This window comes from Caballeronia udeis, assembly GCF_044909315.1.
Lineage (GTDB): Bacteria > Pseudomonadota > Gammaproteobacteria > Burkholderiales > Burkholderiaceae > Caballeronia > Caballeronia udeis_A.
The window spans coordinates 1-57,671 of the sequence record NZ_JBIYEB010000019.1 but is presented as its reverse complement, the minus strand read 5'-3'; the positions used below and the strand labels follow the sequence as shown (position 1 = coordinate 57,671).

Sequence of the window (57,671 nt, the reverse complement as noted above, 5' to 3'; positions counted from 1 at the left end):
TGTTCGCACGCCTTCCGCGTATGTCGAAAACGCAGTCGCCTACTCTATCAACGCACGAGGCTACGTACTCCCGCGAGCGACCGGGGCTCCGGCAGACGCTTGGCCGGCGATTCCTGCTCGTGTACGCCATTGCGTTGTCATGCGGTTTTTCCGGCGTGCCGTTCATCACCTACTTCTCGGCTTATGCGCACGACGACCTGCATCTGGGCCTCGACGTCACCGCACACGCATGGGCGCTCATAGGGCTGGTCGGTGTGGTGAGCGGACTGGTATTGGGCGTGATCGCCGATATGAATGGTAGTCCTGATAAAAACGGACGCACGCAAAGAGACGGCATGCGTACGGCTTTGGTCAGCGCCAGCACACTGCTTCTGTGCGCCTCCGTGATCGCAGCAATGCGTCCCGGCGCTTACGCACTGATGGTGGCAGCGATCGCGATAGGTTTTTCGTTCTTCCCGATCTTCGGCCTTCTGCACGCATATGTCGGCAAGACAAGCGCGCCGGCTCTCGCGGCAATGGTGTGCGGAATCTGCGAGGCGGCGTTCGGCGTGGGCGGCGGGTTGGGAAACGTGGTGGGCGGATTGTGCAAAACGGTATTCGGTTCGTTTCAGCCGGTGTACGGGTTGGCATCGGTGGCCTCCGTACTGCTTGTCGGTCTGACTTTCCTTATACCGAACACGCGGCGTGCTACGCCGGTTTGCAGAAGCGGTCTCGCCAATTTGCGCTAGCCGCATATCAGACGAGACCGCTCCCCCACAGAACTTAAAAGCTCAACCCCGCTCCTCGAACGCGCGGCGCAATGACAAGGCAATACCTTGCGCGGCGCGCTTCACTTCATCGAGCGCAGGAAAGGTCGGCGCGACGCGCAGATGCCGGTCGCGCGGATCAAGACCATGAGGGAACGCAGCGCCCGCCGGCGTCATTGCAATGCCCGCTTCGGCGGCCAGCGCGACCGTGCGTTTGGCAAGGCCGTCGGGCGTATAGAGGCTGATGAAATAACCCCCTTGCGGTACGGTCCACGACACCCCCGGCAGATCGGCAAGGATCTCGCTGAAGGTCGTTGTCATGGCGTCGAACTTGGGTCGCAACAGCGCACGGTGCCGCTCCATCAAGTCTTCCAATGTCTGCCTGTCGCGCAGCACCCGGACGTGGCGGAGTTGATTGAGCTTGTCCGGCCCGATGGTCCTGATAAACGAGCAACGCTGCCACCAGTCGACGTTACGCCGCGACGATGCAACGAACGCCAACGCGGCCCCCGCTATCGTGATCTTGGACAGCGACGCGAACATCAGCGCCCGGTCCGGATGACCCGCTTGCGCGCAAGCATCGATCATGTTCAGCGTGGTGTGCTTCTGCTCAGTCAGGTGATGGAACCGGTAGGCATCATCCCAGAAGAGACGAAAGTCGGAGGCGGCGGTTTCCATGGACGCGAGACGGCGGATGGTATCGGGCGAGTAGATCTCTCCTGTTGGATTGCTGTACAGCGGCACGCACCACATGCCCTTGATGGCCGGATCGGCAGCAACCTGCGCTTCGACAAAATCCATATCGGGACCACTGCCAGTCAGCGGCACCGGGATCATGCGCACACCAAGCGCCGCGCAGATCGAGAAATGGCGGTCGTATCCCGGCACGGGGCAAAGGAATGCGACGTCGCCCGCGTTGCGCCACGGCGTGCCGTCAGCCATGCCATGCAGGATGGCAAAAGCGATGGCGTCATGCATCAGCTCAAGGCTGGAATTGCCCGCCGCCACCACCTGTTCCGCGGCAACCCCAAGCAGATCGGCACCGAGCTCACGTGCCTCGGGCAGACCCAGGGCATGACCATAATTACGGCAATCAATGCCATCGCGCGACGTGAATTCGCCCGCCTTCAGCGCGTTGGCCAGTGCGTTCGAGCACAGGTCGAGTTGTTCTGAGGACGGCTTCCCGCGAGTCATATCGATTGCGAGTCCGAGCTTCCTGAAGTCATCGTAAGTCATCGACATCGTTTCTTTTCCGGCCATTCGCGTTGAGAGACGCCCAGTATGCAAGGCCGTCAGGATTCAGAAAAGCGAGTTATATTGAAGACTTCGTTCAGCTTTTCTGATACCGATGAAAACCTTCGATCTCGATGCGCTCTCCATGTTTGTCGCCGTCGCCGACACAGGCAGCTTCCTGCGCGGCGCCGCTCTCGTGCACCGCTCGCAATCCGCCGTGAGCATGCAGATCAAGTCGCTAGAGGTGTCTTTAGGGAAGCCCTTGTTTTCGCGCAAGCCGCGCAACATCACGCTGACCCAGGACGGCCATGTGCTGCTCGCCTACGCGCGGCGTTTGCTTGCCCTGCGCGACGAAGCCTGGGCCTCGATTGTTCGTCCGGACGTCAGGGGGCGGGTGGCGATCGGGGTACCGGACGACTACGCGTCGTCTCTCCTGCCCTCCGTGCTGAGAAAATTTTCTGCGACTTACCCGAAGGTCGAGATCCAGGTCATCGGCATGCCGAGCAACGCACTGGCGCCGCTTATCAAGGAAGGCAAGATCGATCTCGCCTGCATGACGCGAATGAAGGGATTGAGCGGCGACTTTATCCGCCTGGAACCCATGGTCTGGGCCGGTTACGCTGTCGGCAACGAAGTCTGGAAGGAACGTCCACTGCCCATTGCGGTCTTCGCGCCGGGCAGCGTCGCGCGGTCCAAGGCGATCCACGCACTCGAACGGGCGAAGATCAGCTATCGCACGTCTTACGAGAGCCCCAGCCTGCTGGGTCTTTTCAGCATGGTGGAAGCAGGGCTCGCAATCGCGCCGCTGTCACGGTGCAGCATCCCGGAACGGTTCGTCCAGCTTGGCAGCGCCGACGGCTTGCCGGCGTTGCCGGACCTGGAGATCGTGCTCGCGCGCAGCGCGGGATCGAACCGGCCGCCCTGTGATTTTCTGGCGGAACAGATCCTCACGGAGCTGCGACTCTGAGCCCGTGCGGACTAATGTGGTCAGACGGTCGAGCTATTGTGCACTGGCCGCTTCCGGCTTCATTCGACCCTTGCACGCAAACTCTTCAAAACCTTCAACAGGCAATGGCCGGCAAAAATAGAAACCCTGGTAGGCATGACAACCTGCGTCAGCCAGGAAGTCGCGTTGCTCTTCTGTCTCCACGCCTTCGGCAATCACGCCCAAACCAAGGCTCTGCGCCAGTGCCACGATCGTCCTCGCAATGGCCGCATCGTTTGGATCGATCAGCACGTCGCGCACGAATGACTGATCGATCTTCAACTGATCCAAAGGCAGCCGCTTCAGGTACGAAAGCGATGAATAGCCGATACCGAAATCGTCCAGCGAAAAGACCACGCCGCGCGCCTTCAGCGCGTACATTTTTGCAATGATGTCCTGCACGTTGTCCACCAGCACGCTCTCGGTCAGTTCCAGCTTGAGCCGGTTCGGGTTAGCGCCCGTTCGACGGATCACGTTCAACACCTTGGCCACGAAATCGGGCTCGCGGAACTGCTGCACGCTGACATTGACCGCGATCGTCAGGTGGGACATGTCCGGACGCATGGCCCACAACGCCAGTTGAACACACGCGGTTTCCAGCACCCAGTTGCCCAGCGCCAGGATCATCCCGGTCTCTTCCGCGAGGTGAATGAAGTCGGCGGGCGGCACGATGCCGCGCTCTGGATGCTGCCAACGCACGAGCGCTTCGGCCCCGATAACCCGGTTGCCGTCGAGCACCTGCGCCTGGTAATGCACCAGGAACTGATTACCCTCTATCGCCTTTCGCAAACCTGCTTCAAGCGCTGCCCGTTCCACTACCACGGTCTGCATGGCCGGGTCGAAGAAAGACAGTGCGTTGCGCCCCAGGTCTTTCGACTTGTACATGGCAAGGTCGGCCTGCTTCAGCAGTTCGTCCATGGATGTCTGATAGCCCCTGAACACCGTGGCGCCAATGCTGGCCGTGCTGCGGTAATCGACGTCCTCAAGCTGATACGACTCGCCGAGAACACTGAGGATCATTTCGCCCATCGCTTCGGTCTGGGCCGCCGCTTCCAGCCAGGTTTCATGGAGGCTTCCGAGCACCACCACGAATTCGTCGCCGCCTACCCGCGCCACGGTATCGCCGTCGCGTACGCTGGCGGCCAGACGCTGCGCCACTTGTTGCAGCAGCAGGTCGCCCTTGTCGTGACCCAGGGTGTCGTTGAGCGTCTTGAAGTGATCCAGGTCGATGAACAGCAATGCACCGCACGCCCCGCTTCGCGCGCTGACGGTAATGGCCTGCGTCAGGCGGTCAAGCAGCAAGGTGCGGTTGGGCAAACGCGTGAGGGCATCGAAGAAAGCCAGCTCCTTGATGCGTTCCTCCGCAATCTTGCGTGCGGTGATGTCGTGGTGCGTGCCCACATAGTGACTGACAACGCCGCCTTCGCCCGTCACCGCCGAGATCGTCAGCCATTTCGGATACACCTCGCCATTCTTGCGACGCCCCCAGATCTCGCCCTGCCAGCCGCCCACGCGATGGATCGTTTCCCACATGTCTCTGAAAAAAGCTTCGTCATGATGGTGCGAGCGGAGCATCCGCGGTGTCTGGCCCACGGCTTCCTCAGCGGTGTAGCCGGTGCACTCGGTGAACGCGGAGTTGACGCGCAGGATGGTGTTGTTGGCGTCGGTGACCATCATGGCTTCGAGCGAGTCGAAGGCGACCGCCGCAATACGCAATTCAGCCTCGACCTGCTTGCGGTCGGTGATGTCGCGCCCGCTGGTCCGGAAGCCCGCGAATACGCCCTTGGAGTCGGTGATGGGAATCCAGGAAACGGACAGCCAGACCAGCGAGCCGTCCTTGCGGACGCAGCGGAATTCGAGGTCATCGCCACGAGACCCCTTGAGCCCCCTCAGGAACTCAGGGGCGACGCGGGCCATGTCGTCCGGATAGATCAGCGTGCCGGCGAAGTCCTTCATGGCCATGCATTCGTCGACGGTGTAGCCGGTGTATTCCTCGACCGATGGATTGATCCAGCGTGGCTTGCCATCCGGTCCCCACCAGACCTCCCAGTTCACCGTGCAGTCGGCAATGGCGCGAAACTTCTCCTCGCTCTCGCGCAGCTCGCGGGTCATGTTGGAAGCCAGCCGCATCGCGCGGCCGCGGCCGGTCACCATCAACCAGGCGAGCAGCGCCAGCAGCAGGCTCAGGCCCGTGCCGGCGACGGCGATCAGCGCTTCGGCATTGCGGCCGAAGCGACCCTTGAAATCGTCCAGGGTGGTCATCGAGAGCGTCCAGTCGTGCCCTGCGACGACTAGGTACTCATTGGCTGAAATGAGGGGAGGCCGGTGCTGCTCCCCTGCATCAGGAGAACGGTAAAGCAAGGTCGCGGCGGACGGTTCCACGCCGTCGTAGATAGCCAACGCGAGGCCGGGCAGCGGGTCGCCGTAAAGACTGGCGATGACGTCGTGCATGCGAAACGACGCGTACACCCAGCCTGCAAGATGCGCCCGGCGTTCGGCAACGCTGTCGTGCGGCTGGCCCCGGTCGTAGATCGGCAGGTACATGACGAAAGCGGGTTTCGCGTCCGCCTCATGGTCCACGCCCAGCCGGACTTTCCCGGAGACCGCCACCATGCCGGAATCGCGCGCCTTCTCCATGGCCTGCCGCCGCACAGGGTCGGCCCAGGGATCCACGCCGAGCGGGGCGCGGTTGCTGGCAACAGACGGTTCGCGCTGGATGATCGGCGCGTAGTTCTCACGCAAGCCCCGCGGCTGGATGGTATAGCCGGTAAAACCCAACTGATGCATTGCGGCAATATGCGCGTCCCTGCGCGCCGCCGGTACCCACTCGATGACCCCGATAGTCTGGATGCCGGAAAAGTTGGCGTCGAGATTGAGCGCGCCGACGTAGTCGCGGAAGTTGTCGCGATCCATGTGGCCGGTGGCGGCGAAGAGACCTTGCACACCGCGCAGCATCTGCTCGTAAGTCGACATGCGCTGTTCGACGCGGCTGACCACGTCGCCCAGTGAAGAATTGAACTGGGAGAGCAATTCGTTGTGGGAAGCTTGCCGCTCATGATCCCAGACGATCCATGTGACGCCGAGGGCGGCGGACAAGATCAGCAAGGGCAGCAATACCAGGCGAGCCCAGGTCACGGGGGTGCCTGGAAATCGACCATGGATTCCGCCAGGTCGGGTTTGAAGTACTTCTCGAAAATACGCAGCACGGTTCCATCCGCGCGCATCTCGTTCACCAGCGCGCGCCACTTGTCCTGCTCGGCCGGCGAGAGCGCCTTCTTCGACATGATCAGGCCATGGGGGATGGCTGGATCATTGAACTCGATGATGGTCGTGACATCGCGGATCTTCTTTTCATCCAGCGCGGGGTAATCGAACGGCTCCATGATCATGCCCTGGATACGCTGGTGAATCAGCGCCTCATACAGCGGCTCCAGACCGCCCGCCTGGCTGACGCGATTTTCAGCCGCCAGAGTATCTACCAGGCGGTTGGCGGAGTCGCTGTAGCGGAAGCTGCGGATCACGCCCAGTTGAAACTTGTCGCTGCGCTCGAAATCGGCCAACTGACGCATGCCCGCGTCCTTGCGCACCAGCAAATAGTATTTGTTGCTGAAGTACCAGGCGAAGGAAGCGAAGCGGTTGCGCTCGGCGTTGGCAATGCCGGACAAGCTGAAGTCGAGCGCGCCGGATTCGATCAACTGCCAGATGCGCGCACGCGACATAAGGCTGACGCTGATCCGGCAGCCGCTGCGGCGAATCAGTTCGTCGGCGAAATCCTTGTCGATGCCTGTGTCGGTATCGGCGGAATAAAGCAGGCCGTGGTCATGCAGCGCAAGCGTAAAGGGACGTGAGCAATCAGGACCTGCCGCAACCGCACGGCCGGCACATAACATCACCAGTAGCAAGCCGCCCAGAGTGTGTCGGATCACAGCGTCGCCATGGTGGTGGAAGTAATTAGAAACAGCCCTCTTTTATTAACACCGGTCACGAGGGCTTGTTTAGTGATTTTGACACCTCAACAACGGGTTATGCAGGCAGACTTTTTGCAAGACGCCTTTTTGCCAGCCTGTTCTGCCTGTCGCTCGGAAAACGACAGGAAATTGCTTAATCGGGCAGTCCCGGCACATGACCGGTTTAGTAAAAAAATGGCAACGCCCGCGAATTAATGTTACCGGACGCTTATTAAAACTGCAACCGAGCGGAATCGTTTGCGAGTCATACCGTGGTGAACTTTTCTTACTCGACCGGCAGCGCAAGGCCTAGGCATCAGGCTTAGGCAGGCGAGGCAATATCCAACCCCAGGCGATAGCAGTTCCTGGTGACCCCTACTTCGCGCAAGTGACAGCTTTGTGTGCTTCGTGCGCGATGGTAATTTTAATTCCGCGCTCTATCAATCCTCCGATTAAACAGGTTGACTGGGGCAATATCAAAGCATATAGGTAAAGCCACTCAGGTAAAGGCACTTCTACCGGAATGGAATTAAACGTCCACCGATATGTTCTATCTATTGGATGACAGGGAACACAAAGCGATGCACAAAGTGCTATTGCAATACCAAAGCTTATTGCAATAGCACAAGACCCGCGATGCGCATGATTGCGCGGGAGCAGACGCGTGTTGTACCGGCTTTAGTTGCCGATCTTCAGCAACTCGACTTCGAACGTCAGCGTGCTGTTTGGAGGAATCGGGCCTACGCCGCGGTCACCGTATGCGGTTGCCGGCGGGCACACGAGCTTGGCCTTGCCGCCGACCTTCATCTTCTGAAGGCCTTGCGTCCAGCACGGGACCACCTGGCCGAGCGGGAACGATGCCGGCTGTCCGCGCTTGTACGAGGAGTCGAATTCAGTGCCGTTCGCGAGGGTGCCGCGATAGTTGACGGTCACGGTGTCGGCGGCAGTAGGCTGCGCCCCCGTGCCTTCCTTGATCTGCGTCACGGTGACACCGGAAGGAAGCGTTTCAGTCGCGCCCGTAGCGGCGTAAGCCGATGACGAAGCAATCAAGGCAAAAGTGAGCAGCAGCGATACTTTTTTCATAAAGCGTCCAGAGCGTCCCCAAAGCGGGGGGTTGTGAATAAAGTGCAATGTCAGTGAAGCCAAGCCAAATACCTTAGCACGGACAGGCGACGGTATGGCGGAACGTCGCTTCAAGACAGTTCATTACGGGCGCTCAGGGCTCATGGTGGCAAGCGTCTCTCGCACAGCACACGCTGCCAGGAACATGTTTGTCAGCGCTTTTTCAAACCGCAATCAGGGTTGACCCATAGATACCCGATTCATCAGATCCGGCTCCATGCCGCTTTGTCGTTCGTAGTTTGGATATTGCCGATTTTCGATAACGCTCAATTTTTTCGTCCTCCTATTATCGTTTGGACCCGTCGCGCATACAGCGCGCCTAGCCGCAGCACAGGAACGGCCGCCAACTTCCGGAGAGTCGAATGGAACGAGAATCGAACAACCGGCCTGACGAGCTGATCCAGGCTGGCGGCCAGATGCTGACCGCCAATATTGTGACCATGCCGGTATCCGGCGCGATTGTGATGTACATCATCAGCGTGCTGGCGCTGTTCAAATTGCGTCGCGCCGCTCCACGAATAGTGCTGTAACGGGTGCGATGCCGCTCAGGCGTTTTCGACCGCAAAGGCACAAGGCATCGAGCATTACCCCAGCCGATCATCACCATAACGAATATCGATTGTTGTTGATCTGGACTTTTCTCGTTCCTAAGATGGATTAACCGCACAAAGCGGTGAAGCGGAGACACGGAATATGGATGCGCATACAAAGCCCGAACGGGCAATCAAGACAGTAGAAGATGCGATTCGCCTGGTGGAGGCAAGCGGACTGACGCATATCAAAGTGGGTCTGTCCGATATCGATGGCATTCTGCGCGGAAAATATCTGCGCAAGGATAAATTCCTCGGGGCACTGCGTTCAGGATTCGCCTTCTGCAATGTCGTACTGGGCTGGGACGCGGACGACCAGATGTACGACAACACCAAATACACCGGCTGGCACACCGCCTATCCGGACGCCATGGTGCGGATCGTGCCGGAGACCTGCCGGCGCCTGCCGCTGGAACAGGGCAATGGCGAAGACATGCTGTTCTTCCTTGCAGAATTTGTTGGGGATGCCGAAGCAATTTGCCCTCGTGGTTTACTGCAACGCGTATTAAAGCGCGCAACCGATATGGGATTCGAGGCTTCCGCCGCACTTGAATATGAATTCTTCATGTTCGAGGAGACGCCGCATTCTGTGCGTGAAAAAAACTACCGCGACCTGAAGAACTGGACGCCGGGCAATTTTGGCTATTCAGTGCTGCGCAGCACGGTCGAAGGCGATTTCTACCGCCAATTGCTCGATATGTGCGAGCAGATGGACATGCCTATAGAGGGCCTGCATACAGAAACCGGTCCCGGCGTGCTGGAGGCTGCGCTCGCGGTGGATGGCGCGTCCGACATGGCCGACAAGGCCATATTGTTCAAGACCTTTACCAAGGCGCTGGCTCAGAAGAATAATCTGATGGCGACCTTCATGGCGAAATGGTCGCATGACCACCCCGGACAGAGCGGTCATATCCACTTGTCCTTGCGCGAGGCGAGCACCGGCAAGTCGGCGTTTTACGACGAAAGCCGTCCTTACAACATGAGCGCCAGGCAAGCCAGTTTCATGGCAGGCGTGCAACGCTACCTGCCCGAATTCATGTCGATGTTCGCGCAGACCGTCAATAGCTATTCGCGCCTGGTGCCGGGCTATTGGGCGCCGCTCGATGCAACCTGGGGCGTTGAGAATCGGACCACGGCCTTGCGCCTGATCCCGGGATCGGAAAAATCCCAGCGCGTTGAAGTCCGCATTGGTTCGGCCGACGCGAATCCGTACATTGCATTGGCAGCCGCGTTGGGCGCGGGCTTGCATGGCATTGAGCAGGGCCTCGATCCAGGGGAGATCGTCCAGGGCAACGCCTATACGCAGGAGTTTCCAGCTCATCTGAAATTGCCTTGCACCCTGTGGGAATCCGCACAGCGGCTGCGCCAGTCCCAAGCGGCGAAGACCTTGTTTGGCGAACCGTTTGTCGAGCATTTCGCCGCGACCCGCGAATGGGAAGAGCGGCAGTTCCGTCGGCATGTGACCGATTGGGAATTGGCCCGCTATTTCGAAATCATCTGAGTCCACACATCCAAGCCACCATGATGAAAGAAGAACTGATCACCATTAGTCCGATTGACGGCAGGGAATTCGTGCGCCGGCCTTATGCTGGCGAGTCGCAGATCGAACAGACGCTGCTGCGCGCGCAAACCGCGCAGAAGGCGTGGGCCGCACGGCCATTGTCGGAGCGGTTGGCGCTGGTTGGCCGTGCCGTCGAACACTTCGTTCAGAACAAGGCGACCATCGCCGACGCGATTACTCGCCAGATGGGACGCCCGCTGCGCTACACCGCCGGAGAAGTGGACGGCTTTGCCTCGCGGGCTCGCCATATGATGGCGATTGCGGAAGATGCACTGAAGCCCGTTCAGGTGGAACCGCAAGCCGGCTTTACGCGCTTTATTTCGCGTGAACCGGTTGGCGTGGTGCTCACCATCGCGCCGTGGAATTACCCCTTGCTGACGGCGGTCAACAGTATCGTCCCCGCTTTGCTGGCGGGTAATGCGGTAATTCTCAAGCACTCCGATCAAACACCGTTGTGCGCCGAACTCATCCATCAGGCCTTTGTCCAGGCCGAGCTGCCCGAGGGCGTGTTCCAGTATCTGCATGTGGATCATGAACGTGTGCGTCGATTGATACATGCGAACGAGATCGGTTTTGTCTGTTTCACCGGTTCGGTGGGTGGGGGCCGCATTGTCGAGGAAGCTGCGGCCGGGCGTTTTATCGGGGTTGGGCTGGAATTGGGCGGTAATGATCCGGCCTACGTGCGAAGCGATGCCAATCTCGATTACGCGGTAGAGACGCTGGTCGACGGCGCCTTCTTCAATTCGGGCCAGTCATGCTGCGGTATCCAGAGAATCTATGTGGCCCAGCCTCTGTACAAGGACTTTATCGAGCGTGCGGTAGCGCTGACGAATCAGTATGTATTGGGCAATCCGCTTGATGCTCAGACCACGCTTGGGCCGGTGGTCCGTACCGCGGCAGCCGACGGCGTGCGTGCGGTGATCGCCGAGGCACTGGCCAAGGGCGCTAAAAATCTGATCGATGAAAGCCGGTTCGAACTGTCGCGCGCCGGTACGCCTTATGTGGCGCCGGGCGTGTTCGTGGATGTCGATCACGGCATGACGCTGATGAACGATGAATGTTTCGGACCGGTGGTCGGCATCATGCCTGTGTCCGGAGATGAACAGGCAATCGAACTGATGAACGACAGCCCCTACGGCTTGACGGCCAGTGTATTTACGAGCGACGAAGAAGCGGCGCTATCGATCGGCGGGCGTGTCGAAACCGGTACCTTCTTCATGAACCGCTGCGACTATCTCGACCCCGCCCTCGCCTGGACCGGAGTGAAGAATACAGGCCGAGGTGCGACCTTGTCGGCAATTGGTTATGAGCACCTGACGCGACCCAAATCTTTTCATCTGAAAACCCGTCTCTGAACGGATCTTCAAAGGAATTTCGTATGTCACTTCCCTCCGCAAACTGGAATTACCCGACCGCAGTCAAGGTCGGCGCAGGTCGGATCAGCGAACTGCCGCAATGGTGTAAAAGCTTGGGGCTGCGCCGTCCGCTGCTCATCACCGACCCGGGTCTGGCGGCATTGCCGCTGATCGGCAGCGTGCTGGATCACTGCCGGTCCGCCGACCTTACGTGCGGCCTGTTTCACGACATCAAGGGCAACCCGACCGGCAAGAATGTCGACGACGGTGTGGCGATCTTCAAGGCCGGTGGCCACGACGGCGTGATCGCCTTCGGCGGCGGCTCGGCGCTCGACGCAGCCAAGGCCGTCGCGCTGATGGTTGGGCAGGATCGTCCGCTGTGGGACTTCGAAGATATTGGCGACAACTATCTGCGCGTCAATGTGGCCGGCATGGCGCCCGTGGTGGCGGTGCCGACCACGGCCGGGACCGGCTCGGAAGTCGGGCGCGCGTCGGTGATCACCGACGACCACGCCCATGTGAAACGCATCATCTTCCACGCGAAGATGTTGCCCGCGGTCGTGATCCTCGACCCTGAATTGACCGTGGGCCTGCCGGCAAAGCTGACAGCGGCGACCGGCATGGACGCGCTCTCGCATAACCTCGAAGCCTATTGTTCGCCGTTTTATCATCCGATGGCGACAGGCATTGCAGTCGAAGGTATTCGCCTGATCAAGCAGTTCCTGCCGCGTGCGGTGAGGGATGGCCAGGACCTCGATGCACGCCTGCAAATGCTGGTGGCGTCCAGCATGGGTGCGACCGCGTTTCAGCGCGGCCTGGGCGCAATGCATGCGCTGGCTCACCCCCTGGGCGCGCTGTATGACGCCCACCACGGCATGCTCAACGCCATCCTGATGCCGTATGTGCTCAAGGCCAATGAATCGGCTATCTCGGACCGGATCGAACTGTTGGCGCGCTACCTTGAACTGGCCCAGCCGTCGTTCACCTCCTTCCTCGACTGGGTCCTGATGATGCGCGACACACTGGGCATTCCGCATACGCTGGGTGAGATCGGCATCGATGCCCACGACGCGGCGAAGGTCGGCGACATGGCCGTGGCCGATGGATCGGCCGGGACCAACCCGATTCAGTTCAGCGCCCCCGAGTACAGCCGCCTTTTCGTGACGGCGGTAGAGGGCTTGTTGTAACACCCGTTGGAGTTGATGAGGGGATGGCGTGGCAAGGATCGGGATCGCCGGCTTTTTGCATGAGACGAATACCTTCGCCGCCAGCCGGGCGAGTTTTGCTACCTTCGTCGAGGCGGACGCGTGGCCGGGCTTGCTGGTTGGCGAGGAGATCTTCGGCGCGGTCTCGGGCGTCAATCTGGCAATAGACGGTTTTATACAGGCTGCCCGGCCGTCGCATCAACTGGTCCCGTTATTGTGGGCCTCGGCCAACCCGAGCGGTCCGGTGACGCAGGATGCATTCGAAGCGATTGCCTTCATGCTCGACCGCATGATCCGTGATGCGGGTCCGCTGGACGCGCTGTTTCTCGACCTCCACGGCGCGATGGTCAGTGAGCATCTGGAGGACGGTGAGGGGGAGTTGCTCAGGCGCCTGCGGCAACGAGCCGGCACCATGATGCCGATAGTCGCGGCGCTGGATTTCCACGCCAACATCACGCCGGCCATGATCGAACATGCTAGCGGGCTGCTGGCGTACCGCAGCTATCCGCATGTCGACATGGCGCAGACGGGACAGCGTGCATGTGTGTTGATGAACCGTTTGCTTGCCGGCGCAGGGTTGCACAAGGGCTATCGCCAGTTGCCTTTTCTGATTCCCATGCCTTGGCAAAGCACCTTGACCGAGCCGATGCATGGTTTGGTGGCGCTCGGTGAATCGCTGGCGTCGGAACAAGTTTTTTCGGTCGACTTCGTGCCGGGTTTTCCGCTTGCCGATATCCACGATAGCGGGCCAAGCGTGATTGCCTATGGCTCCGACCGGACTGCAGTCGAAGCAGCGGTCGAATCTTTGGCTCAGGCAGTTCTCGACAGGCAGGCCGATTTCGGCGGACGTCTTTATGCACCGGCCGAAGCGGTTGCGCATGCGCTTGAGCGGAGCCGACGACCCGGGAGCGGCACGATCATCCTCGCCGATACCCAGGACAATCCGGGCGGCGGCGGCGGTGGCGATACAACCGATATCCTGCACGAACTGCTGCGGCAAGAAGCGCAGCGGGTTTGCGCCGGCGTGTTGTGCGATGCCCGATTTGTCGAGGCGGCGATACACGCGGGTGTCGGCGCCGTCATCAATGTCCCGCTAGGCGGGGTTGGCGGCTTGGGTGCACGGCCGCTTCAAGGACCGTTCGAGGTGCTTGCGCTGGGGAACGGCCGGTTCACCGGCACAGGGCCGTTCTACCTTGGCTGCCAGATGGATCTTGGCGCTATGGCACGGGTGCGATGCGGTGGCCCGCTAGGCATCGAGATCGTGGTGTCGAGCCGCAAACAGCAGGCTGCCGATCAGGCGATGTTCCGCCATGTCGGCGCCAGTCCCGCCGATTACCGCATCCTGGTTCTAAAGAGCTCGGTACATTTCCGCGCCGACTTTGCGGCATTGGCAGACGAGATTCTGGTGGTGGCCGCGCCCGGTATCAATGTCGCGGATCTGCGCCAGTTGCGTTACGAGAAACTGAGGCCCGGCGTCACGCTGCTTTGAATCTAGCCCAACACGATGGAGGGCAACAGCCACGGCGCATTCGCCTCAATAATCGGCAGGAAACGATTTTTCAGCAGCTCCACGCTGTCCTGGGCGAGTCGCTGCGGCAGCAAACCAAGATCGTCCTGACGGGCGACCATGGTGAGTTCGCGGAAGAACTCCTCGGCGGGAATCGGCAACAGGCGAAACGCCTCGGAAAATTTCTTGTCCGGTGTGAGTCCCGACTGCAGCAGGCACAACGGCGTAGTAATGGTCCAGCCGGCATTGGCCATCACCAGGGACATGATTGCGAACGTATTGTCGAGCTGCAGGCGTAGCGGTGGTTGAATCCCCCATTTCTCCAGCTGGGTTTCAATACTGCGGCCAATGACGGTTGTATTGCTATAGCGAATGAAGTCGCCTCTGACCAGGAGGTTTCGTAAAGAGGGAACGGGTCCTTTGAAATCCCCGGGCAAAACCAGCACAAAGGGTTCGCGCAAGATGCGCTGGCGGTAGAGCAAGGGGTTCTTTAACACGACGTCATCGGAGATGATGATGTCCACCCGCCTGGACAGCAATGCTTCGGCATGCTGATGTGATTGACCGGTCACCATGGACCAGTTGGCGGTGCGCTGCCGTATTGCTGTCAACAAGTCGGCGCCAATGCTGGTGGCCATGGAATCGACCAATGCAATGCGAATATGTTTGAGCGGTTCGCCGTGAGGTTTGCAGAACTCCTGGCTCAAATGCCTGGCGTCATCCAGCAACGTACAGGCCCGGTTGTAAAACTGGCGCCCCACGGGAGTCAGCATGGGGGGCCGCTGCGAACGATCCAGTAATTGCAGTTTAAGTGCTTGTTCCAGGTTCGACAGCGTTTGGGAAACTGAGGATTGCGTGATGTTGAGTCGTTGACCGGCCGCTGTCATGCCGCCGGATTCGACGACGAGCACGAAGACTTCAAGCGCCTTCAGATCGAAATAAATGCCATTTTGCATAAGACCGGCTGATTAGCCGCGGCGGAAATTGGCTGGGGAGCGGATTGATTTTGTCACATCTCGGCGTAGTGTAACCGCTGTCAGCAGTGGTGTAAAAAGCGACGATCAACCGGATAAATGCGCATATGACTGTGTTGTCTGCTGCCTCAGCGCCTAATCCGGCTTATGGACCGTCTATTTCACGTGCCATGGCGCCGTACCTCCCAAACGGCTTGTGCGTGAACACCCGGGTCGCGAGCGATGCCGACGAGCAGGCGAGAAACCTCTCGGGCTGGCGGCAAACTTACGATCAACTGACACCCGGTGTTTTCTCCGGCAGCGTGAGCGAGTTATGCCTGGAGCATATGACGGTATTTTGTGAAACGACCAGTCATGCGCTGCGTCAAACCTGCGAGGTTGGTTCGGATTCCTGCTGGTTTGGCATTCCATTGAAAAACGACGGCCCGGGCTTGATCGACGGCCACTTGATAGCGGATGACGCGCTGGCAGTCATGCGGGGCCGGGACGAATTCGAGCTGGTGACGGCCAGCGGATATCGGATCCTGGGTGTAGTGATTGAAGATGCCGAGTTGCGCACCTACGCCCGCGAGGTCGAACGGATCGATTTCTCGGACGAGGTGCTGAGCCGGCAGATCCTGAATGTCGGCGCATCGCGCAAGGTCAGTTTGTGCGACGGGTTGTCGATGCTTTTGCTTACCGCACAGGCAGGTCCCCAACCGCTTTCAGCCGTTGCAAGCAGCAACGTACAGTCGTGTGTCCCGGCCATGTTGTTCGATCTGGGCGTCTCGTTGCGAGCCGATGATCTGCCTGAAAACGGGTCGAAACCGGATCGCTATTGGATCGTCATGCAGGTGCGCGACTATATCCTCGCCCACCGTGATCGCCCGGTTGCGGTGCCCGAGTTGTGCCGCCAGTTTCATGTGAGCCGGCGCACCCTGCAATACTGTTTCGAAGAGACCTTGGGCATGACACCCATGTCGTATCTGCGGGCAATCCGGCTCAATGGCGCGCGGCGCGATTTGAGTTCCGCACAACAGGCCAAGCTGCCGAGAACCGTGCAAAGCGTTGCCGCCGATTGGGGGTTTTGGCATTTGAGCCAGTTCGCGACGGATTACCGCAAGCTATTCGGCAAGCGGCCTTCGGAGTCCTTGCGAGGCGTTGAAATGACTGGCATACCCGGCATGCAGGCGCGGCCGCACGCTCAGACCACAGCTATTCCCTTACTGTTTGCGGTGAGCGTCTCTCGCACCGCACGTGCTGCCAGAGCAGATTCAGGCACTGACGCGTGCCCTGGATCAAGGCAGTCCTGCGCGCTAGCGGATTGCGTTCGATCGACAGGTGCGCCGGCCGCCGCGGAAGATCAGGCTACGCGACAACCGGCTCATGGAATTCCGTCGTCAGGCCCGCTTCAACGCGAGTTCACATGGAGTCTGGAACATCTCGCTTGCAATCAACGCGGCGCGCCCGACTGCATGTGCCGGCACAAATACGTAGAACCGCCAGAGATCCGCATACCGGTCCTGCAGTGCGCCTATCTCCGCGAAGGTGCCGCTGCCGCCATCGTTCAGATACTCAAGGCCCCGGCTGGTTTCGACAGGCACCGCAGCTTCCTTCATTGCGGTGAGCGCAGGGCAATACAGCACGACATCCGCGAAGGGCAGGCCCAGCTTTTCCGCCAGTTCAGCCTCGGCTTGCGCGCGGTGTATGCGTGATGCGTGGTAGCGCGCCACCCAGGATTTTCGCTGTTCGGGCGGCACGCTGATACCGGAGACAACGTAGCCGCGTTTGAGCAGGTCGCGGTTCAGCGTGCGGTGAGCGAGGGCTGCAGCGTCCGCCACGCCGCAATGCGCCAGACGGTCCAGCAGCGTCCAGTCGTTGAGTTCAAGCAGGTCACGCTCGGCGAGCACCCCGTGATCAAGCGCAATCTCCACCGCTTTGGAAATCATCGCGCCCGCCACGACCTTGGTGTGGTGATAGTAGACGCGCTCAGTGAGGTAGTAGCGCAGCCGCAGCACGCCGATGATTTCCGACCGGGCGTCGGGTCGGTCCATACCATGTTTGGCCAGCCTGATCACCAGACGGTCACCGTGCTCGGCGAAGCAGCGGAAGATCCGGTCGTCGTAGTCCTGGGAAAGACCGGCAAAGAAGCTGTCGCGGCGCAGGTAGTCGAGCAGGTCGGCATCAATGCTGCCCGACACTATGTCCTGCGCCCATCGTGGCACGCTTTCAGCAGATGGCAGGCCGAGCAGGCTCCCCACGACATCCCGAATGCCCAGGCGGGCCAGCGCATTGCCCAGATCTCCCGCGAACATGTCCGCCAGGCGTGAGCCTTTGTCGTGCCGCGCAAACAAGCGGCGCTCGTCTTCCAGCGTGTGACCGAACGGCACGTGGGTGACATCGTGAAGCAATGCAGCCACGCCAATAGCGTCTTCCAGCTCAACAGGAATCTGTTGGCCCGAGCGACGCAGGCTCGCCACGATCCGGTGCGCCACCGCGCAGACGCCGACAGAGTGATCGAAGCGTGTATGCAGCGCTCCGGGGTAGACGAGGTATGCCGTGCCGAGCTGCTTGATACCGCGCAGCCGCTGCATCACAGGCAGGTCGAGGACCGCTGTCTCGAGACTGCTCAGTTCAATATCGCCGTGGATGGGGTCGCGTAGCAGCATGGGCGCCGGGACTAGCTCGATGAACTCGTATTGACGTCAGGCAATGCTGATGCCGCCGCATCCTGGCCGTCCGAACCCGGCGCGCAGCACGAATGCAGCAGGACCTTGCCATGTCGGTTGGGTAGTGCCGGCGGCTTATGTTCAGGAGACGGTGTCAATGGGGTTTCTCCTCTTCGATCAAGGCCGCTTCCGGCATGCGCGCCAGTTCGATAAAGGCCTTCAGGTAGTCAATTTCAGTGTCGGTCTCACGCGCGCCCAGGAAAATCTGCTTGGCGATGCCCTTTCGCCCGAGCCGCACCGGGACAAGATTCATTTTATCGGCGTACTCTTCCACCAGCCACCGGGGCAGCGCCGCGACGCCCCTGCCGCTTGCGACCATCTGCAACATGATGTCGGTGGTCTCGATCGCCTTGTGGCGCCGGGGCGTAACACCCGCCGGCATCAAAAACTGGTTATAGATGTCGAGCCTGCCGGTCTCTACCGGATAGGTGATCAACACCTCCCGGGTCAACTGGTCCGGCTTCACATAGTCAGCGCTGGCAAGCGGATGTTCCCGGTTCACCACCAGTACCTGCTCATACTCGAACACGGGTTCAAAGCGCAAGCCCGGCTTATAGAGCGGGTCCGGCGTCACCAGCAGGTCGATCTCGTAGGCGAACAAGGCGCCAATTCCGCCAAACTGGAACTTCTGCTTGACGTCGACATCCACGTCCGGCCAGCAAGCGAGATAGGGCGAGACCACCTTGAGCAACCACTGGTAGCAGGGATGGCATTCCATACCAATGCGTAGCGCGCCGCGCTCACCCTGCGCGTACTGTTTGAGACGCTCCTCAGCGAGATCCAGTTGCGGCAGCACGCGGTTGGCCACGGCAAGCAGGTATTGACCGGCCTGGGTCAGGCGCAGGCTGCGGCCCTCGCGCAACCAGATATCCGTCCCCAGTTGCTGCTCCAGCTTTTTCATGGAATGGCTGAGTGCGGACTGCGTCAGGTACAGCACCCCCGCTGCTGCGGTGAGCGAGCCGTGCCTGTCTACCGCCTGAACGATCGCCAGGTGAATTCTTTCAAGCATGACGATACATGAGCCAAATTAATGAGTAATTGAATTAAGACCATTTTACTTCATAGCATGCCTTCCCTACCATCCGGGAATCTGAAACCCGACCAAATCGAAGGTAAAGCGATGGCAACGACACACAATCTGGGCTTCCCCCGCATCGGTGCAAAGCGCGAACTGAAATTCGCCCTGGAGTCCTACTGGAAAGGCGAATCCTCGCTTGGCGAACTGAAAGCGCTGGGTGCCCGGTTGCGCCAGCGTCATTGGGCAGATCAAGCCGGCCTGGGTCTGGCGGCCGTGGGCGATTTCTCCTTCTACGACCAGGTGCTGGACATGAGCTTCACCCTGGGCAACCTGCCGGAACGCGTGCAAGGCTTTCACGGCGATACCCTCGACAACACCTTCCGCGTAGCCCGTGGCCGTTCGGCCAAGGGTGCCGAAGACCACGGCGCGTGCTGCGGCGGGGTCGCCGCCGGCGAGATGACCAAGTGGTTCGATACCAATTACCACTACATCGTCCCCGAATTCAGCGCCGGCACCGAATTCAAGCTCGACCCGTCGCGCCTGCTGGAACAACTGGCTGAGGCCAAAGCGCAAGGCGTCAAGGCCAAGCCGGTGATCGTTGGCCCTGTGACCTATCTGGCGCTCGGCAAGGCGAAGGACGACTCGGACAAGCTGGCCCTGCTGCCACGCCTGCTGCCGGTCTACGCGGAACTGCAGGCCACGCTGGCCGCGCAAGGCGTTGAATGGGTCCAGATCGATGAGCCGATCCTCGTCACCGAGTTGTCTGCCGAATGGCAGCAAGCGTATGTCACGGCATACAACGCGCTTGCCAAAGGCAAGGTGAAGCTGCTGCTGGCGACGTACTTCGGCCAGTTGCTGGACAACCTGTCGCTCGCCTGCAAACTGCCGGTTCAGGGCCTGCATCTGGATGCGATCAATGCCCGCGCTGAAGTCGATGCAGTGATTGCTCAACTCCCCAAAGACGCCGTACTGTCGCTGGGCGTGATCAACGGCCGCAATATCTGGAAGACGGACCTCAACAGCGTGCTGGACTGGCTCGAGCCGGTCGCGAAGCAACTGGGTGACCGCCTGTGGATCGCACCGTCGTGCTCGCTGCTGCATGTGCCGGTGGACCTGGAAAGCGAACAGAAGCTGGATGCGGAAGTCCGTTCGTGGCTCGCCTTCGCACTGCAAAAGCTGGGTGAACTGAAGGTGCTGGCGAGCGCACTGAACAGCGGCCGTGATGCCGTCAAGGCAGAGCTGGCTGCTAACGGCGCCGCCATTGCCGCCCGCCGTGCGTCGCCGCGTGTGAACAACCCGGCTGTGAAGGCCGCCCTCGCGAGGATCAGTCCGGCACTGGGTCAGCGCAAGAACGCGTACCCGGCGCGCGCCGGCAAGCAGGCTGCCTTGTTGAAGCTGCCTGCTTACCCGACCACGACCATCGGATCGTTCCCGCAGACCGGCACGATCCGACATGCGCGCAGCCAGTTCAAGAGCGGCGAGCTGGACGAAGCGGGTTACAAGGTCGCAATGCGCGCCGAAATCGAACGCAGCGTACGCGAGCAGGAAGCGCTGGGGCTGGACGTGCTGGTGCACGGTGAAGCCGAGCGTAACGACATGGTCGAATACTTCGGCGAACAGCTCGACGGCTATGCGTTCAGCCAGTTCGGCTGGGTGCAGTCGTATGGCTCGCGTTGCGTGAAGCCGCCTGTCCTGTTCGGCGACATCAGCCGTCCGAAGGCAATGACCGTCGAGTGGATCAAGTACGCTCAATCGCTGACCAGCAAGCCGATGAAGGGCATGCTGACCGGCCCGGTCACGATCCTGAACTGGTCCTTCGTGCGTGACGACCAGCCGCGCTCGGTGTCGTGCTACCAGCTCGCACTGGCAATCCGCGAAGAAGTGCTGGACCTCGAAAAAGCCGGCGTGCGCGTGATCCAGATCGACGAAGCAGCACTACGCGAAGGCCTGCCGCTGCGCAAGTCGCAGTGGGCCGAATACCTCGACTGGGCAGTGACGTCGTTCCGTATCACCGCCAATGGCGTGGATGACGAAACGCAGATCCACACCCATATGTGCTATTCGGAGTTCAACGACATCATTGCGTCGATCGCCAACATGGACGCCGACGTCATCACCATCGAGACCTCGCGCTCGGATATGGAGTTGCTCGACGCGTTCGACAACTTCAACTACCCGAACGAAATCGGCCCGGGCGTGTACGACATTCACTCGCCGAACATCCCGACCGAAGAACACATCGTTCAACTGATGAAGAAGGCGGCTGAACGTATTCCGGCGCAACGCCTGTGGGTGAACCCGGACTGCGGCCTGAAGACACGCCAGTGGGAAGAAGTCATTCCGGCACTCACCAACATGGTGGCATCGGCCAAGAAGCTGCGCGCTTCCGTCTAAGGCAGACGCGCCGTTTTGCACGGCGTGGACAGGTCATGGTTCGATATCGGCGCGCACATGGTTGAACGTCGCCCCGAGCAGGCAAAGGGCAAATAGAACGCGGATGGCAACGGATGTGCGTTTCATCTGATCGGTCGGTGAGCGGCAACGGGAATGGAGCCCGTACAGTATCAAAGCTCTGAGGGCCGCGGTCATTTCCTTGAGCGTGAAGAGGTACGGCCAGATCTCCTGTCCTGAGTTATTTAACCAACGGGAAAGTCAGGACGAATCGAGTTCCTTGCGGGTCGCTTTCCGCGTGTGCCCTGCCACCATGCAGTTCCATGATCGTCCGCACTATCGCCAGTCCCAGCCCGGTCGATCCGCTCGCGGACGCACCATTGGTCCTCGACGGATCAGCACGATAAAACCGGTCGAAGACGCGTTCGAGCAGGTTCGCGTCCAGTGGCACACCTTCATTCGCCACTTCAACGCGCACCGCGCCGTCGCGTTCGGCAACGGACAACACGATCTCGGCGTTACGCGGCGTAAAACGCACCGCGTTCGCAAGCAGATTGCTCACCGCACGCCGGAAAAGTTCAATATCCGCCTTCAATCGCGCATGCCCCGTCACGCGGATTCGAATGCCGGCGTCCTCGGCTATCCCCTCGAAATAATCCGCTATCTTCAAGAGCTCCTCATCGACATCAAACGCGAGCAAGTGCCGGGAAAAATTCGGATGCTCGGCGCGGGCGAGAAAGAGGACATTTTCGATCATCCTTGAAAGGCGGTCGCACTCTTCAAGATTCGATGCCAGCAGCGTTTGATATTCCTCACTGGAACGGGGTCGTGCGAGTGCAACCTCGGTTGAGCCGCGCAAGTTGGCCAAGGGCGTGCGCATGTCATGGGCCAGGTCTGCCGTAAATCGCGAGAGCCGGTTGAAGCCATGCTCGAAGCCGGAAAACATGCCGTTGAGCGAGGCAATCAGCGTTTCGAGTTCTCGCGGCACCTTGCGCACCACGATGCGGGCGCTGAGATTTTCAGTCGTGAAGTCGGCGGCGCTATGCGCGATTTCACGCAGGGGCCTGAGCGACTGGCGAATAAGCAGGTAGCTCATCAAAAACGCCAGCAATGCGCCTGCGCCGCTTGCCAGAAAAAGTCGATCGCGATACTTCTTCAGCAGCAGCCATCGGTCGGACACGTCGCGCATCACGATTATCTTCACAGTTGAACCATCGGTGAGTCGCGCCCCGGTGGCAACTTGCCGGAATGGCGTACCGTGGCTTGCGGTCAAGGCCGTGATCGACGCCGCTGTAATCTGCTCCGTGGGATCCAGCTGGACCGCAGGCCAGGCAATGCCGAGCGCGGCCTTGGACAAGTTATGTTGCATGAGAACCTGACCGGACGAATCGACCATTTCCGCCGACAAAGCCCCGTTGCCCAGCACCTGGGTTTCCAACCGCTCCCGATGCTCCCTCAGGTCACGCGCGTTGGTGAGCTCCTGCGTCAGGCGGCGCATGTGCCGCGCCGCCAGCACAATGTCCTGATCGTCCTGCGTACTGACCTCGTGCGCCAGCGCCGTATAAACATAGCTTCCGACCAGGGCGAACACCGCCAGCGTGGTTCCGGCAAAGGCCAGTGCCAATGTCGCCGTCAACGACCGCGAGCGCATCAGTCGTCCTCTTTGGTGTCTATGACGTAGCCCACGCCACGTACTGTCTTGATGAGTTTGACTTCGAAGTCGTCGTCAATTTTTGCTCGCAACCGGCGAATGGCGACCTCGACCACATTGGTGTCGCTGTCGAAATTCATGTCCCAGACATAGGATGCAATCTGGGTGCGGCTCATCACCTCGCCCTGCTTGCGCGCAAGCAGTTGCAGCAACGCGAACTCGCGAGGGGTCAGCTCTATCCGCTTGCCTGCACGGCGGACCTTGCGGCGTGTCACATCGATTTCCAGATCCGCGACCGTGAGCGAATCGTGTTCCCGCGGCGGTCCTCTGCGCGCCAGTGTGCGGACCCGCGCGAGCAGTTCGACAAACGCAAACGGCTTGACCAGATAATCGTCGGCGCCCAGTTCGAGTCCATGCACGCGGTCGCTTACGTCGTCACGAGTGGTAAGAAACAGCACGGGGGTCGCTTTCAGGGTTCGAAGGCTCTTCAGGACACTCCAGCCGTCCATGGTCGGCAACATTACGTCCAGCACAATGACGTCATACGTGTCTTCTCTTGCCAGGATCAGGCCTTCCGCGCCGTCGGCCGCTACATCGACAAGAAAGCCGGCCTCTTCCAAACCCTTCTTGATGTAGGCGAGCGCTTTTTGCTCATCCTCAATGACCAGAACCCTCATGTCGACGCCTCGCTGCAACGTTTTATTTACCTGAAAGAATAGTACGCCACCCCATTTTATTTCGATCCGCGATCGAACCCCCGCGATGTTTAGATGAATGCGCATGAGCGCGCGTTTCATTGGTCGCTCGATGGATCGGGCGGTGAATCCAAACCGAGTGAGACCTGGCTCCATGCTGCAACAACCAACATGACGAGATCCCCATTATTTGATTACAAAATTGATAGGTAACGATATTACTGTCGGTCTGCCAGTCATTGAGCTATGCGGGACGAAATCAGTCCTGTGCGCGTCAGGGGATATGACGGCGACGGCACAGGCCCTGAGCCGCACCACTTAGTGATGGGAATAGGTGTTGCAGAAGCTGGCCGGACCGGCGCAGGTCGGACCCATGGCCGTATGCATCGGGGCGCCTGACGACGAAGTGCCGTTCTCCGCCACGCCGCCGTAGGCTTGCGTCGCCTGTTGCCGGCCGTTCTCAGCCGCGACTTTCGCTTCGGCAGCCTGGATGTCGGCCGGGTAGTTGATGTCGTTACGCGCCGGGTTGTAGCCCGCCTGCTCAAGACGCACGAGGTCCGCACGGACTTCAGCGCGCGTCACGGGAGCATTCGATTGTGCGAAGCTGAGGACCGGAGCGGTCAACGAAGCAGCGGCGAGAGCGAGACAAACAAGAGCTTTTTTCATGATGGCTATTCCTTCAATGAGTGTGATTGATTAACGGGCAACCTTGCCCTGAAACAGATGACGCTGTAGCTGCCGGAATGCGATGACAAGCCTGGAAAGTGCGGCCAATCAGCTCGTCTTTGTTTCGGCATCCTTACTTGACTGAATCTAAATTTCCATGTTCATGCTGCGGCAAATACATCGGTACTGCTGTTATTCCGGGATCGACCTTCTTGACTCGCCACAGGTGTAATTCCCGTGGCTTGCAATCAGTATTGGCCTGCAAGCTTTGCGTAACACTGACATCGGCATTACCAAATTGTTATCTTGGCGTGGAAAGGCGTGGGTGAAAGCAGATGCGGGGAGATTCCCTGCTCGATACATCGGGAAGGTCACGCAAGACGAGATGGTCGGCACTCATCGATCGGTCACTTAAGCTGACGATGCAGCGTGCGTCGCCGGAAAACGAAGGTCCGTTCCAACGTTCAAACGTTCGTACGAAACCCTGGCAAATGACCGCGACTAGCCGCTATGTGCCGGCCAGGGAAGCGCAGGCCGCTGCCGTCACGAAGACCTATTGCGGTCCGCCGGTCGCAGACATGCAGACGGTGGAGGACGATTTGCTCGCTTTACGCCATGGAAGCAGGCTGTCTACTGCGAACGGTCCGGCACCGCCGAGCACGAGCGCGACGAGACACGCAAGATAGAGCAGATCGGTTTCGTAACCGGGCGGTCCAAATTGCGGGCCGGCAGACGTGACAGCCATCAGCTTGATCGACGTAAAGCCGAACTGCAGATGCACCGTAAAGGTTGCGACAAGCAGTACCGCGATCATCGGTGCGGTGACTAACGGGACGAAAGCACCAACGAAAATCGCAAGGCCGCCCAGCAATTCAATCGCAATTGTCGCCCACGCCATGAAATGTGGAGCGGGCACGTTGAGGGCATGGAGAATGGCTGCGAAATTCTCAGGATGCTTAACAATCTTTGCGTAGCCATGTGCCATGAAGCCATAGCCCACGATAAGGCGCAGTGGCAGCGGTGACCAACGCCCCAGACGGTTGGCGAGCAACGCAGGACTTATGAGACTGGAGATGAAACGAACGATGCTCATGCTGAAGGACCTTCCCGAGAACGATAAAGGGACGGCAAGGTCAGTTGCCACCAGGATATGTGACCGATCGCATGCCGTTATCAAGTAGGTCGGGAGACAGTGCAGTCTGGTTACAGCGGTTTGACGATTTGAAAAAAACAGAATAGTGATGAGCCTTGGCAGAGGCAAAGCCGCGTTGAGTTCACGAGCCTGAGCGATGGAGCGGGAGGATCTGCATCGGTTTTCTTCCGCCGGCGCGGCGGTCGTCCAGCTCGTCTTGGTGTACGCGCAAAGCAAGTGCCAGATCTTAAGGGAAGTAAAAATTTTTGGCGCGATGTGTAACCGGCGCGTCGTTTTGAACGACTTACTGTTTAAGGGCGTACCCGCCAAAGCGGCAGGCGCGCGTTCTTTTCAAGAAGAGATGGTGGCAATGAATAGTGACCGTAATCGTGCTTGATAAGCCGGTAGACCGCACGGCCGCCTGGCGGGTGGAAATGCGGCTGAAAGGTTTACTGCACCTCGCTCTCGATGGCAACGCGGTGGCCTACGCTTCGTTCCTGGAAGTATTTTCGGGTTACCTGCGGGGCATGCTCAGGCGACGCTTACGGTCTTACGAGGACGACATAGAGGACGTGCTTCAGGAGGTATTGATCGCGCTTCACAATGGCCTTCACACTTACCGGAACCAGGTTTCTGTGACTGCATGGGCAGCGGCAATTGTCCGGCACAAGGTGGCAGACTTCTTACGTGCTCAAGCACACCGCGAGGCGCTGCATGATCCCATTGACGATGAAATGGAGCTGTTTGCAACGTCCGAGACTGAGTCACTCGATGCGCGGCGTGACATTGACAGGCTGCTCGAGCAGTTGCCCGAGCGCCAGCGCGCTCCTATCGAATACGTCAGACTGCACGGAATGTCGGTGTCAGAAACGGCGAGGTTGACGGGGCTTTCGGAGTCGGCCATCAAGGTTGGCGTTCATCGTGGTATCAAGGCGTTGTCACGCCTGATTCGGGGCTAGGCGAAATGAGAACTGACCAATTGATTCCGCTTCTGGCGGCTGGCCTGTTGCCTCAAGATCGGCATGCGATTCTGCGCCGCTTCTGCATCGCGCTATCGGCCGGCGCCGTGGCGGCGGTCGTCGCCCTTGTGTCAAGCCTCGGCATTCGTCCCGATCTCCCTGAGCTTCTTGCCGCTCCGTTCTTCTGGGGCAAGCTGGCTTTCCCGCTACTCATGGCGTTCGCTGCGGTCCTGGTCGCCGCACGGCTGGCAATTCCAGGCGCTTCAACACGGCGTGCGTGGCTTGCGCTAATAGCGTGCTATGCAGCCATTTGGGTGGTCGCCCTTGCAGTGCTCCTGGAGGCACCGGCCAACGCCCGGCTGGCGCTCTTGTTCGGTCACACGTGGAGCTCTTGCCCGGTCTATATCGCACTGCTGTCAGTGCCTGGCTACGTGGCACTTTCCTGGGCGATGCGTGGACTCGCGCCCACACGACTGCGGCTTGCGGGCATGGCCGTCGGTCTGTTGTCGGGCGCAATTGGCACGCTGGCGTATGTTTTGCGGTGTCCTGAGATGAGCGTTCCCTTCTGGGCGCTCTGGTATTCGATCGGTATGGCAATTCCGATGTTGGCAGGGTGCCTGTTGGCGCGTGTCTCTTTTCGCTGGTGGTGAGGCCAGCTCCAAAAATTCTGCGGCATCATGCAGACACCAGGAAAATCGGCCAGTGGCGCTTGACAAGGCAGCGTGAAAAAAGTGAGCAACAGACAAAACGCAGCAACCGGGAACCTGCCAAGCACCATGCCTCGAAAGCAAGGAGATGACGAAGGCTGCCGATCGCCCGTGTCAGAGTCCGGCGGCCCGGCGCCGGGCCTGTCCTTCTATACGCGGCATTCATCAGTGGTGCAAAATACACAATTTCGGCCGTTGCGCTTCGCCAGATAAAGCGCCTTGTCGGCTCTATCGATAGTCGCAAGCAGGCTCGCATCTGCTTCGGTCCATTCGGCTACGCCGATACTGACGGTGAGATTGAAATGCCCTGCTGAATAGATGATTGATGTAGCGTCGATGAACTTCCGTATTTTTTCAGCCATTGACACGGCGTCCAGTTCCCTTGTCCCGGGGAAAATGGCGGCAAACTCTTCGCCGCCTATCCGTCCAACGTAGTCGCTGGTCCGGACGTTCGACAAGATGCATCGAACGACACTCTGGATTGCCTGGTCACCGACCATGTGCCCAAACCGGTCATTGACCGACTTGAAGTGGTCGATATCAAGCACGATGATGCAAAGGCTCGCCTGTCGCGCGCGACACCGGCGCAGTTCTTCCTCGCCGATCTCCAGGAAATGACGGCGATTCATGCTGCCAGTCAACGGGTCGGTACGAGCGGCTTCCACCAGCGCCGAATGGGTGATCTTGAGATGGCGAAACATGGGCCTGAAGATAAAGACTGCCTCGCCAATCAACGTACAGAGCATCAGCGCCAATACACCTACCAGGATATCCTGCAGACGGTCGATGGTTCGATCGTTGTCAGCCTGATACTGCGTAACGGCCGCATCCAGCGCCCTCAGCAGGGGTTGCCGCGCTGAGTCCATAATTTCCCGGAGACGTTGCGTGCTGCCTGCCTGATCGAGATCTTGCGCGTAGTTGCGCACCAGGGCGATGTATGTCTTGACCTGCCGGTCCACGGCGTACGGTGGTCGTTCATAGATCGCTATCAAGGCCTGTGTCGAAGGTGCGGCGATGCCCAGCGCCGCGTTGCCATGTGTCAGGAGCGAATGGGCTTGCTCCATCTGATCCGTGTCGTGATTCATGCGCGCAAGGACGACACGCCGCTCCGGCTCGTCGGTATGACGCAGCTCCAGGGCCTCTTCGGCAATACGCTGGGAAAGCATCCGCTGTCGACCCGCGAGGTTGATCACGCGGGCCGTCCGCCCTTGCTCCGTCACGATCGAGGCGATCAATACGTGCGTACCGATCGACAGGCAAGCGATCAAGGCGAGCGCTCCGAGATATTTCAGCGTAGCCTTCCGCAGGCTAAAATTATTCATTGGGTCGACGCCGTTTGTTCCCTATACGCGGGACTCGAAATCCCTGCGCCACTGACCTGCGGGCCCGCTCGATTTGAACGGAGCGCCGAAAGTCGGACTTGAATACACCTCGAAAGCCGTCACGACGAACCGGAGCGGGTGTGGCGCTGGCCATGGATCACTCCGTACCCGCCGCGTTCCCCCTTTTCAGCGGTCTTGTTACTCAACTGTCTTGAAGCGCAACAGCGAAGGCTTACATCTGAATCGACGTCAACCTTTCAGAAAGACGACGATTGACCGTGACTGCGCAGACGGCAACCGGCGAAATTCGACTAATACGAAGTTTTGCACTCCAATATTCGCTGGAGCGGGGGCGGCCTGTTTTCGACCGCTGCAAGATGCGGCCCGTCGACTCAATCAGGGTGTATATCGCTACTGCGCGATCAATGTCCCAACTCATCGATACCGCATACGTCGAAATTCATGCAGCTTCGGTTGCCTTCCCTTCTCTCATTCACTGCTGTGTATTCAGTGATGGCACGCTTACGCAGATTGATCGATACAAGGAGGAACGGACCTCCGCGCGTCGATCCGATCAGATCGGCTACCCCCACGGTGCACGAAAGAACAGACAGCGGAAGTGAATAAAAATCAGCATCGGCATCACTTCTAGTGCGAATCGCAGGCACGCGGGAAGGCGCCAACCGTACCTGATGAGTTAGCCGAGGACCCTCTGCGAATTGAGCGTACTCACGGCGCATGAATGCGCACCAGACGAGCGTGAAACCTGCACCGGGGCTTGACACTTCGCGCCCTGGGAGCGAGCCGCCGTGCCGCGAAAAGCGGGGCGATGCCGCCAAACGGCAACTCGCGGCATGAGACGGGTGCGCTTTCCGGGCCTTTTTGTACTATAAATCTCCCAGGCGGGTTTCTCCGGTACTGGGCGCGTTGCTGGTACGCCTGCACGCGAGACCGCGCTTCGGGCGCATTCCCCACGCCGGTCAATGTACACACTTTGGTTCCGGCGCCGCGAGCCAAGGAGACAAGATGACAGCAAACGACGGTACGCGGGCGGTCGATCCCTCGCAATATGTCGCTCAACATCTGCAGCACTTCACCGGTTCCGGACCGACCGCTTTTGCTACCGGAGATTATGCGCGAGCGTTCGTGTGGAGTGCCAACGGGCTCGTGGTAGCGAGCGTACTGCTTGTCGTCGTCACGGGCCTTGCGGCGCTCACGGACCGGTCTCCCCTGTTCAGGCTCAACCCGGTCATGGGTTTCGGCAAGCGCCTGTACGTATGGTGGTCCTGCGCCTGGCGCCAATGGCTCGCCAGTACGCTGTTTTTCTTCATCGGCGTAGTCGCGTTCCACTCTCTGGTTGCGAAGGCGACCCTGCCGCTCATGGCATTCACGACGCATCTGGTCACGTCCGGCGCAACGAGGACGCGGCCCGCATGGCCGTTGGTGCTCATGGAGATGCCGGTCGTGCTGACCATCCTGACCTACCTTCTGCTGAGCCTGCCGCTCGCGGGGTACATGGTCCGAAGCGGACTCGTTGCACACGCCATTTCAGAGACCGAACGATTCGGTCTCTGGCGAGCAACGTTGCTGGGCGTGACCACCTATGTGTGGTCCATCCCGGGCGGTCTGCTTATCGCCGAACTGGCCATTTGGTTTCCCCATCATGTCGCCGAGATGTTTCGCGGGCTATGCCTCGTGGCTTGGGGCATGTACATCGTATTGCCGCGCCAGCTGCGCAGGATGACGCGCCTCGACCAGCCCGGCTAGCGCATTGCGGTCGGCCACTTACTCAGTCCGGCTTCCCGTTATGGTCCCCTAGCGGTCTGGCCGGCCAGTCAACCCAGCGGTCCACACGGGTAAGTTCGTAAGCTTCGTTGAGCGGGTAACGGATGCGGTTGTCATCGCGCGGACGTTCGCCGATCACCATCAGCCTCACTTCGTCCTTCGTATTGTTAATGAAGGTATGGCAGATTCCGGTGCCTGCCGGAAACGCGACGGAATCGCCTTCAGCAATGGGATGCAGCACGCCGTCGATCCAGACATCGGGCTTGCCCTCGAGCACGTAAACAAACTCCTGCTCGGTACTTTCGGCATGGGGATATGACGTCCGCCGTCCGGGCAGAAGCCTGACATGATGAATGCCTATACGTGTGACGCCGAGTGCTTCGGAAAGCGGCGCGTCCAGCGCCATTGGCTCCGTATCGCCGCGATACGAATGCGCCTCCGGTTGTTCGAGTTCAGTCCAGTGTCTAATGAAATCCGGTCGGCTCATCGGCTGTTCTCCTTTAGGGCAAGTATCGATAATAGCGGTTCGGGAGCGGACGTCAGCCTTGACTCGCGATTGATCGCGAGTCAAGGCCGTGGCAATTTCGGATCGAGTTTGCATCGTCTGAGTGGTAACGGCTGAGCGGATACCAGAAGTGTCACAAGGCCTGACTTTTCATCGACCTGTACATCAAGGCAGGCGCAGCCGTACCCGTGCTCTCCAGCGTTGGTCACGACCCATCCTTGCGTCGTCATGTCCGGCATCTTTTCGATCCCAGGGGCCTGATAGCCGCCTTGTTCCGAAATTGTCCATTCACGACTTCGGTCCAGTAACGAAAAGTTGGCGGGAGTTGGATTTTCGAGCCAGCCACAACGCTTCTCAACGGCACCTTGCGCGTCGGCGACGGAGGTTGCCAACGCCATTCCTAATCCGAGCAACACCACAAAAGGATTTGTCATCAGGGTTTTCTCCTCACTCATCGGCAATTGCCGACAATCTGAACGTCACTGTCGAACGTTGATTCATGCCCGAAGCCGGATGTTCACTGGTGGCCGACAACGCGTCTCGCAACTCGAATCATTGAACTTCCGTAGCCGACCCGAGGCGGTCTTTCAATGTTCTCGTCAGCGAACGGTCGTGACCGATTGGTGTCACGAAGCCTCAATGCGAAATTTCGACTTGTGACTTCCACCGAACGGTGTGTGCGAGTTCGAAAGTTGCATTGTTATCGCACGCCGTCTCGGTGTATCACGAACGTTTCCGTGCGGGAGCCATAGTGCTTCGTGACTTCCGCGTTGGTCATCAGTTTGGACGACTTCAGGATTGGCCCCGTCACCACATAGAGTCGATCGGGATCAGGACCGTACATATACAAATAGCCATCATTGCCGTCAATATGAAACTCGGTCTCGCCTAGCTCGCCAGCACCCGCACGCTTTATCGCACCTTCCAGCCGATGTTCCAGAACGCGAATTTGTGGCCGATCCTTGGGGTAGTAATCGAAATGAACCATCATTGCCGGTCCTGGTGGCTTCTGCGGCTGCTCCGAAGCTGCTGTGCTACCGGTAAACAATGCAATGCACAGAAACGCTACGAATGTTCTTCTTCTCAACATGGGCACGGTATCGTTTGCGAAATAAAGATCAATTATTGACGATATAGTCAGTCCCGTCGCGTGTCCCTTCGTGGCCGGACCTAGCCTGTCAGAGATCGGCAGCACGCGGCCCAGAGCGGTCGGTCATATTCGCCGGAAGCGGTCACAAAGAAACCTTGCATCGTCGCCCTCGATCAACAAGGCGTCGCTCCCAGACGATTCCTCCTGAATTTGCGCTCGTACGCTACCCTCAACAATGCCTCTGCGAGAAAAGATGCCACTCCGCCTCCACACCGTCGCTAGACAAGCCCGACGAGCCGCTTTTCTCGCCTTCAGCCTGATGTTGACGGCGGCCCACGCACAGGATGCGCAAACCTGCAAGCAACTCCGCTTCGCCGACATCGGCTGGTCTGACCTTACAGTCACCAATGCGCTCGCAACGGCGATGCTCGGGCCGCTTGGCTATTCCACGTCGCCGGTGCGAGTGTCGGTGCCTATCTCCTTCGTCGGCTTGCAGAAGAAGCAGATTGACGTGTCGCTCGGTTACTGGTGGCCGAACGAGGAAGCCGCGATCACGCCCTACGTTGCGGACAAAAGCATCATGGTGTTGCCTAAACCGAACCTCGACGGCGCGATGTCATCGCTGGCGGTACCGACCTACGAAGGGGATGCGGGCCTGAAAAGCTACAAGGACCTCGCGCGCTACTACGACAAGCTCGGCGGCAAGATCTACGGGATCGAATCGGGTAGTAGCGCGAACAACGGCCTGCGAAAGCTGATCGCAAGCAACGCGTATGGGCTCGGAAAATTCACTCTGGTCGAATCGAGCGAGGCTTCGATGCTGGCTGCAGTGAAGCGCGCTGTCCGGATGAAGCAATGGATCGTGTTCTGGGGATGGCAGCCGCATCCAATGAACGAAGACGTCCAGATGACGTATCTTCAGAACGACGAAAGCAGCGCACGTGCAGCACGCGTCTATACGGCGGTCGCGAGCGACTTCGTGACTCGATGCCCGAACGCGGCCCGATTGATCTCGAACCTGCAGTTTTCAGTGCCGATGGAAAGCCAATTGATGGCGAAGGTTTCCCAGGGCAATGACGCGAACCGCGTCGCGGTCGCGTATCTGAAGCAACACCCTGAGGTAGTCTCCAGATGGATGGCGGGCGTGAAGACATTCGACGGCGCAGACGCGTCGAAGGCGCTGGCAGCAAGTTTCGCCGGTAGTTGAGGCAGTCAGCCCATTGCTCTATAAGTGACCTGTGCAAAGGGAAGAATCGAGTGAGTGGAACAGAGAAGAATCTCGTGTTTATCTGTGTCGACCAGATGCGTTATGACGCGCTGTCGTCGGCGGGCAACACGGTGATTGGCACGACCCATCTGAGCCGTCTCGCACAGCGGGGCATGATGTTCGATCGCCATTACACGCCGAATCAGATCTGTTCACCAAGCCGCGCGACCATGGCGTCGGGTCTGTATCCACGACATCATGGGCTGACGCGCAATGGCATTGCGCTGGACGGCGCGAGGCCGACGCTCTGGCAAATGCTGAAAGACCAAGGCCTTGTAACGCATGCGATCGGCAAGCTGCATTATCAGCCGCTACTCGCGTCGGGTGCACTCGACATGCCAGAATCGCTGGCCTATTGGGATCGCCCTGACGCGGCCAGTTGGACCGGGCCGTATTACGGTTTCGATCACGTCGACCTGGTATTAGGCGAAGCAAACGAGTCGGTAAAGGCGGGACATTACGCTGCCTGGCTAAATCGGTATCACCCGGATGCATCAGGGCTCTACGAGCGCGACGCGTCGCTGGGCCATGCTGCGTCGGACCTGAAAGAGATCTGGAAGAACGCGATTCCGGCGTCGCTGCATTACACGAACTGGATCGGCGATCGCGCGGTCGACGCGATTCGTCGCTATGCCGGGCAGGATAGGTTTTGCCTGTTTGTGTCCTTCCCGGATCCGCATCATCCGTTCTCACCACCGCAACCGTATTGCGATCTGTTCGATCCAGCCAAGGTGCCTGCGCCGACAGTCGTGCCGGGTGAGTTGGACCGCATGCCGGCGTATGTGCAGGATTGCGACGATCCGGCGCAGGACGCATATATTCCGGCCGGCTCGAAGAATCGCGAGCAGGGTTTTATGCTGCGCACGGATTCGATCTCGGACGACACGATCAGCAAGGTCATTGCACACACGTATGGCAGTATCCGCATGATCGACGACGCGGTCGGCCGAATACTCGATGCGCTCGGCGCAACCGGCGCGCTAGACAATACCTATATTGTCTTCACATCGGATCATGGCGAACTTCTCGGGGATCACGGACTGCTCCGCAAGGGGCCGCCTCCTTACCGGCAGCTATTGCAGGTGCCATTGCTGATCAGCGGCCCTGGCGTCGCCGGCGGTTCCCGGACGCAAGCGATGACGAGTCACCTGGATTTTGTCTCGACGTTTGCGACGCTATTCGAGGCGCAGGCGCCGGTCAACAACGGTCTGGATCTAAGCGACATACTTCAGGGCCAGAGAACCGGGGTGCGCGACCGTCTGTTTGCGGAATATCATCCACGCGCGGATGCACGGGTATATAACCAGACGATCATCACGGATCGATGGCGCTTCACGTGCTATCCGAATGAGCCGGCGTGGGGCGAGTTGTTCGACCTCGAAGCGGACCCTTGGGAGCACTGGAATCTGTTCTCGGAAGCGCGCGTGCAGGACACGGTCGCGCAGCTTCGGGACGAATTGCATGCGTCGATGCCCCCGATACCGGACGCAGGCGGCGCGGTGCTCGGCGCGTATTGAGCGCGGATCTCTTCAACATCGCACGCCCCTTTCCTGAGTGAGATCCGAAAACTCCAACTCGGCTAGAGCCACGGCGATTCAAATGACGAGTGTCCTCAGGTGTAAAGCGGCCGTTTCGGTATCCGCCCAGGCACAAGGACGAACGTCTCGTGGCCGGCTTTCGCCTGTCAGCTATCGGCAGAAGTCGATCCGTTAGGCTACTGAACTTTCCGCAAAACGGCCGTTCAATGTTACCTTTCCACTCGCGGACGCGACCGTGGCGAAAACCAAGTCGAAAGTAGTCGATTGATGCAAGGCTACGCCGTCGAGTGAGCGAGGCGACATGGAACTAGAAAAATCAATACCATCGGCCCCGGGCCAACGGGTACTTGCCAGTTATTTCGTCAGCGTAACAGTCGGAACACTAATCTTTGTCGCTACGGCTATGCTGAGTCGAGTGACCGACTTTGAGAGTGCGACGAACCTCCCGCTCTGGCAGAAGGTTATTCACCTAATAATCATGACGGTCCTCCTATTCGTGCCGTCGTGGATGGTCGGGCTCGCGGCCGCGGCTATACCTTGCGCCCTCCTGTCTGTGATCGCGCGTGCGCTAAAGATTCGCAACTGGATCTTCTATCTATGCACAGAGATAGTCATGGGGTTGCTGATGATGCGGATATACCTCGGCTTTTCCAACTCCCTCCACTGGTACGCCGATCCACCTGCCGAGACAGCAACCACATGGCTTCAAGGAATACTGACTGTCGGCCGGTTTCTTGTGCCTGCTGGTGTCGTTGCCGGACTAACGTTTTGGAAGTTGGCCGGTCGGCACTACGATTGAGTGAACTGGAATGAGAACGAGAACGTACTTCGTTGGGTATGCGATAGTTTGGAGCCTATCTATATTCGCCGGTTGCAGCACGGGAGGGGTGATCAACAATACCGCGGATTCACGCGCAACACCGGAGACAATGCGGCCGCTTGCAACGAAAGGGGACGCCAATTCGCAACGGGCACTCGTAAAGGGGGATATTGACCAGGACTTTTCGAGTTGGAAATCAACAGAGGCGCATGCTATTAGCCAAAGTGAAGCCCGATGGCCTGCGTTGGTCGAAGCGCACCCTGATATGGCAACGACCGAAGATGTGGCCGTTGGGTTTGGAAAGCAAATTTTTGTGCGTCAGTTCACAGCTCCGAACAATGAGATCGTCGGTAAGCTAACGTGCAAGAAATACTTTTCCGATCTTGCATCGGGAATCTGGCGCAAGGGAACACCGAAGATGTACGGTTTCCTCGATCAGATGCACTAACGATCCCAAGCCAACCGGCGGAGAAAGGTTGGACAAGGTAGTTAGTCGATAGATGGACGTATTTCTTACGGCTATAGCTCATGTCCGGCTAATCAGCGAACTCTGCTTCGGGATTCTCGACGATCCAACAGCGAGCGTCGAATGTTCTTTATGGCCGAACCCGGAGGCCCAATGTCCGCTGGGACATCACTGGCCCCGGCCCAGGCTGAGCTTCCGTACCCGACCCGCAGGAGACAGTCAATTTTTGGTATGGGCACTCACCCACAACGATAATCTCTCCATCCGTCGGGATTTATGTATTTTGAATTGGCGCTGTTATAAAGCCCAATTTTTTACGTCAATGTTGTCGCATGGTAAGAAAGATCTGCCCTTGACGAATGAACGAAATTTTTCCCGGAACTGTCGCGTTTGGAGTTGAAACAACGACAAAAATGTTTTCCATCACATTAGTAGCTCCTAAGATTGCGGCGTACACTCCAATATTATTATTTTCCGTATCCCACTCTTTGACGGTCACAGTACCCACAAATGTGTCGCTACAGCCGTTGTCGCACATAGTTGCCTGAAATTCGAAGTTTTGTTTTGTCAAAGTGGTGATTGGAAGGCCGTTTCCGTCAGTTACCGATATAGTGACATATGCAGAGGGAGTGGTAGCCGCCGCATTTCCAACTCCACTTATTATCCAGGGCGACGCACTGGCTTGAAGCGAAAACAGCAAAAAAATTGCGCCAGAAACGATTGAGGCAATTGCGCGTAGTTTGATTTTAAAATTGGATCAACTGCTGCAAGTCGTCGACGGGATCATAGATCCTCCTGTGGGAGAGGTAAGATTTATTTGCGTTGGTTTCGCGATTATTTTGGAATATCCCCGCGTTGATTTGTACGATCTGTCCAGGCTTGAAGATGATAGTCGAACAGCCTTTGCTAGCGGTGCTGAATCAGGACTGTCGATACGGACGACCGTGATACCCGCTTGCGGCGCGGATCGGGTGATTTGGTCGAATTTCTCGGTATAGACTTTTGACGCCACAAAACCCAAGGTTGCCGTGCACCAGATCGACAACTGCAGCAGTGGAGCTCAGTGAATGAGCTTGCAACCTCTGACGGTATGTAAGGTCTTGGAGCGATGTTTTAGCAGTCGCTTCACACCACAACGGGCACATCCCGCTCAGATCAATATCCTCTTGACCACGCCGTCGGCGATTGAGCGTGAGGTACCGGCAATTAAGGGATCAGAGAGCAATGATAGGGGCATACGAGCACCCCGTTTTCAACGTAGCACGCGCGGAGTATGCACCGCGGTGGTGGCGATTTAATATAAACGACTGCGGGATCGGTGGCGCTTGGAAATATAGGAACAGGTATTATTGGCGGAGCTGGCGTGCCTTGAAGCACTTCTGGCTCGCCTAGGTTAGGCACACCAGTCTCGCTCTGGTCTTTCCCCTTTGACATTAAATGCAATGCGAAAGCGTGAAGAACTCGCCTGCTCTCGGCAATCGTAAAACGCACCTCCTCGCCCATCGCCGAAAGTGACTCTGCTTCGCCTATTTGCCTGAAATCAATCTTTTCAAGATTGAGATTTTCGACGACCATGTTAGTGTCCTTTAGATATGTTTTCTCAATTCCCGACGACAGTTCGGCCTGGTAAATGAACGCTAGGCATCCGCACGAGATAAAGCAACAGCCGATACATTTTTATTACGCAATCCAGAATTATGTTCGCAGTTACATCAATTTTATTCTGTCGGCTCATTGAACGACAGATCGCTTCGGCTTACCAGTAGATCTACCTTTTTCAAATGACTTCAATGAAAACAGAATAACAGGTCGTGAATCTATCGGTCACCTATAGATGTAGCAGCGCTGTCGCCTACGTATGTGGGTAGCCATAACAGTCGGGCTAGACAAGAATGAATACGAAATGAACGAAGAGGTAGCCGTCGTGACGCCTATCTGGATCGGACGGAACAAGTGCCGTCCACTCGTCAATAACAATTTCGGGTCCGCTTTCGTCGAACCAAATTCCCTTGCGGGTGATGTGGACGTCATCTCCCATAACTATGTCCCCGAACGCTCGGTTAGTCTCCAACGCCGCATTGACAACGCGGGACGAGGATTGTCGTAACCGCCTTGCCGCCTGTCTTGTTGACACCCAAGCCACTTCAGCGGGGCTCGCTCCCCGACGGAACGAGAAGTCCCTCTTTTTGCAGATCGTCAAAAATTTGCGAAATCAGCGTATGCATTTTCGCTTCGTCCAATGGGATTTGGTCCGGAAGACGCGCGTCGTGGATGCGATAGTCGCTATGCCAGTACTCCATGCCAGTTGGCGGATCTCGAAATATCGCATGGAAAATGAAATCGCTCTCATTACCGCGTGGGTCCAGGTGACCACCTTTCACAAAGAGAACAAGCTCCTTCCTCGTCGCTCCTTGCGCTGTGTCATACCTGCCCGACTCGAATGACAATGTGCGAATGGAATTCGCTCCACCAACGGTAACGGTCGCCTGAATTCCTTTCTCGCGGGCCACCTGAGGAACGACAAGCTTCATTTCGTTCGCGATGCGGTAGTACCCATCCTTGGCGAGAAGCGGGATCGGATCGATCGGAGCGCCTCGTTTTTCCGTAAGGGATGTTTGGATATAAACCACGCTTACGTTCGATGCTGGCGCATCTGGACGCTGCAATACTTCCGAAGTGCCATGAATGCTGCCTATGGTCAGGCAACCAGACAAAATCAGCACAGAAAAAACAATAACCAGGTGTTTCATTTTTTATCTTAAATTTGAATATTTGACTGAGTGAATGCAGGTTGTGACAGCTGCACTAGAAGTGCCGTTTTGCCTGTCTACCGGCGTTTACGGCGGTTGTTTTGAAATCTAAAGTTCACGATCACGCGAAGAGGCGGCCTTTGGAATGGCCGACCCCGCGACGCCGATATTGCCCCCGGTTGGTTGTCGATACCACTGGTGCTTGAGCCGATCAGATCGCGGTCCTTGCGAACCTTCAGCCGGTCGGGATAAGGGCGACCCGCGTGAGCGCCTTTCCCTTCGATTGTCAGTAAAGAGGTGGGTTATCGGAGCGATGGCAAGCAGGTGAGCAGCCGGCCACGCGGCGGGCCTCAACATGCGATACTTTTTACCCCGCTATCCCTGCCGTGTGGTGCAGCTGCCGCGCGGCCCTCGTCAAAAGGAACGTCATGCCAACCGCTCATACTCCGTCGTCCGCACCCGTCTGGTTTATTACCGGCTGTTCGACCGGATTCGGCCGGGAGCTCGCACTCGCCGTCCTTGATAAAGGCTGGCGTGCTGTCGTGACAGCTCGTCAACCCAGTTCGCTGGCAGAATTTGACGAGCGCTACGGCGACCGCGCATTGGTGCTCGAACTCGATGTAACCCGGCCCGGTCAGATCAAACATGCGGTTGAAAAAACCCTGCAACAATTCGGTCGTATTGACGTGTTGGTCAACAATGCCGGCTACGGCTACCTGAGTGCCATCGAGGAAGGTGACGATCAGGACGTGCGCGAGATGTTCGAGGTCAACTTCTTTGGCGTCGCCGATACCATCAAGGCCGTGTTACCCGCGATGCGAGAACAGCGCGCCGGGCACATCGTCAACATCACGTCCGTAGGCGGCCTGATCGGCAATCCGGGAAGCGGTTACTATGCCGCCAGCAAATTCGCGGTGGAAGGCCTGAGCGAAGCGTTGGCTGCCGAGACGGCCGATTTCGGGATCAAGGTTACGGCGGTTGAACCCGGGCCGTTCCGTACCGATTGGGCAGGACGTTCGCTGAAGCAAGCTAAAAAGCCGATCGAGGCCTACGAGGCGGGCGCCGGCAAGCGCCGCGCTACCATCTCGTCCGGAAGTGGCAAGCAGCCTGGTGACCCGGCGCGCGCGGCCCTGGCTATCATCGCTGCAGTGCAGTCACCGACCCCTCCGGGCCATCTGATCCTCGGCAGCAACGGGCTGGAGCGTGTCAAACTGAAGTTGGACGCTCTACGCGCCGAGATCGCCGCATGGGAAGCCACGACCATAAGCGCCGATTTCCCTGGCTAAATAGATCCACGCGATAGATCCACGCGATTGCCGGCTCGATCCCAGTTCGATCAGACCGCGGGATCGAGCGACCGACGCCGGTCCATTTCTGCCGGCTGTCGATCAGAATTCCAAAGGATAACTAACGGCCCACTATAGATCCCTCGGCAAGGATGCTCCAATGTCTCAGGACGGGTTCAACAACGGCCGTTCGCTTCCGCGCGCGACGCAGCATCGGACCCGTCAACAGGGCGACCGGAATCTTGCCGATCATCAAAATGAGACCGGTTTGCGCGAGCATTCGATGCGCCTCGCGATAACATGCACAGTCAGTGTAATTAAGAGACCGGTTGCACTACCGGCCGCTACGTTGATCAGACGCTCGCTAGCGAAAGTCCACGACTGCCCCGCAACCACGAATGCCATCGCGGCGCAGGCGCAACGTGTGCCGAATGCCATAACGTAGGGCCGAATGCAGACGAGTGTCAGCAACGCAGCGAGGATAACCAGGTCTCGCACGAAATAGTCGTGGGGGACCAACAACCCGACGAAGATACCGGCCGGCACGCCTACGATAGCCCCCGCGATACGATTCCGGAACTTGACTCGGGCGCTCGCCGCACTGCCCGTCACCACGCTCGCCGCTGACCAGATCATCCATTGTCCGCGCTCGATATGCCTCCACTCCACGAGCGCTGCTGCGAGGCCTACGGCGAGTGCTATTGCGATCATCGCTTCGACGTACGGAACACGATCGCCACGCTCAGAACGCTTCGACCATTTCGCATAGTGCGCTAGATATGAAACCTCTGGGCGGCGTTCGCGGTAATGATTGATCGAGGAAATCAGCAGAACCGGCAAGAAAGCAGTCAATACGAAGGGAAGAAGCTCGAACCCGCGATGAATGAGTACCGATTGCCTCACTCCTTCGGCGCTCTCGCAGGCGAGGTAAAGCACCGGAATGAACGTATAGCTACCGAGTGAGCGCAACTCGCTTCCCCGTGCGGTCACCAGAATCGACCCCATTGCCATTAGGGCAGTGGCTACGACAAACAGTGGTGGATACGCAAGCGAGGCCATCAATACCAGGAAGCCCGCTCCGATGGTTATCCCGTGGGAAATAACCCCGAGCGGAGCGAGATGCGAGCGATCCACTGCGATAGCGGTCGACACCGTCACCAGCGAAACGAGCAACCACTTTGTCTGACCGGAAACCAGCGCGAGGACGATTAACGGGAAAAGGGCCGTCAACGTGCGAACAAGCGCCTTGCTATCGATAGCAGCCCCGATGCGCGACACGGCCGATCCGACAACCTCGTAACGACTTGTTTGCGTCGGCGAAGCGTCAGTAATACGGTGAACTGATTGTTCGTCGGACCTTGATTTGGACATCCCGGAACTCCTGCACTGAATCTTCGTACTCCGCTGCTGCCCTCTCGCGTGTGCGGACAGGTCGATGTACAAATCGGCGAGTTGACTCGATCCGATCGGTCGTTCCAGGTGAAAGGCGTACCGATCGACGCACTTTCCGCCTGTCAGCGGCTGAGCATTCTGGCCCTCATGCCCCTTCGTGGACCAGTGTCAGTCCGCGAGTGCCTGGATCACGTCCTCGGACTGACGCACCAGGCCGAGTCTCGGAAAAATGTAATTAACCGACGCGTGATGATGCTCAGCCGTGGCGCAACTCATCGCATCCTCGGCGAGCACGAGTGTGTAGCCAAGTTCATAGGCAGCTCGTGCCGTCGACTCCACACCAATATTCGTCGAAATTCCGCCGAGCACAATGGTCTTGATGCCACGGCGGCGCAATTGCAGATCGAGTTCCGTGCCGTGAAATGCGTTCCACTGCCGCTTCGTGATCTTGAGATCATGCTCGGCGGCTTCGATCGCTTCGGGGAAGTCCCACCACGTCGAAGGAAGTCCGCCGGCAGGAAGCGCCGCGGGCTGGTCGACGGGTTGCTTCAGCGCGTCCCCGAAATCGTCGCTCCAGCCTACGCGCACCAGCACGACTGGCGCACTGAGTTCGCGAAAGCGCTTCGCGAGCTTCGCTGAGGCCGTCAGCACGGACTCGGCGCTGCGAGGGGCCTTCCCAAAACCAAGGATGCCCTGTTGGAGGTCGATCAGAACGAGTGCCGTAGTTTTGGAGTCAAGTTTCTGCAACATCATTTGCCTTCCGTTGAAGTTAGTGAGCCAAAGGTGTATTGTGAGGTTCGTCTCACATTTCTATTTTATGAGCATGTCCTCACAAAAGTCAACGGCAACATTGCGCGCCGAAAGCGGGCAAGCGAAAGCCCCACAGCGTGCACGCGGTCACGCACGGGTCGCAGCGCTGCTGGAGGCAGCGGCTACCGAATTCGCAGACAAGGGATATGACGCAGCAACCATGACGGCGATTGCCTCCCGCGCGGGCGCATCGATTGGCTCGCTGTATCAATTTTTTCCCACCAAGGACCGGATCGCGGGTGCGTTGCTCGAAAGCTATCTGAACATACTCGCAGAGACGTTCCACAAGCTGCGCGAGGCGGCGCCGTCTCTGGACGTATCGCTGCTTGCGAGCCGGTTGACGAGAACGTTCGTGAAGTTCCGCGCGACCCATCCGGCGTTTGCGGTCCTGGTCGAGACCTACAGTTTCGCTCTGCCGAGCACCATGAGCATCCGCGAAAGTCTGCGTAGAGAGATCGAATCCGTGCTGGCTGAAGTGGCGCCGCATCTGGCACCGGCAGAGATCGCCGTCCGTGCCGCCGTGATCCAGCAGATCATGAAGGCGGCCGTCGCGGTTAATGGCGATACCTCCATAGCCAGTCGTAAAGCTGTCATGGACGAACTGGAGGGCCTTATGCGTCATTACCTGCAGGACGCGATCCAACGTGCGAACCTGGATACCCTCACGTCTTCATAAGTCTCCACAGCGTGGTACGTCCAAACTCGTCAACCGTCGACCGAATGCTCAACACCCAAAGCCCCCATCAACTTCAGCGCATTCCTCTGCCCCTGGTCCTCGTAGTTGGTATTAAAAATCACATGCGTCAGCTCGACCGCCTTTGAAATCTCGATAATCTGGCTCGCGATTGAATCGATTTCATCGTCGTTGTATTCGTAGTTGAATCTCGACGACGATGCAACCGCGCCTTTGATATTCCACGTGTCCTGATTACGTCCATGCATGCGAATCAACGCCAGCCGCGGATTCGTTGTTTCCCAAACAGCGGGGATGCTGTTACTCGCCCCTTGCGGTTCATCCACCACCACATTCACCAGCCCGCGTTCGCGCTCCATGGCCAGCGTGGAGTCGCGGCGCTTTTCGTCGAACCATGTCTGGTTGCGAAACTCGACCGCCATGGTGTAGCCGTCCATTGCGCTCATGACGTCCGCGCAGTGCTCGACATGCCGGATGCCGTGGGGATTGCAGATCACCCACGGCGCGAACTGGAAATGCACGGCGCCGAGCTTGCCGGCGGCACGAAGCGGCTCAACAGCTTCGAAATACCGGCACCATAATTCCTGCTGCAACTCGTCCGGCAAATCCTTGTAGTACAGGCTCGTCTTGCCGTTCTGCGGCAGGTTCGGCTGAATGTCCGGCGGGAACGTGTCACGTGCGGTCTGATGCCCCGTGAACAAGCGGAACGCCTTGATGTTGAACACGAATCCAGGCGGCGTCCGCTCAGCCCACAACACCGAATTCGCGGCGTTGGGCATGCCGTAATAGCTGGAATCGACCTCAACCAACGGGAACACGGACGCGTAATAGCGCAAGCGCGCCTCCGCGCTCGAACAGCCGGGCGGATAAAAACGCTTGCACTTGATCAGCGTGGGATCCGTCCACGAAGCCGTGCCAACCAGGATGGTCATTGCGCATTCTCCCTACCATTTCCACACCATTCATTCGACATATTTTTCTCCCCGCTTACTTCCCCGCTCTCCTCTCCGTCTTTTAAAAGGGGCAGTTCAGGCTCGATCAAATTCAAGGTAAAGTACTGTACATCCATACAGTTAAATTTACCATGTCCGCCCTGCTCAAGAACGTCGAAGACATCCACCCCGCCTTGTGGCGCGGGTCGCAGCTCGCGCGCTCGCAGGGGCAGACGGTGGACACGGGTTACGCCGTGCTGTCGGCCGAACTGCCGGGCGGCGGCTGGCCCCTGGGAACGCTGATCGAGCTGCTGGTGCAGCAGCCGGGCGTGGGCGAAGTCAGGCTGTTACGCCCTGCGTTAGCGGCAGTGAGCAAGCGCCCTATTGCGTTTGTGCAACCGCCTCATAGTCCAAATTCTCTCGCTTTTGCGTATCTGGGTGTGCCGCTCGAGAAGCTGCTCCAGGTGCGTGCATCGAAACTGACTGACGCGTTGTGGTCAGCCGAGCAAATCCTCAAGACCAGCAGTTGCGGCGCTCTTGTCTTCTGGCAGCAATACGCGCGCACGGAGTCGCTGCGGCGCCTGCACATGGCCGCGCAATCCTCTGAAACGCTGTTCCTGATGGTGCGCCCGCTTGCGAGCGCGGCGGACTCGTCACCGGCCACGTTGAGGCTGTGCGTGCGGCCGGCCGGCGACGGTATTGCTGTCGACATCATCAAGCGCAAAGGGCCGATCCGCGCCGAAAGACTGTCCGTCACCCTGCAACCCTCTCCCGTTCTACTGAGTCCCCATGCCCGTGTACGTCGGCATACATCTACCCCGGTTGTCGCTGGAAGTATTCCGTCCACGCTGGTCGCGCCGGCCTGAACACGGCTGCGTGGTCCTGGACCGCGACACGGTCTCCATCGCAGACCCGGGGGCTCGCGAGGCCGGCGTGTGCGTGGGCATGAAGCGCGGCGGCGTCCTCACGCTCTCGCCCGACACCCTCATGTTCGAGCGCGAGCTGAGCCGGGAAAACGACTTGATGCGCGAGGTAGCTTTTTCGCTGATGAAATTCTCCCCCATGATCGCGCTCTGCGATGAGGAAACCATCGTTATCGATGTCACGGCGAGCTTGCGGCTCTTCGGCGGCATCGTGCGGCTGTGCCATCAGATGCGGGACATTGTCGATGCCATCGGCGTGACCGCGCGTTTAAGCACAGCGCCGACCGGCCAGGGTGCGTGGCTGCTGGCCAAAAGCGCCCACAGTGCCCATCTCGGCAAGCGGCGCGTGCTGAAAATGGCATCGCTTGAACGCAAGCTTGGGACGCTACCGTTCCACGCCGCGCCGGAAGTGCGGGCTTTCGGAGACTGGTTCACGGGGCTGGGCTGCAAGACGCTGAACGACATCCGCCGTCTGCCGCGTGCGGGGCTTAAAAAACGCTGCGGCGTCGCGCTGCTGGATTCGCTCGACCGCGCTTATGGACTCGCGCCCGAACTGTATGAATGGCTGGCCGTGCCGCCCGCTTTCAGCGCGCGTATAGAGTTGCCTGATCGCATTGAACATGCGGAAGCCATGTTGTTTTCCGCGCGCCGGCTGATCGTGCAACTGTGCGGCTGGCTGAGCACGCAGCAACTGGCGCTCACGCACGCCACGCTCACGCTGGAACACGAGCGCGGCCGCGATGCCATTGACCCCACCGTTATCCAGATCGCGCTGGCCGAACCAACCTGGCACGAAGAACATCTGCTGCGCTTGTTCAAGGAGCGGCTTGGCCGCACGGAACTCGTGGCCCCGGTGATCGCAATGTGTCTGAGCGCGGCAAGAATTCAGCCCGCCGAACCGCCTACCGAGACGCTTTTTCCCGAACCCGGCGGGTCGCCTGAAGACCATAACCGCTTGCTGGAATTGCTGGTTGCGCGGCTTGGCGCCGAGAACGTGCTGCGTGCGGCGCCTTCATCGGATTACCGGCCTGAGCAGGCGAACCGATGGATCTCCGTCACCGACACCACCCTTCCTCAAAAGCTTGAAGCCGTGCCGTCCGATTTGCCGCGCCCGGCGTGGCTGCTTGAAGAGCCGTTGCAATTGATGATGAAAAGCCATCGGCCGTTTTATGGGTCGTCGCTGAAATTGGTGTCGCCGGCTGAGCGCATTGAGGCGGGATGGTTCGACGGCGGTTTGACGAGTCGCGATTATTTCGTCGCGCAAGCCAGCGATCAAAGTTGCTACTGGATTTATCGCGAGCGGCCCGGCAGTGCGGAGGCCGAAGATCCGCGCTGGTTTCTCCACGGTCTGTTTGGATGATGCGCCGTGGATACCCCCTTCTCCATGCTGCCCGCGTATGCGGAGCTTTTCGCGTTTTCCAACTTCACGTTCCTTCACGGGGCATCGCGTGGAGAGGAGCTGGTCGCGCGGGCAGCGCAACTCGGTTATGCCGGTCTGGCGATCACCGATGAATGCTCGCTCGCGGGTGTCGTACGCGCGCATGTGGAGGCGAAGAAACTGAATTTTCCGCTTGTGATTGGCTCGTATTTCAAGCTCGTCAACGCGGATCTTTCGCCGGCCTTCGGACTCATTTTGCTGGCGATGAACCGCAATGGTTACGGCAATCTGTCCGAGCTCATCACCATTGCCCGCATGCGGTCGAAAAAAGGCGCGTACCTGCTTACGCCGAATGATCTGGCACGACCCGATAAAGAGTTCGCGCACTTGCGCGGCATGCCGGATTGCCTCGCGATCCTGGTGCCCGATTTCCCCGCGAAGCAGGCTGCGCTCGATGCCCAGATCGAATGGCTCGACACCACGTTTCCGCAACGCGCGTGGGTTGGGTTGACGCTGCACCAGCGCGCACTCGATGACATCCACCGGGGGATCGTCGAGCACGTGGCTGCGTTTCATAAGGTGCCCGTGGTGGCGACCGGAAACGTGGTAATGCATGTGCGGTCGCGCAAGCCGCTGCAGGACACCATGACGGCAATTCGCATTGGCAAGCCGGTGTCGGAATGTGGTTACGATCTCGCGCCGAATGCCGAACAACATCTGCGTTCCAGGTTGCGGCTCGCGAATCTCTATCCGGAATACACGCTTGGCGAAACGCTCAACGTGCTCAAGCGCTGCACCTTTTCACTCGATGATCTGCGTTACGACTATCCGGACGAGATCGTGCCGGCAGGTTATACCCATGCCGCTTATTTGCGGCAGGAAACCTATATTGGCGCGCATCGGCGTTTTCCGCTCGGCATTCCGCACAAGGTGCAGGCGCAGATAGAACATGAACTCGAGTTGATCGAGCATATGAAATACGAGGCGTATTTCCTGACCGTCTACGATCTCGTCCGCTTTGCCCGCGGCGAAAATATTCTTTGCCAGGGGCGTGGTTCCGCGGCGAACTCCGCCGTGTGTTATTGCCTTGGCGTGACCGAGGTGGACCCGGCGCGCGGCAACATGCTGTTCGAGCGGTTTATCAGCAAGGAGCGTGGCGAGCCGCCGGATATTGATGTCGACTTCGAGCATCAGCGGCGCGAGGAAGTTATCCAGTACATCTATCGTAAATATGGGCGTGATCGCACCGCGATTGCGGCGGCGGTGTCGACGTATCGGCCGCGCGGTGCATTGCGTGAAACGGGCAAGGCGCTGGGCGTCGATGCGCAGATTGTGGATCGCGTTGCGAAGTCGCATCAGTGGTTCGACAACGGTCATGACTTGCTGCAGCGCTTCGCTGAATCCGGGCTTGATCCGGAGAATACGTTGATTCAGTCGTGGGCTTCGCTGGCTGGGCAATTGCTGAATTTTCCACGGCATCTGTCGCAGCATTCCGGGGGGTTTGTGATCAGCCGGGAGAAACTGACGCGGCTGGTTCCTATCGAAAATGCGGCTATGGTGGATCGCAGCGTGATTCAGTGGGACAAGGACGACCTGGAAGCGCTGGGGCTTTTAAAAGTCGATGTGCTCGCGCTCGGCATGCTCTCGGCTATTCGACGCACGCTCGATATTGTCTCGGAGAAACGCGGCGAGCGACTTGAGATGCAGGACATTCCGCCCGACGATAAACCGACCTACGACATGATCTCGCAGGCGGACACTATCGGCGTGTTCCAGATTGAATCGCGTGCGCAAATGTCGATGTTGCCGCGACTGCGGCCGCAGAAGTTTTACGATCTGGTGATCGAGGTCGCGATCGTGCGGCCGGGTCCGATTCAGGGTGGTGCTGTGCATCCGTATTTGCGGCGGCGTCAGGGTTTGGAGCCGGTGAGTTTTCCAAACGATGACCTGAAGGCCGCACTCGATAGAACCTTGGGCGTGCCGATCTTTCAGGAACAGGTCATGCAGATTGCAATGATCGCCGCCGATTTCACTGCCGGTGAAGCCGACGAATTGCGCCGCGCAATGGCCGCCTGGAAACGCAAAGGCGGTCTGGAGAAATACTACGATCGCATTGTGAGTGGCATGACGAAGAATGGTTATAAAAAGGCCTTTGCAGACGCCATTTTCGAGCAGATCAAGGGCTTCGGTGAATATGGTTTTCCTGAAAGTCATGCGGCCAGTTTCGCGCTGCTTGTGTATGTCAGCAGTTGGTTGAAGCGACATGAACCGGCGGCGTTTCTCGCCGCCATGCTGAACTCGCAACCGATGGGTTTCTACTCCCCTTCCCAACTCGTGCAGGACGCGAAGCGCCACGGCGTAGTGGTGTTTCCCGCCGACGTGACAGTGAGCGGCTGGGACTCGGTGCTTGAGTATCCGGATGAGTATCGGGGTAATGACAGCAGGCCTGCCGTGCGGCTGGGGTTATCGCTGCTTCGCGGCATGCGTGATGGTGCGGCAGAGCGTATTGAAACAGCACGTTGCGTGCGGCAGTTCGAGAGCGTGGGTGACCTTGCGCAACGGGCGCAGCTTGATCGGCATGATCTTCAGGCATTGGCGGCTGCCAATGCGTTGACTTCGCTCGCGGGTAACCGGAGGGAAGCGTTATGGCAATCCGTGGCCGCAGTGCCCGACAAGGACATGCTCAACGCCGCACGCGTGGAAGATGTCACGCCGCTGCTTGGCGCGCCTTCCGAGGCCGACGATATCGTCAGCGACTACAAGGCTACGGGTTTGTCACTCGGACGTCATCCGCTTGAACTGCTGCGACCGGCGTTGCTTGAGCAACGGTTGATGTCGGCGGCTACGTTGCGCAGTTACAGGAACGGGCGATTGGCGCGCGGTTGTGGACTCGTGACCGTGCGTCAGCGACCTGGTACCGCGAAGGGTGTGATGTTTGTCACGATTGAGGATGAGACTGGGAATGTCAACGTGATTGTATGGCCCAGTCTGCTGGAGAAGCAGCGCCGCGAGGCGCTCGGTTCTACGTTGCTGGCCGTGTACGGTACGTGGCAATGCGAGGGCGAGGTTCAACATCTTGTCGCACAACGGCTGGTGGATATGTCGTATCTGCTAGGTGGATTGACTAGCGTGAGTCGCGACTTTCATTGACGTTTTTTGATTGTCTTTGATTATCAGCACTCCATTTAAATTGTCTTAGCGCAAGCCGGGAACGTTCTTATTCAACGTCTTGCTTGAAACGAACTATATTAGAGGATGATTTATCCACCGAAGGAGTTCGAGTATGAAAATCCGCATGTATCACAGCACCGTTGCAGGCATCGCAATTGCAATGTTGTTACCCATTTCGGCCGCTCATGCACAACTCGGCAATCTGCTGAAGGGAGGTGGAAGCTCTGATGGGTCATCGTCCAGCGGGCTCAGCAGCCTGGGTAACATGAGCGGGATGACCAGTGGGTTGACCGGGTCATCGCTGACGTCAGGTAGTACGAGTAATGTTGCAGGTGTACTGCAGTTCTGTATCAAGAATAACTATCTCAGTGGGAATGGAGCGTCGTCGGTTAAAGACTCGCTGATGAGCAAGCTGGGTGGGACATCGGCTGCTTCGTCGGATAGTGGGTATACCGCTGGCGCTAGCGGGATTTTGAAAAGTGGCGATGGGAAGCAGGTTGATTTGAGTGGGGGTGGGTTGAAGCAGCAAGTTACCAAGCAGGTTTGTGACAAGATTCTTTCGCAAGGGAAGTCGCTGGTGGGGGGGTGATGTTGGGTTGAGTTTTTTAGTTTTTTTAACCCCGATGGGTCCTTTGGTGTCGTTGGGCTTGTCGGGGTTAGCGCGATGTATTGCCTTCTTTAGTTTTCATTTCAGTTCCGATTCCAGTTCCGATGAGCGACGCACTGCCCACGTTTGAGACCGATCGCCTGTTGATCCGCCCACGCACTATGGCGGACTACGAAGCATGTCTCGCGATGGATCGTGACCCGCTAGTCACTCAGTTTATCGATGGGCCATGGCATGATGCTAAGGCCCATGAGCGATTCTTGAGGGAACGTATTGAGACATTGTTCGGCGATGGGTTGGGGTATTGGTCGATTTTCCCCAAAGACTCTCCGATGCGGTTTTTAGGGTGGGTGCTTTTGATTCCCCACGATGCAGTTGGGCCCGAGATTGAGATTGGGTGGCGGCTTTGTCGCGATGCGTGGGGTTATGGGTATGCGTCGGAAGCCGCGGGCGCGGTTGTTGAGCATGCGTTTCGCGGCGTTGGACTAGAGAAGATTGTCGCGGATATTCATCCGGGCAATGCCGCTTCGATGAAAGTGGCGGAGAAGATTGGGATGAAGTTTGTCGGGGTCGGCGAGCATGGCGACGGTCCTTGCGAGTCTTACGCGATGGGGTTTGAGGATTTTCTGAGAGGTAGTGAACGCTGAGACGAAGGTGCGGGAACGGTCGTGGATGGCTGGAACTCGGCCTTTGCCGACATTGAGATGACGACGTCGGTGAGGCGGCTACAGGGCGCTTTCCTGCCGTTCGCACACCGATAGCCGCGAATGTCAGGTCTCACCCTCAGCGAATGCGTGCTCCCGACCCACTGCGGCCGGTCGACGCAGCGCGACAAGTAGGGCGGCTTCCAAGGTATAACGGACGTTCGTTTTGTCGCATTGGAAGACGGGAGTTCGGCCAAAGCGGTCTATAAGGACCTCTCCGTTTTTACAAGCTGGGTTTAGTGATTCATATGTTTGATTCCTGTATCGGTCAGTGAGGACTACGACGGCACGGTTGGCGGCGTGACAGACTGCATGCCTATAAACGGCCTTTTTGGGCGCCATCACAACCGCGCCCGGGCCCGGATAGTAACCGCGCAGCAGGACTCCATCCATTGGACGGCGAATACATTTCGTGTAGCGCCTGACAGCTTTTCGAGTTCGCCCGCTGCCGGTCTGACCTGTCGCTATCCTTGTCGATTACGTCCTCGATTACCATATCAATTTATGGTGATGTCGTTTGGGGTTTCAGGTGCCCGTCCCTCACCACTGCGGACAGGCGCGTAGGACGGATCGAACCGCTCCCCCTTGGCGAGCACCGCCCACAGAATGCGTGCATGCTTGTTCGCCACGGCGACCAGTGTCTTGTAGTAGCCCACGCGCGCCTGTAACTGAACAATCCAGCGCGAGAGCCGATCGCGCCGACTCCTCGCCCCCCGGATTCCGCATGGGAAGCGCGCGCCAGCGCTTTGAGCCAACTGGAGATCGGACTGGCGCGGCCCGATCCCATCGCGTTGAACTCGGCACTGACACAGGCTCGATTGAAGATCTCCTCGCCCTCCTCCACCGTGGGCACGACGCCGTCATGGCCGTACAAGGACGGTAAACACGGTGAAGCCGGCGTCTCGGACCCACCTGGCAAGTCTTGAGACCGCAGGGCTGATTCCAAGCATCTCAGGCAGCACGATCGCTGCCGGCCCACGTCCACTCACGTAGACCTTTTTCGTCTTGCTCTCGAACGTCATGGTTCGCGGAGTGAAATCCTCGAGAGGATCATCGACCATGATGCTACGTGCCTGCATTGTCATCTCCTTCCTTCAGATAACGAGCCAACCACGAAGGAAGCTGACTCCGGAAGCCCGTTCCTCGTGGGAGCAGATGGGTTCCAGCCTGCTAGTTGCCCCGAGCCGAGTTTGCAGCTTCCTCGATGAGCTTCGCGGTCTCTTGCGGATGCGAGATGTAGGCCACGTGACTCGAGTTCACTTCGACCGTCTTGGCATTAGCACGCTTCGCCATCATGCGTTCCTGTTGCGGATTGATCGATCGATCTTCGGTTGCCACCATGTACCAACTCGGCTTCGACTTCCAGGCCGGCGTCTTGACCGGCGTGGCGAACGAGTCAGCAGAGATCAACACTTGCGACAGGGCCATGAACCTCGCCGTGCTCGCAGGGACGTCCGCAGCGAAGTCGGCATGAAAGACTGCAGGGTCGATATAGAAGTAGTTGTCATCTGTCTGCTTGATCCCCGTCGTCGCCGGCGGTACCGCTTGCTCGATGGTGGCGCAGCTTTCACCGGTGTCCAGAGCGAACGCCGCGATATAGACCAGTGCAGCCACATTGGGGTCGTTGCCAGCTTCGCTGATGACTGCTCCACCGTAGCTGTGACCGACGAGAACAACCGGCCCGGACATTCGGTCGATCGCCGCTCTTGTGAACTTGACATCTTCTGCATACGAAGTCTCCGGGTGTTGCACCACTGATACCGCGTATCCATCCTTGATCAGGATGTTGGCGACGGCCTCCCACCCGGAACCGTCGGCGAAGGCGCCATGCACGAGGACGATGTTCTTAACGTGTGCCTTCGATGCAGGTTGCCCCGAAGCGGGTCCGGCAACACTTGCTGGGAACATCGAGGCGAGCAGGACGGGCGCGAGAAGTCGGCTCATGGTTCACTCCAAGTCGTAAACGTTGATCACGAGGCCACTATGCGAGGCGTCGTTGAGTTCAGCTTCTACGAATGACGTATGAACGTCTTGAACAATGACACTCAATTTGTTTATCTGAACCCTATTTTTAGCTTTGGGATGGCAAGGGTGGTGGGCACGCCTCGCTCCACCGCTGCCTCGTCAAGCGACCCACTGTAAAGTCCGAAGAATCAGGAAAGATTGGGCGAGACGTAGTGTCATCAGTCTTCCAGACGACGCGACGCGAGAGGCGAGCGCCATCGCCGCAGCCGTCGTCTTGAGCGTTGAGTGCGCACTGTAACAGTTGTAGAATCACATTCTGCAGGGTCATCCTTCGACCCTTGGTAGCGTGATCGAAGTCGCCTAGACAATCAATCGGAAGGCGAAAGATGGCACACCATCAGACTGCTGACATTCAGAATGTTGGCAACGAATTTGGAAGCTTCTTTAGACTTCGTGATGCCCCTTCCTTGCTGCTGAGGTCGGAATCTCGATTGCAGATGGGGATCACGCGGATCTCGGTACCCTGCGGCCTCGAGAATCCCGCAGGCCCCATACACCCCGAGCGAGGATTCACCATCCCGGTCTATTTACGCGAGCCGTCGTGCAAGAACTGGGGGACATGGGTCGACGGCAAATTCCTGCCGGTAGCTCACTGGGCCGAAGGGGGGATCGGCATCTATGACATGGAGTCGAATCCGAGAGCATGGCGGACATCTGCGTACGACTGCGTGCATTTCAATCTGCCACGAAGCACACTTGACGCATTTACTTCCGACAGTGAATTGCGACGCATTGACGTGCTGTCATGCCCCCAGGGGAAGAAAGACGATGTACTGTTTGGGCTTGCCAAGTTTATTCTGCCTTGGCTTGGCGACGAAGCTCGCATATGCAATTTGACCTTTGAACATTTCGTTTTGATGTTCTGTAGCCATGTGGCTGTGACGTATGGAAACATCCAGGTATCGACGAAACGAGTTGGTGGTCTCGCGCCGTGGCAGCAGCGGCGTGTGATGGACATTATCGATGCCTACCCAAACCAAAGACTTAGTTTGGCAACTCTCGCCGGAGAGTGCGGCCTTTCAGTGAGTTATTTCAATCGCTCCTTCAAACAATCGTTCGGCATGCCAGTGCATCGCTACGTGATTCATCGCCGAATCGACTTCGCAAAGGCTCTAATGAAGAACGCGCCGATTGCTCTCGCTCAAGTTGCGCTTCAATCTGGATTCTGCGATCAGGCGGCCTTCAGTCGGACCTTTAGAGCTCTAGTCGGCACCTCGCCAAAACGATGGCTCAACGAATACAGATCCGGTTGTGTTGATTTGCACGGAAACCGGACCCCCACGATTTGCGTTGAATTCTGACCCACCCTGTTGAACCGGTTTTGTCGCGCTAAGGCGCTGAGCAAAAATTCGCGCTCGATCAAGAATTCGGAACGAGATGGGCCAGACGAGGAAGACAGCGCGCAGCGACGTTGCCAGCCGCTATCGGTAAGGTTCTCAAGCGACTGCATTATCCGCTGGACGTGATTCTGCCAAGCGATGTCGAGGAGTTCGGCGAAATTGTGCCGCTGACGCTCGAAGTGCATAGGAAGCCCGCAGGGTTGCCCAGCACTTCGGCGTCCGGTTCTACGATTCGTGCAAGGGCCTCGACTTGCGATTTCTGGCCGCCTACGGCGGTGTGAGTATCAACCCGCAGATGATGAAATTGCGCAAAGGCGTGGATGTGCTCGTTGCCACGCCGGGCCGTTTGCTGGATCTCATCCACCGCGACAAACCGCAACCCGCGCGCCGGCGTGCGCTGGAGCGCTTCAAGAAGGGCGAAGTACAGATCCTGGTAGCCACCGATGTGGCTGCGCGCGGGCTGGATATCGACGATCTGCCGCTGGTGATCAACGTTGATCTGTCGATCGTGGCGCAGGACTATGTGCACCGTATTGGCCGTACCGGCCGCGCGGGCGCCAGCGGCGTGGCCGTGTCCCTGGTGTGTGCCGATGAAGCATCGCAACTGGCTGCGATTGAAGCGCTGATCCGGCAAACGCTGCGCTGTACGTGGTCGTGCAGGGTTCCAAACAGGCGACCTTGAATTCGCTGATCGAGAAAGCTGTCACTCGGATGCTCAGTACCACCGCCGTCAGCAATCAGCCACATTGCTGACGTAGAGCCCAGCCGGTCCCACCGGCAGCAATGGCCGAACAGCGGCCGGTGGTCCGCTAGATTGCACGACAACGTGCTGCGTCGACTTGAGGGCAGCCTCATTCACAATCGAACTCCCGCATACGCGTCAACTCAGATCGGAGTCGACAAGTCGCCTGCGAGCAGTAACTGAGGCACCTGGCTAAAGCTGTACTGACCACTAGCCGCATCGAGGTCGAACACCCAGACCATATCGAAGCGGTCACCGGGCCAGCTTTGCGGAGCGGTAGTCTCGTTACCCAGAATCGCGTTGGCGATCAGCGGAATGTGCTTGTGCTCCCAGCCCACGAGAACCACACCGTCGCACGCCTCTGCCGCGGCAACCAGTTGAATCTCATCGCCAACCTTGTACGTTGAATCGGTCGTGATATCCAACTTTTGAGCAACGATGCTCACCGTCTCGACGGGACGCTCGCTCTTGCGCCCTTCTTCGTCTGCCGATGCAAACACGTATTGCGGCATCGCAAGCTCGGGGCTTTGCAACGGCCCACGTGACGGGGCAAAAAGAACAGCCAGCGCACCGGCACGCGTCCATCCGGCAACCAGCAGCGACTCCGTGTTCTGCACGCCCTCAGTCGTCACACCGTATGGTGGCAATTTCCCTTGCGGCTTTTCGCCGTGGCGAATGACCATGATTTTCGATGCACGCGCCATGATTCTCTCCAACGGGGATAAGGAAACTTGTCTTGTCTGTCACGCCCTTTCTATCGATTTTCCTACACTTCACCTCAATGCGCGGGCCGCTCGTTTCTTCGGCGTAACGCCGCTCATGCCTGATCAATCATTGCTCGCGGGCAACTCCAGAGACAGGTCAATGCGGTGACATTATCGGCATTAAGCGGGGCCGGCAGTCACCACCAGCCCCACTTCATAGCCCCACCGCTTAAGGCGCAAAAGTATCCCCCAGCACCACACCCTCCCGACGCGGATCCGTACCACCTTGCAAGACACTCACCTGACTAACACCCATACGAATGATCGTATTAACCCCACTAGCCTGAGCCGCCGTTGAAACGGTATGCCCCAAAACAACAAGTCCCGTAAGCAGCGGATCGTTCGCACCACCATTCGAACTGTTGACGTTCGGATGCTCGCCGCCGACAGTCGTGACCGGGCCATTGCTCGCGCCAAAGTCGACCAGATTCGCTGATTGCTGCGCGTCCAGTCCCCAGTCAAGCACACCGACTATCGTCTTGACCACGTACTGCGGAATCGTGCCGCCGCCGGGTGAACCCGTTGCCATCACGAAATCGCCTTTCGACCCATCGGCAGCGATCTTGAACACGAGCGTAGGCGCCATCGAACTGCGCGGCCTCTTGCCAGGTTGCACACGATTCGCGACGGGAGCGCCGGTAGTATCGGTCGGATTCGCGGAGAAATCCGTGAGCTGGTTGTTCAGCAGGAAGCCGTTCGTCATGTGGAACGAACCCATGCTCGACTCAACCGTCGTGGTGGCCGTCACCACGTTGCCGCTGCCATCCACAATGGTGAACTGGTTCGTGCCGTGCTCGATCAACATCTTATCCACGCCAAGCGGAACCGCGCCAAAGTTGCCGGCAGCAGCCGTACCCATGCCCTTGTTGACGTTGATCAGGGCCGCCCTGCTCGCCAAATACGGCTTGTTGAGCAACGTGTTCCAGGTGCCGTTCGGCGGCGGGATGAAATCGGTATCGGCCACATACTTGTCGCGGTCCGCATACGCCATCCGCTCAGCTTCGGTAATCAGATGAACGCCCTGAACCGTAGGCTTGCCGCCTTCAAGATCGACTGCCGTCGGCTTTTGCTGTTGAAGATTAAAGTTCTCAAGAATGCCCAGCGCGGACGCCACCGCAATTCCGCCAGACGACGGCGGCGGCATGCCGCAAATCCAGTAACTCCTGTAAGTCGTGCAAATGGGATCGCGCTGTTTCGCCTGATAGTTTGCGAGATCGGCGAGCGTCGTTTTGCCCGGCGTGATGACCGAGCCATCCGCGCCAGTGGTCGTCGCAATCTTCGCCACAATGTCCTGTGCGATCTGGCCGGAATACAGCGCGTTGGCGCCGCTGCTGGCCATCGCCTTCAGCGTATTGGCATAAGCCGGATTTTTCAACACCGTGCCCAATACCTTGGGCGAGCCGTCCGCGTTAAGAAAGTAAGCAGCGGCTTCGGGGTCGCGTTTCAGGCTGCTTGCGTTCGAAGCAATTGCGCCGGCAAGCCGTCCGCCGATTGGAAACCCATCGGTCGACAGCGAGATAGCGTCGCCAAACAGGTCCTTCCACGCGAGCTTGCCGTGATCCCGCTGCAGCGCCTCAATAAGGCGCGGCACACCAATGGTACCGATCGAGCGGCCGCTTGCACGCGCGCTTGGCTGAGGTGCGGAACGGTCGCTAGTATCGTCAACATAACGAAGATAGTTTTCTGTTGCCGCGCTCGGCGCTGACTCGCGGCCGTCGTACGCTTGCACCGTCTTTTTCGATGCGTCGTAATACATCAGCACTCCTCCTGATCCAAGCCCCGTTGCTTCGGGAACTGTCAGGCCCAGCACCGCTTGCACGGCAACAGCGGCGTCGGCTGCGGTCCCGCCTTTCTTGAGCACGGCGCAGCCCGCAGCGCTCGCGTACGCGTTCGATGTTGTGACCATATAGGTCTTCGCATATACGGGCTTCAGGCCCGTGCGATAACCCGAAGCGGCTTCAGGAAGCGAGGGGTCACCCGGGAGATTCGAGCCAATGACGACGCTTAACCCGCTACTGTTCACAGCAAGGCAACTAGACACAATGTATTGGACCTGCTGTACCTCAAGCGACGCGGGTTAAGCTTGAGGCTCCGAAGAACCGAAGGCTCAGAGCCGCAATTGAGGAGAGCAGGTCGTGAAGCAGTTTAGCAAGTTCGTTGGGTTGGATGTTCACAAGGCGACGATTGCGGTTTCTGTAGCCGATGCGG

Annotated in this window: 46 protein-coding genes and 6 pseudogenes (1 of these 52 running past the window's edge); 27 read left to right on the top strand and 25 right to left on the bottom strand. The window is 58.6% G+C overall.

Annotated features, from left to right (window positions below; translation table 11 throughout):
- A protein-coding gene (locus ABH944_RS27180) for an MFS transporter (RefSeq protein ID WP_404610451.1) crosses the window boundary here: on the top strand, positions 1–728 show its 3' portion. 559 nt of this gene lie to the left of the window's left edge; only the last 728 of its 1,287 coding nucleotides appear in the window; its start codon lies off the left edge, out of view; it ends in the stop codon at positions 726–728.
- A 42-nt stretch (positions 729–770) separates the two neighbouring features.
- Here the strand turns inward: ABH944_RS27180 and ABH944_RS27175 are convergent, their stop codons facing one another.
- The gene (locus tag ABH944_RS27175) at positions 771–1,988 is read right to left on the bottom strand and encodes an aspartate aminotransferase type Ic (protein ID WP_404610452.1); all 1,218 of its coding nucleotides are present in this window, start codon (positions 1,986–1,988) and stop codon (positions 771–773) included.
- 106 nt (positions 1,989–2,094) lie between these two features.
- Here ABH944_RS27175 and ABH944_RS27170 point away from each other — a divergent pair, with 106 nt between their 5' ends.
- The gene (locus tag ABH944_RS27170) at positions 2,095–2,946 is read left to right on the top strand and encodes a LysR substrate-binding domain-containing protein (protein WP_404610453.1); all 852 of its coding nucleotides are present in this window, start codon (positions 2,095–2,097) and stop codon (positions 2,944–2,946) included.
- A gap of 33 nt (positions 2,947–2,979) precedes the next feature.
- On the opposite strand, the gene ABH944_RS27165 is transcribed toward ABH944_RS27170, so the two are convergent.
- From ABH944_RS27165 to ABH944_RS27155, 3 genes are all read right to left on the bottom strand, one after another.
- Positions 2,980–6,099 (bottom strand): bifunctional diguanylate cyclase/phosphodiesterase, encoded by a 3,120-nt coding sequence (locus ABH944_RS27165; protein WP_404610454.1) that lies wholly within the window; start codon positions 6,097–6,099, stop codon positions 2,980–2,982.
- Positions 6,096–6,890, bottom strand: a complete 795-nt coding sequence (locus tag ABH944_RS27160; protein WP_404610455.1) for a substrate-binding periplasmic protein — start codon at positions 6,888–6,890, stop codon at positions 6,096–6,098. The genes ABH944_RS27165 and ABH944_RS27160 overlap by 4 nt, the downstream gene beginning before the upstream one ends.
- Before the next feature lie 699 nt (positions 6,891–7,589).
- Positions 7,590–7,994: an FKBP-type peptidyl-prolyl cis-trans isomerase gene (locus tag ABH944_RS27155; protein ID WP_062085074.1), complete on the bottom strand. Its 405-nt coding sequence runs from the start codon at positions 7,992–7,994 to the stop codon at positions 7,590–7,592.
- Positions 7,995–8,422: 428 nt separating this feature from the next.
- On the opposite strand from ABH944_RS27155, the pseudogene ABH944_RS27150 reads away from it, so the two are divergent.
- The 5 genes and pseudogenes from ABH944_RS27150 to ABH944_RS27130 form a co-directional block, all read left to right on the top strand.
- Positions 8,423–8,554 (top strand): annotated as a pseudogene (locus ABH944_RS27150) (ethanolamine permease); the annotation flags it as partial.
- Positions 8,555–8,726: 172 nt separating this feature from the next.
- The gene (locus tag ABH944_RS27145) at positions 8,727–10,124 is read left to right on the top strand and encodes a glutamine synthetase family protein (protein ID WP_404610456.1); all 1,398 of its coding nucleotides are present in this window, start codon (positions 8,727–8,729) and stop codon (positions 10,122–10,124) included.
- A 23-nt stretch (positions 10,125–10,147) separates the two neighbouring features.
- Complete coding sequence (locus ABH944_RS27140; RefSeq protein ID WP_404610501.1) at positions 10,148–11,539, top strand: aldehyde dehydrogenase family protein; 1,392 nt, start codon at positions 10,148–10,150, stop codon at positions 11,537–11,539.
- Between the two features lie 23 nt (positions 11,540–11,562).
- The gene (locus tag ABH944_RS27135) at positions 11,563–12,726 is read left to right on the top strand and encodes an iron-containing alcohol dehydrogenase (protein ID WP_404610457.1); all 1,164 of its coding nucleotides are present in this window, start codon (positions 11,563–11,565) and stop codon (positions 12,724–12,726) included.
- Between the two features lie 28 nt (positions 12,727–12,754).
- On the top strand, positions 12,755–14,233 hold the full coding sequence (locus ABH944_RS27130; RefSeq protein WP_404610458.1) for a M81 family metallopeptidase: 1,479 nt from the start codon (positions 12,755–12,757) through the stop codon (positions 14,231–14,233).
- Between the two features lie 2 nt (positions 14,234–14,235).
- Here ABH944_RS27130 and ABH944_RS27125 read toward each other — a convergent pair whose 3' ends face one another.
- Together ABH944_RS27125 and ABH944_RS27120 are read right to left on the bottom strand one after the other, a co-directional pair.
- On the bottom strand, positions 14,236–15,207 hold the full coding sequence (locus ABH944_RS27125) for a LysR family transcriptional regulator (protein WP_404610459.1): 972 nt from the start codon (positions 15,205–15,207) through the stop codon (positions 14,236–14,238).
- A 329-nt stretch (positions 15,208–15,536) separates the two neighbouring features.
- The gene (locus ABH944_RS27120) at positions 15,537–15,923 is read right to left on the bottom strand and encodes a hypothetical protein (protein ID WP_404610503.1); all 387 of its coding nucleotides are present in this window, start codon (positions 15,921–15,923) and stop codon (positions 15,537–15,539) included.
- Between ABH944_RS27120 and ABH944_RS27115 the strand changes: the two are divergent.
- Positions 15,891–16,298, top strand: a pseudogene (locus ABH944_RS27115) (helix-turn-helix domain-containing protein); the annotation flags it as partial. The gene ABH944_RS27120 and the pseudogene ABH944_RS27115 overlap by 33 nt on opposite strands.
- A 306-nt stretch (positions 16,299–16,604) precedes the next feature.
- On the opposite strand, the gene ABH944_RS27110 reads toward ABH944_RS27115, so the two are convergent.
- Both ABH944_RS27110 and ABH944_RS27105 read right to left on the bottom strand, forming a co-directional pair.
- On the bottom strand, positions 16,605–17,873 hold the full coding sequence (locus tag ABH944_RS27110; protein WP_404610460.1) for an HD domain-containing protein: 1,269 nt from the start codon (positions 17,871–17,873) through the stop codon (positions 16,605–16,607).
- Positions 17,874–18,027: 154 nt separating this feature from the next.
- Positions 18,028–18,942: a LysR family transcriptional regulator gene (locus ABH944_RS27105; protein WP_404610461.1), complete on the bottom strand. Its 915-nt coding sequence runs from the start codon at positions 18,940–18,942 to the stop codon at positions 18,028–18,030.
- Between the two features lie 111 nt (positions 18,943–19,053).
- Here ABH944_RS27105 and metE point away from each other — a divergent pair, with 111 nt between their 5' ends.
- Complete coding sequence (metE, locus tag ABH944_RS27100) at positions 19,054–21,345, top strand: 5-methyltetrahydropteroyltriglutamate--homocysteine S-methyltransferase (protein WP_404610462.1); 2,292 nt, start codon at positions 19,054–19,056, stop codon at positions 21,343–21,345.
- A 238-nt stretch (positions 21,346–21,583) separates the two neighbouring features.
- Here metE and ABH944_RS27095 read toward each other — a convergent pair whose 3' ends face one another.
- The 4 genes from ABH944_RS27095 to ABH944_RS27080 all read right to left on the bottom strand — a co-directional run bounded on the left by ABH944_RS27095 (position 21,584) and on the right by ABH944_RS27080 (position 25,447).
- Positions 21,584–22,993 carry a heavy metal sensor histidine kinase gene (locus ABH944_RS27095; protein ID WP_404610463.1) on the bottom strand — a complete coding sequence of 470 codons (1,410 nt, stop codon included), beginning with the start codon at positions 22,991–22,993 and terminating at the stop codon, positions 21,584–21,586.
- Positions 22,993–23,670 (bottom strand): heavy metal response regulator transcription factor, encoded by a 678-nt coding sequence (locus ABH944_RS27090; protein ID WP_404610464.1) that lies wholly within the window; start codon positions 23,668–23,670, stop codon positions 22,993–22,995. The genes ABH944_RS27095 and ABH944_RS27090 overlap by 1 nt, the downstream gene beginning before the upstream one ends.
- Positions 23,671–24,006: 336 nt before the next feature.
- The gene (locus tag ABH944_RS27085) at positions 24,007–24,354 is read right to left on the bottom strand and encodes a DUF4148 domain-containing protein (RefSeq protein WP_404610465.1); all 348 of its coding nucleotides are present in this window, start codon (positions 24,352–24,354) and stop codon (positions 24,007–24,009) included.
- Between the two features lie 553 nt (positions 24,355–24,907).
- The gene (locus ABH944_RS27080) at positions 24,908–25,447 is read right to left on the bottom strand and encodes a DoxX family protein (protein ID WP_404610466.1); all 540 of its coding nucleotides are present in this window, start codon (positions 25,445–25,447) and stop codon (positions 24,908–24,910) included.
- Positions 25,448–25,643: 196 nt separating this feature from the next.
- Here ABH944_RS27080 and ABH944_RS27075 point away from each other — a divergent pair, with 196 nt between their 5' ends.
- From ABH944_RS27075 to ABH944_RS27065, 3 genes are read left to right on the top strand one after another with little or no spacing between them, the layout of a single operon-like run.
- Positions 25,644–25,883 (top strand): hypothetical protein, encoded by a 240-nt coding sequence (locus ABH944_RS27075; RefSeq protein ID WP_404610467.1) that lies wholly within the window; start codon positions 25,644–25,646, stop codon positions 25,881–25,883.
- Positions 25,864–26,445, top strand: a complete 582-nt coding sequence (locus tag ABH944_RS27070) for a sigma-70 family RNA polymerase sigma factor (protein ID WP_404610468.1) — start codon at positions 25,864–25,866, stop codon at positions 26,443–26,445. Before ABH944_RS27075 ends, ABH944_RS27070 begins: the two co-directional genes overlap by 20 nt.
- Positions 26,446–26,450: 5 nt before the next feature.
- Positions 26,451–27,095 (top strand): DUF1109 domain-containing protein, encoded by a 645-nt coding sequence (locus tag ABH944_RS27065; RefSeq protein ID WP_404610469.1) that lies wholly within the window; start codon positions 26,451–26,453, stop codon positions 27,093–27,095.
- 206 nt (positions 27,096–27,301) lie between these two features.
- On the opposite strand, the gene ABH944_RS27060 is transcribed toward ABH944_RS27065, so the two are convergent.
- A complete protein-coding gene (locus tag ABH944_RS27060; RefSeq protein WP_404610470.1) occupies positions 27,302–28,474 on the bottom strand; it encodes a GGDEF domain-containing protein in 1,173 nt (390 codons plus the stop codon).
- A 1,026-nt stretch (positions 28,475–29,500) separates the two neighbouring features.
- Here ABH944_RS27060 and ABH944_RS27055 point away from each other — a divergent pair.
- Positions 29,501–30,241 carry a hypothetical protein gene (locus ABH944_RS27055; protein WP_404610471.1) on the top strand — a complete coding sequence of 247 codons (741 nt, stop codon included), beginning with the start codon at positions 29,501–29,503 and terminating at the stop codon, positions 30,239–30,241.
- Between the two features lie 22 nt (positions 30,242–30,263).
- Here ABH944_RS27055 and ABH944_RS27050 read toward each other — a convergent pair whose 3' ends face one another.
- From ABH944_RS27050 to ABH944_RS27040, 3 genes are all read right to left on the bottom strand, one after another.
- Positions 30,264–30,746 (bottom strand): cupin domain-containing protein, encoded by a 483-nt coding sequence (locus tag ABH944_RS27050; protein ID WP_404610472.1) that lies wholly within the window; start codon positions 30,744–30,746, stop codon positions 30,264–30,266.
- Positions 30,747–30,826: 80 nt separating this feature from the next.
- Positions 30,827–31,198, bottom strand: coding sequence for a DUF4087 domain-containing protein (locus ABH944_RS27045; protein WP_404610473.1), 372 nt, complete (start codon positions 31,196–31,198; stop codon positions 30,827–30,829).
- A gap of 266 nt (positions 31,199–31,464) precedes the next feature.
- Entirely contained in the window at positions 31,465–31,755 is a 291-nt protein-coding gene (locus ABH944_RS27040) for a hypothetical protein (protein WP_404610474.1), read from the bottom strand.
- A gap of 352 nt (positions 31,756–32,107) precedes the next feature.
- On the opposite strand from ABH944_RS27040, the gene ABH944_RS27035 reads away from it, so the two are divergent.
- From ABH944_RS27035 to ABH944_RS27020, 4 genes are all read left to right on the top strand, one after another.
- Complete coding sequence (locus ABH944_RS27035; RefSeq protein ID WP_404610475.1) at positions 32,108–33,061, top strand: glycine betaine ABC transporter substrate-binding protein; 954 nt, start codon at positions 32,108–32,110, stop codon at positions 33,059–33,061.
- A gap of 50 nt (positions 33,062–33,111) precedes the next feature.
- Positions 33,112–34,638, top strand: a complete 1,527-nt coding sequence (locus tag ABH944_RS27030) for a sulfatase family protein (protein WP_404610476.1) — start codon at positions 33,112–33,114, stop codon at positions 34,636–34,638.
- A 322-nt stretch (positions 34,639–34,960) separates the two neighbouring features.
- Positions 34,961–35,458 (top strand): hypothetical protein, encoded by a 498-nt coding sequence (locus ABH944_RS27025; RefSeq protein ID WP_404610477.1) that lies wholly within the window; start codon positions 34,961–34,963, stop codon positions 35,456–35,458.
- 88 nt (positions 35,459–35,546) lie between these two features.
- Positions 35,547–35,927 carry a hypothetical protein gene (locus tag ABH944_RS27020; protein ID WP_404610478.1) on the top strand — a complete coding sequence of 127 codons (381 nt, stop codon included), beginning with the start codon at positions 35,547–35,549 and terminating at the stop codon, positions 35,925–35,927.
- A gap of 2,162 nt (positions 35,928–38,089) precedes the next feature.
- On the opposite strand, the gene ABH944_RS27015 is transcribed toward ABH944_RS27020, so the two are convergent.
- Positions 38,090–38,695: a hypothetical protein gene (locus tag ABH944_RS27015; RefSeq protein WP_404610479.1), complete on the bottom strand. Its 606-nt coding sequence runs from the start codon at positions 38,693–38,695 to the stop codon at positions 38,090–38,092.
- 428 nt (positions 38,696–39,123) lie between these two features.
- Between ABH944_RS27015 and ABH944_RS27010 the strand changes: the two genes are divergently transcribed.
- Positions 39,124–39,981 carry an oxidoreductase gene (locus ABH944_RS27010; RefSeq protein WP_404610480.1) on the top strand — a complete coding sequence of 286 codons (858 nt, stop codon included), beginning with the start codon at positions 39,124–39,126 and terminating at the stop codon, positions 39,979–39,981.
- 252 nt (positions 39,982–40,233) lie between these two features.
- Here ABH944_RS27010 and ABH944_RS27005 read toward each other — a convergent pair whose 3' ends face one another.
- A complete protein-coding gene (locus tag ABH944_RS27005; protein ID WP_404610481.1) occupies positions 40,234–41,352 on the bottom strand; it encodes an FUSC family protein in 1,119 nt (372 codons plus the stop codon).
- A 189-nt stretch (positions 41,353–41,541) separates the two neighbouring features.
- Positions 41,542–42,126, bottom strand: a complete 585-nt coding sequence (locus ABH944_RS27000) for a hydrolase (protein WP_404610482.1) — start codon at positions 42,124–42,126, stop codon at positions 41,542–41,544.
- Between the two features lie 70 nt (positions 42,127–42,196).
- Between ABH944_RS27000 and ABH944_RS26995 the strand changes: the two genes are divergently transcribed.
- On the top strand, positions 42,197–42,859 hold the full coding sequence (locus ABH944_RS26995) for a TetR/AcrR family transcriptional regulator (RefSeq protein WP_404610483.1): 663 nt from the start codon (positions 42,197–42,199) through the stop codon (positions 42,857–42,859).
- A gap of 29 nt (positions 42,860–42,888) precedes the next feature.
- Here ABH944_RS26995 and ABH944_RS26990 read toward each other — a convergent pair whose 3' ends face one another.
- On the bottom strand, positions 42,889–43,809 hold the full coding sequence (locus ABH944_RS26990) for a DUF72 domain-containing protein (protein WP_404610484.1): 921 nt from the start codon (positions 43,807–43,809) through the stop codon (positions 42,889–42,891).
- A gap of 152 nt (positions 43,810–43,961) precedes the next feature.
- Between ABH944_RS26990 and imuA the strand changes: the two genes are divergently transcribed.
- The 5 genes from imuA (at position 43,962) to ABH944_RS26965 (ending at position 50,535) form a co-directional block, all read left to right on the top strand.
- The gene (imuA, locus tag ABH944_RS26985; RefSeq protein WP_404610485.1) at positions 43,962–44,675 is read left to right on the top strand and encodes a translesion DNA synthesis-associated protein ImuA; all 714 of its coding nucleotides are present in this window, start codon (positions 43,962–43,964) and stop codon (positions 44,673–44,675) included.
- Positions 44,599–46,092 (top strand): Y-family DNA polymerase, encoded by a 1,494-nt coding sequence (locus ABH944_RS26980; protein WP_404610486.1) that lies wholly within the window; start codon positions 44,599–44,601, stop codon positions 46,090–46,092. Before imuA ends, ABH944_RS26980 begins: the two co-directional genes overlap by 77 nt.
- 6 nt (positions 46,093–46,098) lie before the next feature.
- A complete protein-coding gene (locus tag ABH944_RS26975; RefSeq protein WP_404610487.1) occupies positions 46,099–49,260 on the top strand; it encodes an error-prone DNA polymerase in 3,162 nt (1,053 codons plus the stop codon).
- Positions 49,261–49,393: 133 nt separating this feature from the next.
- Positions 49,394–49,870, top strand: coding sequence for a YjjA family protein (locus tag ABH944_RS26970; protein WP_404610488.1), 477 nt, complete (start codon positions 49,394–49,396; stop codon positions 49,868–49,870).
- A 122-nt stretch (positions 49,871–49,992) separates the two neighbouring features.
- Positions 49,993–50,535, top strand: a complete 543-nt coding sequence (locus tag ABH944_RS26965) for a GNAT family N-acetyltransferase (RefSeq protein WP_404610489.1) — start codon at positions 49,993–49,995, stop codon at positions 50,533–50,535.
- A gap of 554 nt (positions 50,536–51,089) precedes the next feature.
- On the opposite strand, the pseudogene ABH944_RS26960 reads toward ABH944_RS26965, so the two are convergent.
- The 3 genes and pseudogenes from ABH944_RS26960 to ABH944_RS26950 all read right to left on the bottom strand — a co-directional run.
- A pseudogene (locus ABH944_RS26960) lies at positions 51,090–51,296 on the bottom strand (hypothetical protein); the annotation flags it as partial.
- 156 nt (positions 51,297–51,452) lie between these two features.
- Complete coding sequence (locus ABH944_RS26955; protein ID WP_404610490.1) at positions 51,453–51,671, bottom strand: hypothetical protein; 219 nt, start codon at positions 51,669–51,671, stop codon at positions 51,453–51,455.
- 91 nt (positions 51,672–51,762) lie between these two features.
- The gene (locus ABH944_RS26950; protein ID WP_404610491.1) at positions 51,763–52,536 is read right to left on the bottom strand and encodes an alpha/beta hydrolase; all 774 of its coding nucleotides are present in this window, start codon (positions 52,534–52,536) and stop codon (positions 51,763–51,765) included.
- 407 nt (positions 52,537–52,943) lie between these two features.
- Between ABH944_RS26950 and ABH944_RS26945 the strand changes: the two genes are divergently transcribed.
- The 3 genes and pseudogenes from ABH944_RS26945 to ABH944_RS26935 form a co-directional block, all read left to right on the top strand.
- Positions 52,944–53,918 carry a helix-turn-helix domain-containing protein gene (locus tag ABH944_RS26945; protein ID WP_404610492.1) on the top strand — a complete coding sequence of 325 codons (975 nt, stop codon included), beginning with the start codon at positions 52,944–52,946 and terminating at the stop codon, positions 53,916–53,918.
- Positions 53,919–53,994: 76 nt separating this feature from the next.
- Positions 53,995–54,088 (top strand): annotated as a pseudogene (locus tag ABH944_RS26940) (IS6 family transposase); the annotation flags it as partial.
- Between the two features lie 101 nt (positions 54,089–54,189).
- Positions 54,190–54,600: pseudogene (locus ABH944_RS26935) on the top strand (helicase-related protein); the annotation flags it as partial.
- A 242-nt stretch (positions 54,601–54,842) separates the two neighbouring features.
- On the opposite strand, the gene ABH944_RS26930 reads toward ABH944_RS26935, so the two are convergent.
- Both ABH944_RS26930 and ABH944_RS26925 read right to left on the bottom strand, forming a co-directional pair.
- Positions 54,843–55,403, bottom strand: coding sequence for a hypothetical protein (locus ABH944_RS26930; RefSeq protein ID WP_404610493.1), 561 nt, complete (start codon positions 55,401–55,403; stop codon positions 54,843–54,845).
- 229 nt (positions 55,404–55,632) lie between these two features.
- Positions 55,633–57,501 (bottom strand): annotated as a pseudogene (locus tag ABH944_RS26925) (gamma-glutamyltransferase family protein); the annotation flags it as partial.
- Positions 57,502–57,671: the final 170 nt, after the last annotated feature.

Bases quoted from the DNA above. Each gene is read 5' to 3' on its own strand.
- ABH944_RS27175 (WP_404610452.1), bottom strand. From the start codon at position 1,988: ATGTCGATGACTTACGATGACTTCAGGAAGCTCGGACTCGCAATCGAT.
- ABH944_RS27170 (WP_404610453.1), top strand. From the start codon at position 2,095: ATGAAAACCTTCGATCTCGATGCGCTCTCCATGTTTGTCGCCGTCGCC.
- ABH944_RS27155 (WP_062085074.1), bottom strand. From the start codon at position 7,994: ATGAAAAAAGTATCGCTGCTGCTCACTTTTGCCTTGATTGCTTCGTCA.
- ABH944_RS27145 (WP_404610456.1), top strand. From the start codon at position 8,727: ATGGATGCGCATACAAAGCCCGAACGGGCAATCAAGACAGTAGAAGAT.
- ABH944_RS27140 (WP_404610501.1), top strand. From the start codon at position 10,148: ATGAAAGAAGAACTGATCACCATTAGTCCGATTGACGGCAGGGAATTC.
- ABH944_RS27135 (WP_404610457.1), top strand. From the start codon at position 11,563: ATGTCACTTCCCTCCGCAAACTGGAATTACCCGACCGCAGTCAAGGTC.
- ABH944_RS27125 (WP_404610459.1), bottom strand. From the start codon at position 15,207: ATGCAAAATGGCATTTATTTCGATCTGAAGGCGCTTGAAGTCTTCGTG.
- ABH944_RS27110 (WP_404610460.1), bottom strand. From the start codon at position 17,873: ATGCTGCTACGCGACCCCATCCACGGCGATATTGAACTGAGCAGTCTC.
- ABH944_RS27105 (WP_404610461.1), bottom strand. From the start codon at position 18,942: ATGCTTGAAAGAATTCACCTGGCGATCGTTCAGGCGGTAGACAGGCAC.
- metE (WP_404610462.1), top strand. From the start codon at position 19,054: ATGGCAACGACACACAATCTGGGCTTCCCCCGCATCGGTGCAAAGCGC.
- ABH944_RS27095 (WP_404610463.1), bottom strand. From the start codon at position 22,993: ATGCGCTCGCGGTCGTTGACGGCGACATTGGCACTGGCCTTTGCCGGA.
- ABH944_RS27090 (WP_404610464.1), bottom strand. From the start codon at position 23,670: ATGAGGGTTCTGGTCATTGAGGATGAGCAAAAAGCGCTCGCCTACATC.
- ABH944_RS27085 (WP_404610465.1), bottom strand. From the start codon at position 24,354: ATGAAAAAAGCTCTTGTTTGTCTCGCTCTCGCCGCTGCTTCGTTGACC.
- ABH944_RS27080 (WP_404610466.1), bottom strand. From the start codon at position 25,447: ATGAGCATCGTTCGTTTCATCTCCAGTCTCATAAGTCCTGCGTTGCTC.
- ABH944_RS27075 (WP_404610467.1), top strand. From the start codon at position 25,644: ATGGAGCGGGAGGATCTGCATCGGTTTTCTTCCGCCGGCGCGGCGGTC.
- ABH944_RS27065 (WP_404610469.1), top strand. From the start codon at position 26,451: ATGAGAACTGACCAATTGATTCCGCTTCTGGCGGCTGGCCTGTTGCCT.
- ABH944_RS27060 (WP_404610470.1), bottom strand. From the start codon at position 28,474: ATGAATAATTTTAGCCTGCGGAAGGCTACGCTGAAATATCTCGGAGCG.
- ABH944_RS27055 (WP_404610471.1), top strand. From the start codon at position 29,501: ATGACAGCAAACGACGGTACGCGGGCGGTCGATCCCTCGCAATATGTC.
- ABH944_RS27050 (WP_404610472.1), bottom strand. From the start codon at position 30,746: ATGAGCCGACCGGATTTCATTAGACACTGGACTGAACTCGAACAACCG.
- ABH944_RS27045 (WP_404610473.1), bottom strand. From the start codon at position 31,198: ATGACAAATCCTTTTGTGGTGTTGCTCGGATTAGGAATGGCGTTGGCA.
- ABH944_RS27040 (WP_404610474.1), bottom strand. From the start codon at position 31,755: ATGATGGTTCATTTCGATTACTACCCCAAGGATCGGCCACAAATTCGC.
- ABH944_RS27035 (WP_404610475.1), top strand. From the start codon at position 32,108: ATGCCACTCCGCCTCCACACCGTCGCTAGACAAGCCCGACGAGCCGCT.
- ABH944_RS27025 (WP_404610477.1), top strand. From the start codon at position 34,961: ATGGAACTAGAAAAATCAATACCATCGGCCCCGGGCCAACGGGTACTT.
- ABH944_RS27015 (WP_404610479.1), bottom strand. From the start codon at position 38,695: ATGAAACACCTGGTTATTGTTTTTTCTGTGCTGATTTTGTCTGGTTGC.
- ABH944_RS27010 (WP_404610480.1), top strand. From the start codon at position 39,124: ATGCCAACCGCTCATACTCCGTCGTCCGCACCCGTCTGGTTTATTACC.
- ABH944_RS27005 (WP_404610481.1), bottom strand. From the start codon at position 41,352: ATGTCCAAATCAAGGTCCGACGAACAATCAGTTCACCGTATTACTGAC.
- ABH944_RS27000 (WP_404610482.1), bottom strand. From the start codon at position 42,126: ATGATGTTGCAGAAACTTGACTCCAAAACTACGGCACTCGTTCTGATC.
- ABH944_RS26995 (WP_404610483.1), top strand. From the start codon at position 42,197: ATGTCCTCACAAAAGTCAACGGCAACATTGCGCGCCGAAAGCGGGCAA.
- ABH944_RS26990 (WP_404610484.1), bottom strand. From the start codon at position 43,809: ATGACCATCCTGGTTGGCACGGCTTCGTGGACGGATCCCACGCTGATC.
- imuA (WP_404610485.1), top strand. From the start codon at position 43,962: ATGTCCGCCCTGCTCAAGAACGTCGAAGACATCCACCCCGCCTTGTGG.
- ABH944_RS26980 (WP_404610486.1), top strand. From the start codon at position 44,599: ATGCCCGTGTACGTCGGCATACATCTACCCCGGTTGTCGCTGGAAGTA.
- ABH944_RS26970 (WP_404610488.1), top strand. From the start codon at position 49,394: ATGAAAATCCGCATGTATCACAGCACCGTTGCAGGCATCGCAATTGCA.
- ABH944_RS26965 (WP_404610489.1), top strand. From the start codon at position 49,993: ATGAGCGACGCACTGCCCACGTTTGAGACCGATCGCCTGTTGATCCGC.
- ABH944_RS26955 (WP_404610490.1), bottom strand. From the start codon at position 51,671: ATGCAGGCACGTAGCATCATGGTCGATGATCCTCTCGAGGATTTCACT.
- ABH944_RS26950 (WP_404610491.1), bottom strand. From the start codon at position 52,536: ATGAGCCGACTTCTCGCGCCCGTCCTGCTCGCCTCGATGTTCCCAGCA.
- ABH944_RS26945 (WP_404610492.1), top strand. From the start codon at position 52,944: ATGGCACACCATCAGACTGCTGACATTCAGAATGTTGGCAACGAATTT.
- ABH944_RS26930 (WP_404610493.1), bottom strand. From the start codon at position 55,403: ATGGCGCGTGCATCGAAAATCATGGTCATTCGCCACGGCGAAAAGCCG.